This is a genomic window from Rosenbergiella epipactidis (assembly GCF_018494055.1).
GTDB lineage: Bacteria > Pseudomonadota > Gammaproteobacteria > Enterobacterales > Enterobacteriaceae > Rosenbergiella > Rosenbergiella epipactidis.
Map to the genome: position 1 here is coordinate 288,356 of NZ_JABBFQ010000002.1, position 57,671 is coordinate 346,026.

At 47.0% G+C, this 57,671-nt stretch carries 42 protein-coding genes, 1 tRNA gene and 3 pseudogenes (2 of these 46 running past the window's edge); 18 read left to right on the forward strand and 28 right to left on the reverse strand.

What is annotated here, in order from left to right; genetic code table 11:
• Nucleotides 1-41: the 5' portion of an FxsA family protein gene (locus tag HGT71_RS04255; RefSeq protein ID WP_214216738.1), read on the reverse strand. It extends 436 nt beyond the left edge of the window; 41 of the gene's 477 nt are visible here — the first part of the coding sequence; the start codon lies at nucleotides 39-41; its stop codon lies off the left edge, out of view.
• Between the two features lie 419 nt (nucleotides 42-460).
• Here HGT71_RS04255 and aspA point away from each other — a divergent pair, with 419 nt between their 5' ends.
• The 7 genes and pseudogenes from aspA (at nucleotide 461) to HGT71_RS04290 (ending at nucleotide 10,268) form a co-directional block, all read left to right on the forward strand.
• Complete coding sequence (gene aspA / locus HGT71_RS04260) at nucleotides 461-1,891, forward strand: aspartate ammonia-lyase (protein ID WP_214216739.1); 1,431 nt, start codon at nucleotides 461-463, stop codon at nucleotides 1,889-1,891.
• 110 nt (nucleotides 1,892-2,001) lie between these two features.
• Nucleotides 2,002-3,699, forward strand: coding sequence for a protein-disulfide reductase DsbD (locus HGT71_RS04265; RefSeq protein ID WP_214216740.1), 1,698 nt, complete (start codon nucleotides 2,002-2,004; stop codon nucleotides 3,697-3,699).
• Between the two features lie 251 nt (nucleotides 3,700-3,950).
• A pseudogene (locus HGT71_RS04270) lies at nucleotides 3,951-5,270 on the forward strand (CitMHS family transporter).
• A 151-nt stretch (nucleotides 5,271-5,421) separates the two neighbouring features.
• Nucleotides 5,422-5,497 (forward strand) — tRNA-Phe (locus HGT71_RS04275).
• A gap of 372 nt (nucleotides 5,498-5,869) precedes the next feature.
• Nucleotides 5,870-7,339 (forward strand): phosphoethanolamine transferase, encoded by a 1,470-nt coding sequence (locus tag HGT71_RS04280; protein WP_214216741.1) that lies wholly within the window; start codon nucleotides 5,870-5,872, stop codon nucleotides 7,337-7,339.
• A 736-nt stretch (nucleotides 7,340-8,075) separates the two neighbouring features.
• The gene (locus HGT71_RS04285; protein WP_244986394.1) at nucleotides 8,076-8,663 is read left to right on the forward strand and encodes a cupin domain-containing protein; all 588 of its coding nucleotides are present in this window, start codon (nucleotides 8,076-8,078) and stop codon (nucleotides 8,661-8,663) included.
• Between the two features lie 432 nt (nucleotides 8,664-9,095).
• Nucleotides 9,096-10,268, forward strand: a complete 1,173-nt coding sequence (locus HGT71_RS04290; protein WP_214216742.1) for a glycerate kinase — start codon at nucleotides 9,096-9,098, stop codon at nucleotides 10,266-10,268.
• Between the two features lie 87 nt (nucleotides 10,269-10,355).
• Here HGT71_RS04290 and chiP read toward each other — a convergent pair whose 3' ends face one another.
• From chiP to pxpA, 11 genes are all read right to left on the reverse strand, one after another.
• The gene (chiP, locus tag HGT71_RS04295; protein ID WP_214216743.1) at nucleotides 10,356-11,759 is read right to left on the reverse strand and encodes a chitoporin ChiP; all 1,404 of its coding nucleotides are present in this window, start codon (nucleotides 11,757-11,759) and stop codon (nucleotides 10,356-10,358) included.
• Nucleotides 11,760-11,909: 150 nt separating this feature from the next.
• Nucleotides 11,910-12,668 carry a chitin disaccharide deacetylase gene (gene chbG, locus HGT71_RS04300; RefSeq protein WP_214216744.1) on the reverse strand — a complete coding sequence of 253 codons (759 nt, stop codon included), beginning with the start codon at nucleotides 12,666-12,668 and terminating at the stop codon, nucleotides 11,910-11,912.
• Complete coding sequence (locus tag HGT71_RS04305; RefSeq protein WP_214216745.1) at nucleotides 12,669-14,027, reverse strand: 6-phospho-beta-glucosidase; 1,359 nt, start codon at nucleotides 14,025-14,027, stop codon at nucleotides 12,669-12,671.
• Between the two features lie 79 nt (nucleotides 14,028-14,106).
• On the reverse strand, nucleotides 14,107-14,937 hold the full coding sequence (gene chbR / locus HGT71_RS04310; protein ID WP_214216746.1) for a transcriptional regulator ChbR: 831 nt from the start codon (nucleotides 14,935-14,937) through the stop codon (nucleotides 14,107-14,109).
• 25 nt (nucleotides 14,938-14,962) lie between these two features.
• The gene (gene chbA, locus HGT71_RS04315) at nucleotides 14,963-15,310 is read right to left on the reverse strand and encodes a PTS N,N'-diacetylchitobiose transporter subunit IIA (protein ID WP_214216747.1); all 348 of its coding nucleotides are present in this window, start codon (nucleotides 15,308-15,310) and stop codon (nucleotides 14,963-14,965) included.
• A 50-nt stretch (nucleotides 15,311-15,360) separates the two neighbouring features.
• On the reverse strand, nucleotides 15,361-16,719 hold the full coding sequence (gene chbC / locus HGT71_RS04320) for a PTS N,N'-diacetylchitobiose transporter subunit IIC (protein ID WP_214216748.1): 1,359 nt from the start codon (nucleotides 16,717-16,719) through the stop codon (nucleotides 15,361-15,363).
• A 124-nt stretch (nucleotides 16,720-16,843) separates the two neighbouring features.
• Entirely contained in the window at nucleotides 16,844-17,161 is a 318-nt protein-coding gene (locus tag HGT71_RS04325; protein WP_062811964.1) for a PTS sugar transporter subunit IIB, read from the reverse strand.
• Between the two features lie 511 nt (nucleotides 17,162-17,672).
• Nucleotides 17,673-18,317 (reverse strand): pyroglutamyl-peptidase I, encoded by a 645-nt coding sequence (gene pcp / locus HGT71_RS04330; protein ID WP_214216749.1) that lies wholly within the window; start codon nucleotides 18,315-18,317, stop codon nucleotides 17,673-17,675.
• A 10-nt stretch (nucleotides 18,318-18,327) separates the two neighbouring features.
• On the reverse strand, nucleotides 18,328-19,323 hold the full coding sequence (locus tag HGT71_RS04335; RefSeq protein ID WP_214216750.1) for a DUF979 domain-containing protein: 996 nt from the start codon (nucleotides 19,321-19,323) through the stop codon (nucleotides 18,328-18,330).
• Nucleotides 19,313-20,041, reverse strand: coding sequence for a DUF969 domain-containing protein (locus HGT71_RS04340; RefSeq protein WP_214216751.1), 729 nt, complete (start codon nucleotides 20,039-20,041; stop codon nucleotides 19,313-19,315). The genes HGT71_RS04335 and HGT71_RS04340 overlap by 11 nt, the downstream gene beginning before the upstream one ends.
• 32 nt (nucleotides 20,042-20,073) lie before the next feature.
• Nucleotides 20,074-20,811, reverse strand: coding sequence for a 5-oxoprolinase subunit PxpA (gene pxpA, locus HGT71_RS04345; RefSeq protein ID WP_214216752.1), 738 nt, complete (start codon nucleotides 20,809-20,811; stop codon nucleotides 20,074-20,076).
• Nucleotides 20,812-21,062: 251 nt separating this feature from the next.
• On the opposite strand from pxpA, the gene HGT71_RS04350 reads away from it, so the two are divergent.
• Nucleotides 21,063-22,358: an MFS transporter gene (locus HGT71_RS04350; protein WP_214216753.1), complete on the forward strand. Its 1,296-nt coding sequence runs from the start codon at nucleotides 21,063-21,065 to the stop codon at nucleotides 22,356-22,358.
• Between the two features lie 50 nt (nucleotides 22,359-22,408).
• Here the strand turns inward: HGT71_RS04350 and HGT71_RS04355 are convergent, their stop codons facing one another.
• Nucleotides 22,409-26,164, reverse strand: coding sequence for a S6 family peptidase (locus tag HGT71_RS04355; RefSeq protein WP_214216754.1), 3,756 nt, complete (start codon nucleotides 26,162-26,164; stop codon nucleotides 22,409-22,411).
• Nucleotides 26,165-26,682: 518 nt separating this feature from the next.
• Here HGT71_RS04355 and HGT71_RS04360 point away from each other — a divergent pair.
• The 4 genes from HGT71_RS04360 (at nucleotide 26,683) to HGT71_RS04375 (ending at nucleotide 30,726) form a co-directional block, all read left to right on the forward strand.
• Nucleotides 26,683-27,768 (forward strand): glycosyltransferase family 4 protein, encoded by a 1,086-nt coding sequence (locus tag HGT71_RS04360; RefSeq protein ID WP_214216755.1) that lies wholly within the window; start codon nucleotides 26,683-26,685, stop codon nucleotides 27,766-27,768.
• Nucleotides 27,769-27,775: 7 nt separating this feature from the next.
• A complete protein-coding gene (locus HGT71_RS04365) occupies nucleotides 27,776-28,684 on the forward strand; it encodes a glucosamine inositolphosphorylceramide transferase family protein (protein ID WP_241595184.1) in 909 nt (302 codons plus the stop codon).
• A 155-nt stretch (nucleotides 28,685-28,839) separates the two neighbouring features.
• On the forward strand, nucleotides 28,840-29,397 hold the full coding sequence (ssuE, locus tag HGT71_RS04370; protein ID WP_214216756.1) for an NADPH-dependent FMN reductase: 558 nt from the start codon (nucleotides 28,840-28,842) through the stop codon (nucleotides 29,395-29,397).
• Between the two features lie 144 nt (nucleotides 29,398-29,541).
• Nucleotides 29,542-30,726, forward strand: coding sequence for a multidrug effflux MFS transporter (locus HGT71_RS04375; protein ID WP_214216757.1), 1,185 nt, complete (start codon nucleotides 29,542-29,544; stop codon nucleotides 30,724-30,726).
• A 37-nt stretch (nucleotides 30,727-30,763) separates the two neighbouring features.
• On the opposite strand, the pseudogene HGT71_RS04380 reads toward HGT71_RS04375, so the two are convergent.
• Nucleotides 30,764-32,290: pseudogene (locus HGT71_RS04380) on the reverse strand (efflux RND transporter permease subunit); the annotation flags it as partial.
• Here HGT71_RS04380 and HGT71_RS04385 point away from each other — a divergent pair.
• Nucleotides 32,281-32,906, forward strand: a pseudogene (locus tag HGT71_RS04385) (LysR substrate-binding domain-containing protein); the annotation flags it as partial. The pseudogenes HGT71_RS04380 and HGT71_RS04385 sit on opposite strands and share 10 nt — an antisense overlap.
• An 11-nt stretch (nucleotides 32,907-32,917) precedes the next feature.
• Here HGT71_RS04385 and xylB read toward each other — a convergent pair.
• From xylB to HGT71_RS04400, 3 genes are read right to left on the reverse strand one after another with little or no spacing between them, the layout of a single operon-like run.
• Nucleotides 32,918-34,372, reverse strand: coding sequence for a xylulokinase (gene xylB, locus HGT71_RS04390; protein ID WP_214216758.1), 1,455 nt, complete (start codon nucleotides 34,370-34,372; stop codon nucleotides 32,918-32,920).
• Nucleotides 34,373-34,427: 55 nt separating this feature from the next.
• Complete coding sequence (locus HGT71_RS04395) at nucleotides 34,428-35,357, reverse strand: FAD:protein FMN transferase (protein ID WP_214216759.1); 930 nt, start codon at nucleotides 35,355-35,357, stop codon at nucleotides 34,428-34,430.
• Between the two features lie 21 nt (nucleotides 35,358-35,378).
• On the reverse strand, nucleotides 35,379-38,165 hold the full coding sequence (locus HGT71_RS04400; protein WP_214216760.1) for a flavocytochrome c: 2,787 nt from the start codon (nucleotides 38,163-38,165) through the stop codon (nucleotides 35,379-35,381).
• A gap of 374 nt (nucleotides 38,166-38,539) precedes the next feature.
• Between HGT71_RS04400 and HGT71_RS04405 the strand changes: the two genes are divergently transcribed.
• Nucleotides 38,540-40,048, forward strand: a complete 1,509-nt coding sequence (locus HGT71_RS04405) for an anion permease (protein ID WP_214216761.1) — start codon at nucleotides 38,540-38,542, stop codon at nucleotides 40,046-40,048.
• Nucleotides 40,049-40,112: 64 nt separating this feature from the next.
• Here HGT71_RS04405 and HGT71_RS04410 read toward each other — a convergent pair whose 3' ends face one another.
• The 5 genes from HGT71_RS04410 to HGT71_RS04430 form a co-directional block, all read right to left on the reverse strand.
• Nucleotides 40,113-41,507, reverse strand: coding sequence for a glycoside hydrolase family 1 protein (locus HGT71_RS04410; RefSeq protein ID WP_214216762.1), 1,395 nt, complete (start codon nucleotides 41,505-41,507; stop codon nucleotides 40,113-40,115).
• Between the two features lie 15 nt (nucleotides 41,508-41,522).
• The gene (gene bglF / locus HGT71_RS04415) at nucleotides 41,523-43,451 is read right to left on the reverse strand and encodes a PTS beta-glucoside transporter subunit IIABC (RefSeq protein WP_214216763.1); all 1,929 of its coding nucleotides are present in this window, start codon (nucleotides 43,449-43,451) and stop codon (nucleotides 41,523-41,525) included.
• A 119-nt stretch (nucleotides 43,452-43,570) separates the two neighbouring features.
• The gene (gene licT / locus HGT71_RS04420) at nucleotides 43,571-44,404 is read right to left on the reverse strand and encodes a BglG family transcription antiterminator LicT (RefSeq protein ID WP_214216764.1); all 834 of its coding nucleotides are present in this window, start codon (nucleotides 44,402-44,404) and stop codon (nucleotides 43,571-43,573) included.
• A 118-nt stretch (nucleotides 44,405-44,522) separates the two neighbouring features.
• Complete coding sequence (locus tag HGT71_RS04425) at nucleotides 44,523-45,071, reverse strand: GNAT family N-acetyltransferase (protein ID WP_214216765.1); 549 nt, start codon at nucleotides 45,069-45,071, stop codon at nucleotides 44,523-44,525.
• 91 nt (nucleotides 45,072-45,162) lie between these two features.
• On the reverse strand, nucleotides 45,163-45,876 hold the full coding sequence (locus HGT71_RS04430) for a flagellar brake protein (protein ID WP_214216766.1): 714 nt from the start codon (nucleotides 45,874-45,876) through the stop codon (nucleotides 45,163-45,165).
• 380 nt (nucleotides 45,877-46,256) lie between these two features.
• Here HGT71_RS04430 and HGT71_RS04435 point away from each other — a divergent pair, with 380 nt between their 5' ends.
• Entirely contained in the window at nucleotides 46,257-47,111 is an 855-nt protein-coding gene (locus HGT71_RS04435; RefSeq protein ID WP_214216767.1) for a nucleoside-specific channel-forming protein Tsx, read from the forward strand.
• Between the two features lie 180 nt (nucleotides 47,112-47,291).
• Nucleotides 47,292-48,671 carry an MFS transporter gene (locus tag HGT71_RS04440; RefSeq protein WP_214216768.1) on the forward strand — a complete coding sequence of 460 codons (1,380 nt, stop codon included), beginning with the start codon at nucleotides 47,292-47,294 and terminating at the stop codon, nucleotides 48,669-48,671.
• Between the two features lie 49 nt (nucleotides 48,672-48,720).
• On the opposite strand, the gene HGT71_RS04445 is transcribed toward HGT71_RS04440, so the two are convergent.
• Genes HGT71_RS04445 through HGT71_RS04455 form a run of 3 tightly spaced genes read right to left on the reverse strand, consistent with a single transcriptional unit; the run spans nucleotide 48,721 to nucleotide 52,569 of the window.
• The gene (locus HGT71_RS04445; RefSeq protein WP_214216769.1) at nucleotides 48,721-50,037 is read right to left on the reverse strand and encodes a c-type cytochrome; all 1,317 of its coding nucleotides are present in this window, start codon (nucleotides 50,035-50,037) and stop codon (nucleotides 48,721-48,723) included.
• Nucleotides 50,038-50,047: 10 nt separating this feature from the next.
• A complete protein-coding gene (locus HGT71_RS04450; RefSeq protein ID WP_099823429.1) occupies nucleotides 50,048-51,832 on the reverse strand; it encodes a GMC family oxidoreductase in 1,785 nt (594 codons plus the stop codon).
• Nucleotides 51,833-51,834: 2 nt separating this feature from the next.
• The gene (locus HGT71_RS04455; protein ID WP_099823431.1) at nucleotides 51,835-52,569 is read right to left on the reverse strand and encodes a gluconate 2-dehydrogenase subunit 3 family protein; all 735 of its coding nucleotides are present in this window, start codon (nucleotides 52,567-52,569) and stop codon (nucleotides 51,835-51,837) included.
• Between the two features lie 275 nt (nucleotides 52,570-52,844).
• On the opposite strand from HGT71_RS04455, the gene sbmA reads away from it, so the two are divergent.
• Together sbmA and HGT71_RS04465 are read left to right on the forward strand one after the other, a co-directional pair.
• Nucleotides 52,845-54,083, forward strand: coding sequence for a peptide antibiotic transporter SbmA (gene sbmA / locus HGT71_RS04460; RefSeq protein ID WP_214216770.1), 1,239 nt, complete (start codon nucleotides 52,845-52,847; stop codon nucleotides 54,081-54,083).
• 58 nt (nucleotides 54,084-54,141) lie between these two features.
• Nucleotides 54,142-55,041 carry a ParB/Srx family N-terminal domain-containing protein gene (locus HGT71_RS04465; RefSeq protein ID WP_214216771.1) on the forward strand — a complete coding sequence of 300 codons (900 nt, stop codon included), beginning with the start codon at nucleotides 54,142-54,144 and terminating at the stop codon, nucleotides 55,039-55,041.
• Nucleotides 55,042-55,078: 37 nt separating this feature from the next.
• Here HGT71_RS04465 and yncE read toward each other — a convergent pair whose 3' ends face one another.
• From yncE to gltP, 3 genes are all read right to left on the reverse strand, one after another.
• Nucleotides 55,079-56,122: a 7-bladed beta-propeller protein YncE gene (gene yncE / locus HGT71_RS04470; RefSeq protein WP_214216772.1), complete on the reverse strand. Its 1,044-nt coding sequence runs from the start codon at nucleotides 56,120-56,122 to the stop codon at nucleotides 55,079-55,081.
• A gap of 108 nt (nucleotides 56,123-56,230) precedes the next feature.
• Entirely contained in the window at nucleotides 56,231-57,142 is a 912-nt protein-coding gene (gene murQ, locus HGT71_RS04475; protein ID WP_214216773.1) for an N-acetylmuramic acid 6-phosphate etherase, read from the reverse strand.
• 90 nt (nucleotides 57,143-57,232) lie between these two features.
• Nucleotides 57,233-57,671 carry the end of a glutamate/aspartate:proton symporter GltP gene (gene gltP / locus HGT71_RS04480; RefSeq protein WP_048911326.1) on the reverse strand. 866 nt of this gene lie beyond the right edge of the window, so 439 of the gene's 1,305 nt are visible here — the last part of the coding sequence; its start codon lies off the right edge, out of view; the stop codon is at nucleotides 57,233-57,235.

Consider the following 57,671-nt stretch of genomic DNA (forward strand, 5'->3'; position numbering starts at 1 on the left):
CATGCCAAGATAAATAAAGCTATAAATGGTAACCAACGCACGGTGGTCTCCTCAAATTCGTAAAAAGGATCGCTGTTCGACCTATTTCCTAATCATGGGTACGTATTAGCGGCAATTCAAGGTGATTTCCGCAGAAAGCAGCGTAAAAGGACGACTTTTTTGTCAATAATTGTCATCTAGAACGGTTAAGCGTGGAATCACTGCCGTAAACAATTCGTTTTTACTATTGTTAAATCTTAGCGCCTATTCATACACTAAGCACAATGATTCGGTAATCACGGTTACCGAGGGATTAAATGTAAAAAAAAAGTTACTATATAGTGATCTGTGTGGCTGAATTTTAAATAAAACAGCCTATGATCGCGTCACGGTTTGCTACGCTTCGCGCAGTACCGGTTAAATTTATACGGCAACATTACCGTCGACATGGAAAACGACGACCTATTATAAGAAGGCTCTCATGACCAAAAATATTCGTATCGAAGAAGACCTCCTCGGCATGCGTGAAGTTCCCGCTGATGCTTACTTTGGAATTCATACGTTACGTGCGATTGAAAATTTTTATATAAGCAGCAGTAAAATCAGTGACATTCCTGAATTTGTTCGCGGCATGGTAATGGTGAAAAAGGCGGCAGCATTAGCCAACCGTGACCTTAAGACGCTGCCTCGCAGCATTGCCGAAGCGATTATCAAGGCCTGTGACGAAGTCCTGAATAACGGTACCTGTGTCGATCAATTTCCTGTAGACGTCTACCAAGGTGGCGCGGGGACCTCGGTCAATATGAATACCAATGAGGTACTGGCCAATATTGGGCTGGAGCTGATGGGTTACCAAAAAGGTGAATATCAACACCTTAACCCTAACGATCACGTTAATATGTGTCAGTCGACCAACGATGCCTACCCTACCGGTTTTCGTATCGCCGTCTACCACTCCCTGCTTAAACTTATAGAAGCCATCACTCAGTTAAGTGAAGGCTTTGATCGCAAGTCAAAAGAGTTCTCCCACATCTTAAAAATGGGCCGTACCCAGTTACAAGATGCGGTACCAATGACCGTTGGGCAAGAGTTCAAAGCGTTCAGTGTGTTACTGAAAGAAGAGACAAAGAGTATTCTGCACACCGCTCAGTTATTGTTAGAAGTCAATCTCGGCGCAACGGCTATCGGTACACGTCTCAATACGCCTGAAGGCTATCAAACGCTCGCGATTAACTACCTTGCACAGATCACACAACTGCCCGTCGTCGCAGCGGAAGACCTAATTGAAGCGACCTCTGACTGTGGCGCTTATGTCATGGTCCACTCTTCATTAAAACGTTTAGCGGTTAAGCTTTCAAAAATTTGTAATGATTTACGCTTACTCTCTTCGGGTCCTCGTGCGGGGCTGAACGAGATCAATCTGCCGCAATTACAGGCCGGTTCATCTATCATGCCAGCCAAGGTCAACCCTGTGGTGCCTGAAGTGGTTAACCAAGTGTGCTTCAAGGTGATTGGTAATGACACCACTGTGACGATGGCGGCAGAAGCTGGGCAACTGCAATTAAATGTGATGGAACCCGTTATCGGTCAAGCGATGTTCGAGTCGATTTCCATCCTCAGCAATGCTTGTTACAACCTGCTGGAGAAATGCGTTAACGGCATCACTGTTAACCAAGCTATCTGTGAGTCCTACGTATTTAATTCAATCGGTATCGTCACCTATCTAAACCCTTATATTGGCCACCATAATGGCGATATTGTGGGTAAAATCTGTGCCGAAACCGGGAAAAGTGTGCGTGAAGTCGTACTCGAAAGAGAACTGCTGACCGAATCAGAACTCGACGATATTTTCTCCGTAGAAAACCTGATGCATCCTGCCTATAAAGCAAAATTATTTAACGAAGACGCTTAATCACTCTTCTGGTAAACAGCATTGCTGGCTTTTTTAGCAATGCTGTTTTCATGTTATGCTCGCCCACCTCTTTTTCACCACTTAGCCGCTTAACAATAGTGAAGGGTTCAATGAGTTCAGGCCTCTTTATTCGTATAATTTTACTGCTCATAACGTTGTTACCTGTTGGGGCACAAGCCGATCTTTTTGGTCAACAAAAAGGCTTTGTTCCGGTCGATCAGGCATTTGGCTTCGATTTTTCTCAGCAAGCCAATACCGTCACACTACGCTGGCAGGTTAAACAGGGTTACTATCTTTATCGCCAGAAAATCAGTGTAGAGGCGCGTGATGCTTCGCTCGGGTCATGGCAGCTTCCTCAAGGTAAGCCTCACCGTGATGAGTTTTTTGGTGACAGCGAAATTTATCCGCAAGACATTACACTGTCAGTGCCGATTACCGCTACCCAGCATCCCCCTACACTTATCGTGACCTATCAAGGCTGTGCCGCCGCCGGTTTTTGCTATCCACCGGAAACTAAAACCGTGCCGCTCAATGCCGTGGTAGCCATGCCTGCCACCGCGCCGTCTGTGCAGCCAGAGCCAGCCTCCTCAGGCAACCTGCCCTATACGCCACTTTGGGCACTGTTAATCGGTATTGGTGTGGCCTTTACGCCCTGTGTGTTACCGATGTATCCGCTGATCTCAGGCATTATATTGGGTCGTAAACAGCAACTCTCCTTTTCCCGTACAGCATTACTGGCGATTGTTTACGTACAGGGGATGGCGATCACTTACACCCTACTTGGCGTAGTCGTCGCCGCGGCCGGGTTGAAGTTTCAAGCTGCGCTGCAGAACCCAGTGTTATTAGTACTGCTAGCCGGACTCTTTATTTTATTGGCCTTATCCATGTTTGGCGCTTTTAGTTTACAACTCCCGGCATCACTACAGACGCGTTTAGCCCTGCTGAGTAATAAACAACAGGGAGGGTCGATTGTTGGCGTGCTCTGTATGGGAATTCTCGCCGGGCTAATTTGCTCCCCCTGTACCACCGCCCCACTTAGCGCCATTTTATTGTATATCGCTCAAAGTGGACAGGTAATGCAAGGTGCTGGCACACTTTACCTCTATGCATTAGGGATGGGATTACCCCTGATTGTCGTGACATTGTTTGGTAATAAGTTACTGCCACGCAGTGGGCCTTGGATGCAAACCGTGAAAGAAGGCTTTGGTTTTGTGATTCTTGCCCTACCCGTTTTCCTGCTCGAGCGGGTAGTCGGCGAAGTTTGGGGTGAACGGTTATGGGCATTACTGGCTGTCTCGTTCGCGAGCTGGGCGTTTATTTTATCCCTAAAAAGCCCCAAGAATTGGGGACGTTGGTTGGCCTTGGTTTGGTTAGTGCTGACAGTCATCGCCGCGCGCCCGCTTCAAGAGGCTCTGTTCCCCTCTGCCGTCACCCCAACGGTGACGCTTTCTGCTCAACAATTTACTCCTATCGCAAACCGCCAAGCATTGGAGCAGAAGCTGAACAAACCGCATCAATCCATCACCATGCTCGACCTGTATGCGGATTGGTGTGTGGCCTGTAAGGAATTTGAGAAATACACTTTCTCTGATCCCAAGGTACAGCAAGCGATGAGTGGTATGCAGCGCCTACAAGCCAACGTGACAAAGAATCAGCCGCAAGATGTAGAACTGTTATCGTCACTGAAGGTACTGGGGCTACCCACCTTGCTGTTCTTCGATGCACAAGGCCACGAGATCCCAAACTCCCGTATCACCGGTTTCCTCCCGCCCGAGGCATTTATCAAGCAACTGCCTACTGCAGAGTGATACGACGGGGGAGCGAGAGGTTCCCCCTTATCTCGCCATCAAGTAAACAGAGATCTTGCTCAAAAAAATAACAAATCCCCCTCACAATTGTTAACACATAGTTACCAGAATCAATTCCTCCTGATACATTCTTAACAACTAATGCTTCCCAATTCAGCATGATGTTAGCGCATCCGTTAATCTAACATGATGATAAATAACTATAAAAACGTAGGAGGCACGACCTCCTACCCAAAATGGAAGGTATTGATATGTTAACAATACTGGGATTCAGCATGGTGATTTGCTTTATGTATCTCATCATGACCAAGAGAATGTCAGCCCTAATCGCACTTATCCTTATTCCCATCCTATTCGCGCTACTCGGCGGCTTTTACCAAGGCTTAGGCGAGATGATGCTTAAAGGGGTAAAAACCCTCGCCCCCACCGGCGTAATGTTAACGTTTTCGATCCTCTATTTTGGCATCATGATCGATGCTGGGCTTTTCGATCCTTTGGTCAAATTTATCTTACGCATTGTGAAAGGCGATCCCGTTAAAGTATTAGCGGGAACGGCGATTCTGACATTACTGGTTTCTCTGGATGGTGATAGCTCTACCACTTACATGATCGCAATTGCCGCATTCTTACCGCTGTATCGTAAGCTCGGTCTCAATATCTTGATGATGACCTGCGTGGTCAATCTTGCCAGCGGTATAATGAACCTTTCACCTTGGGGCGGCCCCACCGCTCGGGCGGCAGCGGCACTCGATATCGATGCCTTAGACATCTTCGTTCCAATGTTACCGGCTATCTTTTTAGGCTGCGTAAGTTTAGTTGCCGTCGCGACCTGGTTCGGTATCCAAGAGCGTCGCCGCTTAGGCCGACAAGAGGTGGGGGCGTTACACGATATTCAACTTAATCTTGGCGGCGGGACGTTTGAGGAATGCGAGAAAAATAAGCGTCCGAAGATGTTTTGGCCCAATCTCCTGCTAACCACCGCGCTGTAAGTTCTACTTGTTGTCCGTATCGTGCCGATTCAAATTCTTTTTATGGTCAGCTTCGCTTTGGCGGTAATGTTGAATTACCCTAAACTGGCTGAACAGAAAGACCGTATTGCCTCACACGCCGCGAACGTCTTGGCGGTTACCTCGCTGATTTTTGCCGCAGGCGTCTTCACTGGCATCCTGTCCGGCACCGGAATGGTCGATGCAATGGCGAAGTCGGTTCTCTCTATCATTCCCCCCGCTTTTGGTCCGTATTTACCGGTATTCACTGCCATCATCAGTATGCCGTTCACTTTCTTTATGTCGAACGATGCCTTCTATTTCGGCATTCTACCGGTGATTGCACAAACTGCTGCGCGTTATGGCATTTCAGCCGAGGAGATTGCTCGCGCCTCGATTATTGGCCAGCCGTTCCACCTTATTAGCCCCTTAGTCCCTTCGCTATACCTGCTGACTGGACTGGCGAAAGTGGATGTTGGCGAGCACCAGAAATTGGCTATCAAGTGGGGGATTTTTATCAGCTTGATGTTGATGGTGGGTGGCCTGCTCTTCGGTGCCTTCCCGCTTTACCATAGCGGCAGTTAATGGCTAAAAAGGGTTTCCGACCTAATGAAGCCCTTTTAATGTCGATTTCTTCCGCAAGTTGCCTAAAAACAGTGCAAAAAGCCAAGATATTACCAATTTTCACCGAAAGATATTGACGCCAATGCCGGATTACGGTTTAATGCGCCCCGTTGCCCGAATAGCTCAGTCGGTAGAGCAGGGGATTGAAAATCCCCGTGTCCTTGGTTCGATTCCGAGTTCGGGCACCACTCTTTCAAAGGCCTCGCAGAAATGCGGGGCTTTGTCGTTTCTGGGATAGGGTCTACTGCGTTCTTCTCTGCGACGCTATTTGGACCTTTCTAGCGTTTCTTTAGTAAGAACGTGACTTAGCCTTCTCCAGATTGTTTGCCTCTTTATGGGCTTCAGACTGCGGCGAATCATATTGATGATGATAATTTTCCAGTTGATTGAAAATAGTGTAAAAGAAATCTATTTCAGTCCTTCTACAGCGTTCGTATACTTTACTTATTCCAAACTGACCTGTTCATTGTGAAAAAATTACAGTAGCCCTCAAATAGCGATAAAAAGTTGTGAGATTGAGATTAATCTTATAAAATAAAGGTTTTAGGGTAATTCGTTGCATGTCACTGAGTCAAAGAAGTGCTTATTTTTCACTCTATAATATTGTTGTATTCCTTTGCATTAGTTTCATCATGCCTATATGCTTAGGTTATAAAAATGTGGGTAACTACATTTTAACGTTAGCTATTCTACTTCTCGCTAATACAAGTAAATATCCCAAAATAATAATTTTAGCTATTTTGTTATTACTTTCCTTATACATTCCTACTGGCTTTCAATTTGGAAGATTAAACTACGGATTTATTATCTCGGGTTTAGAAACAGACTCCCATGAGACGGTAGAATTTTTACGTGGGCTTATTGGAATACCTTTAGTATTGATGGTAGTTTGCTGGATTTCCCTGTATAGATATTCAACTATCCCTCTATTCGAATTAAATAAAAAAAACAAATATCTATGCCTAATTTTACTTGTAGCCTTGTCTGCTAACTCATACCCTAAAAGAATGATTAAAGATGCTATAGAGTATATATGCCAATCTAAAAAAGACCTTACTAAGTTAGAAAAGGAAGCATTTATACCCGATAGCTTTAGTGGCGTTACTTCGAACTCAAAATATAACAATATTATTATTGTTATTGGTGAAAGTGTTTCTGCTAATTATTTATCTCTCTATGGTTACCCTCATGACAATACACCTTGGTTGAGAAAAGCCCCTGGTATTTTCATGAACAATTATATATCAGCTGCCCCTAATACTTTTCTCTCTCTGCCACGGACCTTGGCCATGAGTGATGGAATAAAAACAACAGTTAATAACAATGTAGTGGCTCTGGCAAATAAAGCCGGATACGAAACCTACTGGATCTCCAACCAAGGCTTTGTCGGTGAATATGATACGCCATCAACAGTCATTGCTATGCGCGCCAAGCATCGTTATTTTCTTAAAAAAGGTGACTTCAATTCTAAGCTCGTTGATGACTTCAGCATGCTTGACTTACTTCCTAGCATATTAAAAAAACCAGAAAAAAAAGTTATATTTATTCATATGATAGGCTCCCACCCAGATCCATGTAAAAGATTAATGGGATACCCACAACGATTTACCTTTTCCGAAAAAGCGCCAATTAATTGCTATGTATCATCTATAAACAAACTAGACGATTTCCTTCATCGAACCTACTCTATTGCAGAAGAAAATAAAGAATCATTTTTAATGATGTATTTCTCTGACCATGGCATGACAACTGATACTAGTGATAGACCTGTAAGGCATGGTAACTCTGAAAAACAAAATTATCATGTACCATTTATTATTCTTTCAAATGATATTAAAGGCCGTACAAATATTGATACCCCAATCAGCGCCCTTCAGTTTATCAATATATTCGAGAACTACACAGGGATCGATTCTACACAGATAGCTCCCATTAACCCGAGTAATGTAAGTGAAAAGAAAATAAAAGTATTTGACGGTAGTCGCATGGTAGATTACCAAGGACTATTAAACCCTTCACCTTTACACTAATTTTTATACGGTAGTAATGGAGCTTTAATTATAATATCATCTTACATTGTTTTGTTGGAATGATACTCCATTACTACCTTTTTCATATACGGCATAAATATATCACCCTGAAAATTAGTCTACTCCCCCCATAGTAAAACTGAAAAAATACCATACCCCTAATAAAAAATCGGAAACGTAAAGTCATTTAGGTTAGCACTTAACTATATTTATGAGGAAAAAATAACAACGAGTACCAACATCTAACCCCTTAGCTAAAATTAATAAAATGATAGAAAAAAACGCTAAATTTTATTATCTTTTCTTTGAGGGATTGCCCCCCGTGTCCTTGGTTCGATTCCGAGTTCGGGCACCACTCTTTCAAAGGCCTCGCAGAAATGCGGGGCTTTGTCGTTTCTGGGGTATGGCCAAGGATGCTCATACAACTTAATACCCCACTACTTAGTACGCGTGAAGCTTGCATCTATACCTGTAATAAGCCATTTTCACTGACCTTTTTTTAGATGAGGTCTGGGTATTGTCTAAGATTGACTGAAGTCGAATTCAAATAAATTAGATCCCCCTGAGCAGTTAAACCAAATAGAACTTTATTTCTCCATATCGATAAGGCTATTAGCTTCCTCAAATAGGGAATCGTACTATCTCGATATGCGAACTGCTAGTCCAATATTGATGGTGATATCCATTACTATTCATGGACGCCTGCTATACTTTTAGGATTTATTGGAGAATCCTGATGAATAAATCTTTCTTTAAAATAGGCATCTTGATAAGTCTTAGTTCATTATCGTCGTTCAGTTACTCAGCTAATGTACTACATAACGTAGACTCCCTAGATCCTCACCCAACTCAAAGTAATGGTAAGAGTCAACCTCCAATCAAATACTCTATGGTATGGGCAGACAAAAGCGGGGCGACTCACATCCAATCATGTCGGATTGAAGGGCTACAGTTTAAGACTTATGCCCCACCCTCGGCACCACAATGGATCGGTGTGGCTCCAGATCAAATAGAAAGTATCGCCTATGCTGTGTTACCGCCCGGTTACGTCGGAACTTGGCACCACGCACCTGGACCACAATGGGTAGTCACTTTATCGGGTAAATGGTCGGTAGAAACTACTGACGGAGCAGTACTCGTTCAGGGACCTGGAGAGATGCAATTTAACGCAGACAGTTCTTCTCACCCACGAAAAAATGATACACATGTAGGCCATATTTCCAGAACTATCGGCAATGAACCCAATGTTCAGTTAATTATTAAATTAAAACCCAATGTTAAAATAACTAACGGTTGTACCACTTGGGAGAAAAAAATGGATTAAACATATCACCGTTATAAATTAAGAGGTTTTTTCCGGTAGTGAATGGCGAGAGTAAGGCTATAATTCTATTGCCCGATTCTCCCTCCTACACTTAATTATCGCTAGAGTAATTCAGATATTATTATACACTGTGAGAGATAGTCTACATTCACTGTGTGCAATATACTGATTATTAGAAGAGGAAATATCAACCTTTGTTTAGCCATCTGAATAAATGAGCTGTAATAGAGAATGGCGATGTGTGTCTCTCAATTTATTTAAAAATAAATTCAGCTGAGTTCCTGCAGAATAGCACACTAAACTGATAATAATGCATCTTAAAAAATAAGATATATTTTTCATTATTACCAGCGAATTAGTAAGTAATTAGCTTTATATGACTATCACGCCTAATGTTTGCAATGCGGCGTCATCACATAAAAGGAAAGCGCTATGAAATTTGTCCTCGCTCCAGACTCCTTCAAAGAGAGCATGACGGCCTTACAGGTTGCCGATAGCATGGAAAAAGGCTTGAGGCGAGTCTTCCGTGATTGTCAGATTGTTAAAGTCCCGATGGCAGATGGCGGTGAAGGCACGGTGCAATCTTTAGTCGATGCGACACAGGGCAAGATTATCAACGTTGAGGTGATGGGGCCCCTTCATCATCGGGTTCAAGCTGAATTGGGCTTACTCGGCGACGGTGAAACTGCCGTAATAGAAATGGCATCGGCGAGTGGCATTACGCATACCACTGAAAAAAATCGTAACCCTCTATTCACTACCACTTATGGGACGGGAGAACTGATCAAACATGCTCTCGACTTGGGTGTACAAAAAATTATTATTGGTCTGGGTGGCAGTGCAACCAACGACGGCGGACAAGGTATGGCCTGTGCTTTGGGTATCAAATTTACGGATTCACAGGGTAATGAGGTCGGTTTAGGAGGGGGCAATTTACATAAGATAGCGAGTATCGATATGAGTGATATCGACCCACGTATCGCCGAGACTGACTTTATCGTCGCCTGTGATGTTACTAATCCGCTGATTGGACCTAATGGTGCCTCGTCCGTGTTTGGCCCACAAAAAGGGGCAACGCCTGAGATGATTCAAACGCTAGACAGAAATCTCGAAATGTATGCAGAAAAAATTAATGCGCAGTTAGGGATCTCTGTCGCAACGATTCCCGGCGCAGGTGCTGCCGGTGGTTTGGGTGCCGGTTTACTCGCTTTTACTCCGGCACATTTACAACAAGGGATTGATATCGTTATTCAGTTCACGGGATTAGCTGAAAAAATCATAGGGGCTGATGTCGTATTTACCGGAGAAGGCGGTATCGATTATCAAACAAAATTCGGTAAAACGCCTTACGGAGTGGCTAATATTACTAAAAAAGTCTCGCCTCACACTCCTGTGATTGCCTTAGCGGGTGCTATCGGTGAGGGTGTTGAGAGCCTTTATGATGAGAATTTCACAGCCATATTCGGTATTTTGCGAAAAGCTGGTCCTCTCGGTGAGGCGCTAAAAGAGGGAGAAAAAAACGTCGCGTTTACGACGGAAAATATTGCTCGCCTACTTACTGTCGGTATCAACATCCCTAAGAGTATCGATAAGCACAATACATAGCGTTAGAGGTTGCTAACGCTATTCTATGCGATACCTATGGCCTTGATTAAGCTTAAGGAGTGCGAGCAACAGAGGGCATTCACGCTTTTAAAAAAGGGTAAATGGCGCTATCACCATAAACTTCACATCACGTTCATCTTGGAAAATATTGCCATAACCGCCTCCCCAACTTGGGATAGTGGAATGATTGTCGTAACGGGTGAAATGTAATTTGAACATTGTCCCTTTCGCGCGACCTTCTTGGATCGTATAACTGGCGTCGAGGCTGTAGGCCGACTCTTTCAACCTATTACTTGGGTTGTAATACGCATCGGGCGAAGACATCCTGCCAGGTTTGGCATCCCACGCATACACGTAGGACGCGCCGACAGACCAACCAGGGAGATCCCAATTTTTCAGATCGTACATCGCACCTATGAATAATGCTTTCTCATCGTTCGCGTTGAAATCAGAACGGTTATCCCACCAGATATCCAAGCGCCCATTAGAGGAGGCATAGGTCGGGGTCATGCGTTGTAAAAAATAACCCTGCTGCCCTTCGGCTTTTACCCAAGTGCCTTCTAAACGGAGATCAAGGACGTCGGCAACCTTATAGCCAAGAGTTAATGCCTGTAACCACGCGGTTCCGTCGTAAATATCATTACTCTCCCCGGGTGTGGCTTTATCCCGTGCGCCATAAAACTGATAACTGGTACGCAGCGGGGAAGAGGCGATATCGAATTGATAGCTCGCTTTGGCAAAATATTGGTCAATATACCCTTCGGCCTGCCCCAGTGCCGCTTCTAAAACAAGGCCGTTTTTAATATCATATTTAGCGCCTACAGAGTGCAGATACTTCACCTTAGAGTGTCGATCATTTTGGTAAAAATGATCCATCTTAAGGTGCCACGGCGACTTATATTCATTTGCCCAAATATACGAGAACGCTAAGGATCCAGCCTGACCGTAATCAATCTTGGCTCCAACCTCAGCCCCCTGATAGGTGCCAGGTAGTAAACTCCAATGCGGTGCTAATAACGTTTGCCCTGCTGGCTGAATATAACCGGCTTGCGCCCACATTGGCCCATAGTTAAATTTCGCCGCAGCCTTATAAAGATCGAGGCCGCTTTTATCCCCACTAAAGTTTTCACTGTAGGCTTTATTACTCGACGAGAAGGCGATTTCATTAGGATGGCCACTGGCAGAATTTTCTGCCATTTCAATTGCGCTAAAGGCTGCAATATCAATGCCAAAGAAACCTCCCGCATAGCCGGATTGAAAATCTATATTCCCATTCCATGTAGAATGGGAAAGATTTGTTTTATACTTGCCATTATCGGCCACATCCTTGCGATCACGTTCACGCTGCCAATAATAGATTCCACCCGTTAACGTCGAATCATCAATAAATCCTGCTGCACTGACTTCCGGTGAGAATATTCCTGCAGAAAAAACAGTGCTCCCGGAAATACATAAACATAACGTACGAGATAATCCTTTAATTGTACGCATAAATAGCTACCCTAATAGAATATGAAGGAATAACTGCCTTAATTGTAGAAAAACGATAACCAAACTGATAATTAAATGAATATCAGCGTTAACCAATAAAGGCAGCCGTTAATAACAACGTCATTAAATTAATAGAACAGTGTTGATGAGTTATATCGTTTTAAAATTAGTCAGACGGTAACCGCGTTGAGTGATCTCCTTTTTTAATGAAGCCGAAGTCAATATTTCTAATTCCACTAACCGCTGATAACAGTACGCACTCTTTTTAATGGTGGCATCCACAAAGGCAGGGTGGCACATCACTTCTAACGACGTTTCCCCACATTGCAGTGAATCATCGAGTATTTTTAAAAACAGTGCTTCCGAGAGGGAATCACCATAAAACTCACTGGAAAATCCTTCGCTACTTCTGGCAGCAGGCTGCACCGAAGTATTGCCGGCTGACGAGCGTCGATCGCGACGAATAGGGATATCTTTCTCGCGGGCAAAACGATCCACGATATCGTAAATTTCCGGAATGAAATGTACGTGATGATGGCTATCGATATGTGTAGGCGGACAACCGAATAGCTCAATAAAACGCTGATATTGGCTGGCTAATTCCTGAGTAATTTCCTGAGGCGGTAATCGGTCTTCTTCAGCCATCTGCCATACCCACTTACCTAACTGACCTTCTCTCGTGAGTATCGGCATCGCCGATAATGGTTTTCCTAAGGTCAGGACAAAATGCATGCCGACCCCCAATTCAGGCACCTGCTGACATAACTCGGCGGCATGCCCGATAGCTTCGCCATTCACCATCGCCGTTGTCGACGTAACGATACCCTGCCGATGGGCCTCAATGATCCCATAATTTTGCCCCTTACTCAGCCCAAAATCGTCAGCATTGACTACTAATAAAGGTGTCATTTAGTTTCCCTCTGAAACTTTTAAATCCTTAATCGTTTTTGCGAAATGGGGTAACCACCGTTCATGGGCTAAGAGCATCTCACGAGCGAGGCACTCGGCATCATTATCAGAATGAATAAGTGGGCTAAGATTTAGGGCTAATTGCACTTTATTAAAATCGCCACTCATCGCCGCTTCACTTGCCGCCACTTCAAAGCCTTTAATGGTATAAATAAGCCCTAATACTTGCTCATCGAAATGCGTAATACGTGGGGTAGGCTGCGCACCGTCCTGACCTAAAGTACAGGTTATCTCAATCGACCACTCAGCAGGGATATTGTCGATATGGCCTTTATGCGGAGTATTAACGTAATGCTCAGTCTGTTTATTATTGTAAATTGCATTAATCACTTCACAGGCGGCATCCGAATAATAAGCTCCCCCGCGAAGTTCTAATTCTTTTGGTTTTACATCAAGATTAGGGTTTTTGTAGAGTTCGAAAAGCTGATACTCAACTTGTTGAACCACTTGGGCACGCGTCCCGCCTTTATAGTATTCGCCCATTTCAATGGCGAGCATCTCTTTCGGCTTGAAGTAATAAAGTAGATAAGAGCAAGGTATCAAGCGTAACGATCGAATAAGCCCCTCATTGAAGGCTAAATCGGTAATATTTTTAACGGAGTTGGCACTTAACGTACCGCTAGCAATCCCCTCAAGCAGTTCATCAAACCGCGATTGACCATTCACCCATACCTCCCGAACAAACACGAGGTGATTAAGGCCGAATAAATCTATTTTGAGGTCATCGTCTGGCGTTAGGCGTAAAACATCGGTGATAAACATTTTCATACCGATTGGAATATTACAGACCCCAATAAAACGATTAAAACGAGTGTGGCGGTAGATAGCTTCTGTCACCATCCCGGCTGGATTCGTAAAGTTAATGATCCAAGCTTTTGGGCAAATTTCTTGCACATCATTAACGATATCAATAATGACCGGAATCGTACGTAATCCTTTAAATAGCCCCCCCGCTCCATTGGTCTCTTGGCCTAAATAGCCATGACTAAGTGGAATTCGTTCATCTTTTTCACGCGCTTTTAACTGTCCAACACGCAGTTGAGTGGTCACAAAATCGGCACCTTGCAAGGCGGCTCGGCGATCTAAGGTCTTAAATACCTTCATCGGCACACCTGCTTTTTCAATCATCCTTTCACACAATGCATGAATAATATCGAGCTTTTCTTGTCCCTCTTCGACATCGACTAACCAGAGCTCCGTGACAGGAAGTTCGTGATAGCGTTTAATAAACCCTTCAAGTAGTTCTGGGGTATAACTACTTCCGCCACCAATAGTCACAATTTTTAATTTTTGGCTCATATTTTTTCCTTATTTGGTCAATTTTATTGACGACTATTTTCTGCTAAAGAAATCGTCGCCCACCCAAACGCTTACTGAGTTACTCTTCATTACAACTGTTTATCTTTTTTCGATAATTATTCGGTGTAAAAGAAGTAAATTTTTTAAATGTTTTAATAAATAAGCTTGGACTGCTGTATCCGGATTCGTATGCAATATCAGTGACTGAAGCGTTAGTAATTTCCAGCTGTTTTTTGGCAAAATTAATACGAATATTATTAATAATTTGCATCGGTGTTTTACTATAAAAACGCTGAGTGGCTCGGGTGAGATACTCTTGGCTTTTCCCTGAAAGTTGCACCATATTCTCTAGCGCGGCATCACCGAATTTCAGCTTGTCGTGCATGGCTTCAACCGTATTTCTTAACCAGGGCGGAACCGTATCTCTGATCGGTTCATCACGGTAATGTCTTAAGCGATTGGTGATATAAAAACAGACGACTTCAATAAACTCATCAAACTCGTTTTCGCGAAAATGGTGAGAGGTAATCACCGACTCAATATGAGCAAGAAAGTGCGTGTCAATGGCATAGGCTTGGGTTGCCGTAAATTCGCTAGGAAACAGCGATTGAAAATGTTTTTCAAAAAAACGTTTACTGATCCCCACATTAAGAATACGCGTCGCGCCAGCAATATAGAAACTCTGATGCTGTGAGCCGACGGGAATAAAGACAAAATCCCCACGTTCTAAAAGTACCCGCTGTCCATCAATTTCTTGATAATAACGTCCGGTTAAGACGATAGTGAACTCGTAATAATCGTGTTGATGGAGTCCACTCACGCTCTCCGTTTTAGTGAAGATAAAGACATGGAAATTATGTCCATTAAACAGTTGATGCTCACGCGCGATGGGGACTTCTGTCATGTTCATTTTCGACGACCTAACCTAGGGAAAATCAGTTCATGTTTTCATAGAGTTCAATCATTTCGGCAATGAGTTCACGGGCCAGCATTGCGTTCATCAAATGGTCTTGAGCATGAACTAATACTAAGCTCACTTTCACTTTGCCTTCCCCTGCATCGCTCTCAATCAACTGCGTTTGTACACGATGTGCATCACTCAATGCTTGTCGAGAATTTTCCATCATCTCTTTTGCAACGATAAACTGACCTTGTTTCGCTTCCTTTAATGCCGCGTAAGCAAGGCTGCGCGCTTGACCGGCATTGATAATTAAGCCCATGACAATTTCTTCAAGATCACTCGTCTCAGTGTGGTCAGGTTCTACTGTATTCAAATCAAACATACTGTTTCCTCATTAATCAGGCGTAACCGATAGTCGACAGCCTCTCGGTATTAGAATTTTAAAGCGTTAGCGATCTCTTCTTCCGTTTCTTCTTGTTCCAGAACGGCTTGCGCTTTATTCGAAATCATCACAAAGGGTAGATAAACCAAGGTTGCCACCCCTAAATTAACCATGGCTAAGAGAAAGGCTGCCACACTGCCATTGGTATTAAAGAAGGCGCTTAAGCCTGTGGGCATTGTCCAAGGGGCAATATTGGTCATCGGCGGGATAATGCCAAAATAGTAGGCAGCCACCGTAATACCGGCTAACAGTGGAGAGATAAAAATGAAAGGGATGAACATGATTGGGTTCATAATAATCGGTAAGCCAAAAAGAATAGGCTCGTTGATTTGAAATAACCCTGAGGGTAACGCTAGCTTTGCCATCTGACGATGATCAGCGCGACGTGATGCAATAAAAATCGCCAGAATTAACCCCAATGTTGCCCCAGAACCGCCTAGGAAAATATAGGAGTCCAACATTGGCTTAGCCCAAAGGTGAAACGTTTTTCCTGCTTCGAGTGCGGCCTCAACAGAACCGTATTGCTGGTAAGTGGCAACATTTTCTAACGCCCAAGGTGTCATGATTGCACTATCGAGTGCCGCTAGGGCTAATGCACCATGTACCCCAAAGAACCACAGCAGTGGGACGAGTAGGACATAAGCCCACCCCACAACTGCCCCTAATGAAGCGAGCGGAGTAGCGATCATATCCATGATGATTTGGTGGAAATTAGTCTGCCAGTAGGTTAATCCAAAAGAGATCCCCCCCATCATCGATAAAATGATCAGCCCTGGAATAACAGCAGAAAAGGAACGCGACACAGACGTCGGCACGCTCTCGGGTAACCGTATTACCCAATTACGACGCACAATAAAAGTAAACAATTCCGCCACGACAATCCCGATAATCATTCCCGAGATAACATTCGCTCCGCCTAACCAGTTAGCGCCAACGGCGTACGCCTCTCCGACACTATAGGGCGTAACCGTCATAAAAGCCGCGACGGCCAATAACCCTGCCGCCATTGCATCAACTTTACGTTCTTCCGCTAAGGCGGCGCCAATAAAGAAAGGAGCCATTAACGACATAATACCCAGCGTACCGTTGTAAACGTTTACGCCGATCGCCTTAAAACCTTCGAGCGTTGCAATGGTACTTGGCTCTAGGCGTATACCTAGTGAATAAAAAAAGGAACCTTCTCCAAAACTCAGGAAGACATTATTAATTAATACAAACATTGCCCCAGCAAGGGTAAGTGGCATTAATTTAATAAAACCATTTTTAATGGCATTGATATGGGGCTGCCTCCCTATTTTTACCGCAAAAGGTAGCAGCATCCTTTCAAGATAATTAATAACCATACTCATAATTAACACCTTTATAAAATAAAAAATGGAGTTTTTTATATTTGCGGTCGAACAGGATAAAGACGGTTGATGGATAATAATGACTCGTCACATTTTTATTCTTACAGGAATAATGTGACGTTATTTATTGTGAAGACTTTTTTATCAATCCTATCGCGACTTTCAATACCCCCAACCCATCAACTTTTCCATAGAGAGTTGAATCGATGACTTCGATAGGTTTTATGGGAAATGCCGCTTTAAATTCGGGTAGCATGTAAGAGATTTGAGGCCCTAACAAAATAACATCAGCCTGTTCGCCTTTCTCTGCCAACAGCGTTTCGGGGAAAGCTTCAATGGTAACAGGGACTTCATATTTATTGGCTTGTTCACGCATTTTGGTGACGAGGAGTGAGGTAGACATACCTGCTGAGCAAAATAGATAGATAAATTTCTTTTCCATAATGATGATCTCGTTTTGGGATATTTAATTATTTAAAGCCGCTGAATAGAATCGAAAAAAGTCTGTCGAGACATTATATGAGATCAACCTAGTTCAAAATAATCAAGGATCAACAAAATCGTTTCTCCTTGACCTATCGAATATATCATCATCTTTTAAAGTAAAAATTAAAACCCATAAAAATGGTTAACACCAGTTATTTTCGCTATAAATATTTATTTTGTTAGGTGCTTTCGCTATGTTTAAATAAATATTTAGACGATAATATAAAGATAGATTTTGTGACGCAGAGTGTAAGATATAGCGTATTGAAGAGGACTCTCACTCATTCTTTACTGATAAAATTCCAATTATTTTTTTAAAAATTAACTTAATTCATTAAATAAAGCGCTTATGCTAGCGCAATTAAAAACATTAAATATTTTAATATTTAAATCCGCTTCACACTCTATTACGTGCCTGAAGCGCTACAGAGTAGCGTCAGCTCACTTAACGAGAAGGAAAACGGCGTTCAATGCGTTGTCCCCCCAACGATTCGCGCATCGAATTCGACATGTAGGGCAGTATGGATCGCAATTTCCAGGCCTCGCTTAACGGTTTCCGCCGCCATACTGGCACTACCTGAATGCTTCGCCGCTTGCTGAGGTAAGTAAGGAATATGGATAAAGCCCGCTCTCACCTCAGGTCTGTCACTTAACGCATGCAGTAAGCCATACATAACATGATTGCACACATAGGTTCCGGCAGTCTGGGAAACCGAAGCCGGGATCCCCGCTTGTTGCAGAGCGTAAACTATCGCTTTAATGGGGAGCGTACTAAACCATGCTGCCGGCCCATTCTTAACCACCGGTTTATCAATGGGTTGATACCCTTTATTGTCTGGGATCCGCGCATCGTCAACGTTGATGGCGATACGCTCAAGGGAGATATCCGTTCGTCCCCCTGCTTGCCCGACCGCGATGACCAAAGTAGGAGAGTAGTGAGTAATCGCCGCCAATAATACTTGAAGCGACTTACCGAACACGCACGGCAGTTGCACGCAAACGATACGATCCCCTTCTTCCGTCACCCCTTCCAGACGGGATACGACCTCCCACGAAGGATTAATCAGCTCATCACCAAAAGGCTCAAATCCGGTTAAAAGAACAGTTTTCATTGATACGCCTCTATAAAAACATCAGGTAATAGAGCAGCAGGATATTAATCCCTAACAAGGTGACTCCCGTTGGGATCTGCGCTTTAATCACAGCATTCCTATCGGGTAGGCCCAATAAGGCGGCCGGGACAATATTAAAATTGGCGGCCATCGGTGTCATTAAGGTTCCGCAGTAACCTGAAAACATCCCTATCGCCGCCATCACTGCCGGATTGCCGCCCTGTTGTAACACCAAAATAGGGATGCCTATACCCGCCGTCACGATCGGGAATGCCGCAAAAGCATTCCCCATAATCATCGTTAATAATGCCATGCCGACAACGTAGACCACCACTGCAACCAACCGATTATCGACAGCTAGGTACTGCTCGGTTAACCAAGAAAGACTATTCCCCACGCCAGCAGAGGTAAAGAGCAAGCCAAGCATGGCCAACACTTGCGGTAAGATAAAGGCGCAGCCAACCGAATCGAGCAGACGTCGTGCTTCTTGCAGAGGTTGGGAAATCGTTTCTCCCGTTATGAACCATGCCATAACTAGCGCAATAAGCGTCCCGACCGTCATGGAGAACAGCGTAATCAAGGTGGCATGATTACCCGCACCGAATAATTGCTGTTGGATCTGTGGAATGAAGGTAAAAAATACGACGCCGATCACCGTCACAAGGGGGATGGCCAATGCAGGAATAAACAGGCGACTCGCCAAGCGTTTTGCGCTAGCTTCTCGCTGTTGTACGGTCCGTTGAGAATAACGACCGAGCCTTAGCCCACCACAGCCAGCAAGTAAGGCCATGCCGACTACCGCAATGCCCACGCTAATATTGACTAGCCGACGGTCACCTATCAGTTGATAGGTCCAATCACCAATAAAAAACAGAAGTCCATAAATTCCCCAAAACAAGCCCGTAGTGACTCGTCGTGGATTATGTTTATCACGCCACGACATCACGGCGATGATCAGTAATGTGGTGCCCGCTAACCAATAGAGCATCTCTTGCTTAACTATCATCTCGCCCCCCTTGATGATCACGCACTGTGTTCACCAACTCGCGGCGTAGGTGGTGATCGAGTCGTGCAAGCCGGACGCTATGAACGATCAAGGCAAAACAGGCTGTCGGAATTCCCCATAACGCAATATGCAGGGGTTCAGTTTGGATACCTGCAGATTCAAGCATAAAGTTATGCATAAAGAGAACGGCACCAAAGGCAACAAAGATATCTTCACCGAAGAAGAGCCCGACATTATCCGTCGCCGCGGCCATCGCTTGGATCCGATAACGCACCGCGGGAGGGAGGGATCCGTAAGTTTTTTCTGCGCTACCTTCAGCCATCGGTGCTAATAATGGACGCACCATTTGCGGATGGCCGCCTAAGCTGGTTAAGCCCAGCGCGGCGGTGAGTTCACGAACAAGCAAGTACACCATCAATAAACGCCCGGTCGTCGCCCCTTTTATTTTAGTAATCCACCCTTGTGCAGCTTCTTTCAAGCCATGGCGCTCAAGCAGTCCAATGACGGCCAAGGGTAATAATAAAATAAAGGGTAAATTCCGTGTATTGAGGAATCCAGCGCCCATTTTATCCAAAATCGTTAGTAGCGGTATCTGCGCGGCTACGCCGGTAACAATACCGGCAACGATCACTACCAGTACTGGGTTAAAACGTAGGATAAACCCTAGCACTATTACGGCTATCCCCAACAATGGCCACAAACTGATACTTTCTGTCATGCCAAACGGTCCTCACTGTGATGTCGCTATCGTTACGCGGCTACCTGAATATTACGTGATTCAAATTCCTGCCGTAATCGGCGGGCAAAACTGAGGGCATGCTTTCCATCGCCATGCAGGCATAAAGTTTGTGCGATGACGTTAATCCGCTCCCCTGTGATCGCTTGCACCTTACCCGACTCAATCATTAGCAAACTCTGTGCCAAAGCCTGTTCTTCATCATCGATCATTGCGCCTACCTGCGTGCGGGGGACGAGCGTTCCATCGACTTGATAGCCGCGATCCGCGAAGACTTCTTGGCGAGTCGATAAACCGTAATATTCTGCTGCGCGAATAAGCTCACTCCCTGCTAATCCAACTAGCATTAACGCCGGGTCCAGCGCATAAACCGCTTTAGCAATGGCATCGGCTAATAAGGGATCGCGAGCAGCTTGGTTATAGAGCATACCGTGCGGTTTCACGTGGTGTAATCGAGCACCTTGCGAGTGAGTGAGTGCGGCTAACGCGCCAACTTGGTAGAGCGTTTGGCCGTAAATGATATCGGGAGGAAGAACCATTGCCGTCCGACCAAAATTCTCACGGTCTGGAAAACTAGGGTGGGCACCCACGGCAACGTTGTTACGTATCGCTTCACGGACACTCGCCAGCATAGTTTCGGCATCCCCAGCATGAAAGCCACACGCAATATTCGCGGAGGAAACCAGCGTTAACAATTCAGCGTCGTGAGGGCTGCCTTCTCCTAAATCTGCATTCAAATCAATATGTCGCATAGTATCTCCCCAGTATCTCTATTCTGAATGATTTACCACAAATAGTGGCTCCATGCCTTAAAGAATTTCGACATAAGCTGCAAGACAGTGCGTTTTGCAGCGTGGCGAACTCTGCTAATATTCAAAGGCTCTCACATATCTGGGAACACAATTTGTTAACACCGAAAACAGTGATCACTGCGAGGTTTTAGCTCCCCCGCCACTGCTAGGTTATCACTCATCCTTTTGCTATAACGCGTTCTGGGGTCACCATGTCCAACACACTACAAAAACTGAGTAAACGCCGGTGGTGGTATCTAATGCCGATCATTTTTATCACCTATAGCCTCGCCTACCTAGACCGTGCCAATTATGGTTTTGCGGCGGCCTCCGGTATTGAGCAAGACCTCAATATTTCTAAAAGCACGTCTTCGCTCATTGGCGCCCTGTTTTTCTTAGCCTACTTTTTCTTTCAGGTCCCAGGGTCGATTTATGCGGTAAAACGCAGCGTAAGGAAGTTAATTTTTATCTGTTTACTCTTGTGGGGGCTGTGCGCAACGGCGACGGGATTAGTCAGTAATATTCCCATGTTAATGGTCATCCGTTTTACCTTAGGTATTGTTGAGGCCGCCGTCATGCCTTCGATGCTGATTTATATCAGTACCTGGTTTACTAAAGAGGAGCGTTCACGGGCCAACACTTTCTTGATACTCGGTAACCCTGTCACCGTGCTGTGGATGTCGGTGTTATCCGGCTATCTGATCCATGCTTTTGGCTGGCGTGAAATGTTTATTATTGAGAGTATCCCCGCCGTATTATGGGCAGGCATATGGTGGCTGGTGGTGCGCGATAAACCCTCAGAGGTGAGCTGGCTGTCGCAGGACGAGAAACAGGATCTCCAGCTAGCCATGGAGAAAGAACAACAGGCGATCGCACCGGTACGCAATTATGGTGAAGCCTTGCGATCCTCTTCTGTGGTGCTGCTTTCATCGGCCCATGCATTATGGAGTATCGGTGTGTATGGTTTTATGATGTGGCTACCGTCCATCATTAAATCCGCCTCATCGATGGATATTGTATCGGTCGGCTGGCTCTCGGCACCGCCTTATTTAGCCGCGATTTGTTTGATGTTGGTCGTCTCTTGGCTATCCGATAAAGTTCAAAACCGTAAGTTATTTATCTGGCCACTTTTAGCTGTCGCTGGCTTGGCCTTTACCGGCTCCTTTTTTATCGGTAACAGTCATTTCTGGGTATCCTATGGGTTACTTACCGTGGCAGCCGCCTGCATGTATGCGCCTTATGGGCCGTTTTTCGCGCTAATCCCAGAGTTAATGCCAAAGAATGTTTCAGGTGTAGCAATTGGTTTGATTAATAGCTTTGGTGCATTAGGTGCATTCTTAGGGGCTTATTTCGTCGGATTCTTAAACGGATTAACTGGCAGTCCTAATGCCTCTTACTGCTTTATGGCGATAGCATTACTCACCTCGGTAATTTGTATTTATAAAGTCAAAACAACCGCTAGCTCGCCTTCGATCTCAACCAAGATTTTTACCCGTAAAGCCTTATAACACCTCGTCCCCACGCGTTATTGACTGGCGTGGGGACTCTTTATAGGCTGCTAGAAAGTAATTTTTACGCCTCCTGTTACCGCCCAATCATTGGTTCCTTCACGCTGCAAACGCTGTTGATATTGGGCCTGTGTCGTTAGGGCGATATGTTGAGTCAATCGTAAATCTGCACCACTCTTCACTAAAAGATGATCGCCACCTCTTCCACTATGGAAAATCGTTTTATCCCCGTCCCCGCTTATCGTCGTTTGGGCATTTTTACGCGTCGTGATCCGCCACGCCAATTCATGCGTAAACACAACTTGTGGGGTGGAGTGGGTATTCGCTTGCCACTGATAACGCAGAGTAGGGCGAATATCCGGTGCGTTATGCGCGGCATAACTTACTTTTGCCCCATCGCTGTCCGTAAAATGCTTAATCGATAAGTGCTGATAGTCGACGGCAAGCAACGGCATTAAGCGCTGATTTTCCCATTGCCAAGCCTTTCCTAGTTCTACGCCTGCGTAAACCAGGGTCGCGTGAGGCGAGGCGACATTACCTCGTAAATCGGTGGTTACTGCGCCTTTAATTCGGGTATAACCGAGTTGAGTGGTTAACTGCCAGCCTTGATCATTCTGCCAGCGAGTCAGACCGGTAATTCCCTGCGTCGAGAAGTAGCTTCGGCTTAAGCCGTCGACGGCTTGAGGTTTCATCGATAAGTTTCCACGATGCGCAACGATACTCGCAGAAAAATGCTGAGGACTGTCGGGATCCGAGAGCCAACGCCCTCCCATTAACCAACCTTGATATTTTGACGTGAAATTATAGCCATAATCACTGAACCCTCCCTTAGCATGAAAGTGATCGCCACCGTCATAACCGCTAATGAAAAACTGACTCTGACTATCGTTGACGGTATCAGCAATGAGTCCTGTTAAGGTACGATTAAAATTAAGCATCATCGCGGGTAAGGAGAGGTAAGCAGGTACCTGAGGCGTTACCGCGCGACGGACGGGTTCGGGTTGAGGGACCGGTGTCGGTTCAGGGGCCGGAGCAGGACTCGGTGCTGGTGTTGGTTCTGGTGTTGGCTCTGGTATTGGCTCTGGTGTTGGTTCGGGTACTGGCTCTGGGGTGGGTTCGGGTGCTGGCTCTGGGGTGGGTTCGGGTGCCGGCTCAACCGGAGTGCTATTTCCGTTAGCATCTAACATGATGTTTTGCAGTCGATAATCCCAATACTGATTACCACTCCCGGCAACTTTCCGTTCGTCGCTCGAAGCGTGCCCAGGGGCGAACGCATAAAGGTCGTAGGCGAATGCGCCACGGGCCACATAAGTCCCTGCGAGTTTGACGCTATCAGCCGTACTCTTGCCGCCCACTTGGACCAGAGACAGTCCCTCTCGACTATCCGCGGCACCATTCTTATTACTATCGCTATCTTGCCATATTCCCAATGGATTAACCGTAACAAGTAAGGGTTTGTCTACAGGGGTAATGAGATCGCCATTAATTACTATTTGGTCGGTTGTAGCTTGAGTGAAACCCGAGCGTAGGATAGCGTTAGCGCCATTTAGCAACTGGAGCTGTCCAATCTGTAGTTGAGAGGCTTGCTGATCTAGGTCGGAAGGAGATAACGTCGCCATATCCTTTATCGTCAATGCGTTAACGCTACCCTTCCCCGATAATACCGTCCCGCTCTCCATGACCATATCCGTCGTGAGGTGGCCATCAAGGGTTACCTCTCCACCTTTTACAATAAGCCCTTGGGTATTAGTAAGATTTCCAGATAACGTTAGTTTACCTTCGCCCCGTTTTTCAACGAGTCCTTCCCCGGAAATATCTGCTGAGATTGACGATTCAAGCGGCCCCAATTGACTATTATGGGGTGAAATATCGGCAATTAATTGACTGCTCGACTCTGTAAGCATGACCTGGCCTGCCAACGATGCACGGTCCCACAAAGCTAGCGTCGCGTCCCCTGCTACCTGAGTCGAGGCATTAACCTTAGCATGCTCACCAATGCGCAGTGTCGACTGAGGCGCGACATTAATCTGCGTAAAGTCGTAATTTTTCTCATCCCAATCATTGGAAAAATAGATATTCCCAGCATGTAAAACCTGCTCCCCCCCTAAAATCACTCGGCCTTTATTGATATCGAGTTGATGAGCAATCGCCCCACCACGAAGCGTCCACTCCCCTTGCTGAGTATCCGGTGCATAGGCTAATGACAACTGTGACTGGGAGGTTTTTTCACCAAAAGAGCCGAGAAATTGAGTGTTATTTCCTGTTACCGTCACGACCGCAGCGCGAGACATATCACGGTTAACGATATGAGCACCGTTATCGTTGTGGTTAATCGTGGTGAAAGTAAGATCATTACCGTGTACATCTAAGGTACCTCCCCGATAACCGAAGCGAATGTTGTCAGGCGTAACTTGATTAGCATTATTGAGCTGAACCGTTGGCCGACCACTCATTAGGGTCACCGTGGAAAAGGCTTGCACGGCTCCGCTGTTGTCAGGCTGTTGATTGAGGATAACCAAACCGTCCCCAACATTTAATGCTCCCTGATTAACACCTGTCCCCTGTATCTTGAGTGTCCCGGCGCCAATTTTATGTAAAGCATCATCTTTTAGACCGTTCACTTTCCATAATACGTTTTTACCTTCATCAACCTCGATGCCACCCCCCACCCAAGTCGCTTGCTTTCCCTGCTCTGATTCGACGGTATAATCACCGGAGAACTGAAGTTTACCCGCCCCCATATTCACCGAATCAGTCAACCTCAGGGTATTTCCCTCGCCACGGAAAGTCAGATCTTTCGTGGCATCCAACTCCGCCTGCGAGGCCGCAGACGGCGCTAGGTCACGGTACTTTTGGTTCAGACCCTGCCAATCCCAACTATGGTCAGTTTGCGTTATCGCGTCCGGCTGCCAATAGAGTACGCCGTCACTGGCTTTATCGTTAACGGGTGCAGAGGTGTTCATAGCCAACACTCGGTCTAGATAACCATCCGGGATATACTCTTCACCACTAACCCGATCATAGATACCACCGTTACTGATCGCCGCGTGGTGAACGCCTGCTAATCGCCATATTTTATCGACCGTATCGAAGACGAACACCGGACTACCGCTGTCCCCAGGGCGGGTCGCATTACTAAAGGGGGAGGAGTTGGGATCAGTGGGACCAACGTTTTTCCAGCGCAATGTACCCCCTTGTAGCGTAACGGTCGCATTGGCCATAGTGCCCCCCGTTTTCCAACGGTAGGCATCGGTGATCCATGTTTCTTTCTTTTGATCATCGCTGATCTGAAGTTGGTAACCAGCTCCCACTCGTGCATACCAAGTGTATCGGTTACGATCCCCCTTACGTATTGTACTTTTATCGACCGTTGCCACAGGTGCTGCATCGGTCACCACTTTATTGAGACGAGGTAAATTAAAATCAACGCTTGAGACGGTGCTGGCATTACGGTTGATCAGGTAATAAGAAGGAGCAAACTTCGCTTTATTGCCAAACTTAATCGCGCCATCAATTGAATAACTATTATGGCGGACACTGGCCATATAAGAAGATCCCACTAATGTAATATTGCCTTTATCGGCCACCATACTAAAATCAGGAATAGGAAAGGCTAAATAGGCGTCTAATTGCCCATCTTTTCGATAAACAGGGACGTGGGTAGCACCCACTTTATATTTACCCAGGTTTTCACCAAAGTCTCGGTAGTCTTGTACAGCAATATCGTGACGCATAATAGATGCAGAAGAATAAGTGGCATAAAGCGCTGAACATATCAGAGCGGCTAATTGTTTTTTTCTTATCAAGTGTTTGAATCCCAGTGGTAAATAGAAGTATTATTCACGTCAGCACCCTGCATGACCTAGTAGAATTATAAATTTTTAACGCTATATTCATTAGCTATCGTAAAGTTATTAACTTATTGCCATGAAAGCTTGCTAATTTATATACCGTTATCTATTTTGAATAAATTTAGCAGGTACTCAGACTATGAGAAGTGACTATTTTGTTCGATACTGAAGAATTATTTTTTGATTAATAACATTAAAAATATAAAAACACCCGCTAATTATGGCATTGAATTTTCTAAAATGAGATCCTTAATACATAAAGCAATAAAAGCCTTGCCTTTATCAAGAAACCATTACAATTATTTGAGTCATCCACTGCCACGCTTTAACCGATAATGATGCTATGTATACACAAGGTTGAACTTTCCCCCAGCAAAATAGAGAAAATTGCAGATTATCAGTAAAAAGCTGATTTCCACGATAATCATGCTCGCTGACCCACTGCATAAAATTCTTTGAATGGGTGTTAGCTGATGAAAATTCATTATCTTGTAACAAGTTTAGAGACAGGTGGTGCGGAGTTTGCCATCCCCGATATTGTGACGACCTTAAAAAATCTCGGACACGAAGTCTCGATCATTGCTTGTGAACCCCGTGATAGCGGTGCCGTCCCGCGTCTTGTTGCGGCAGGATTAAGCTATCGGTTACTGGCATCCCGCCGCCGCTTGCTCCCGATTATCTTAGCTCGTTACCTTTCGATAGCGCATCGTGATCGGCCAGACATTATCTGGACCTCATTAAGTTTTGGTAATTTAGTCGGTCAGTATGCCGGTAAACTGTTAAACATTCCGGTTGTCAGTTTTAAACACAGTGCCAGCGTGCGCCGTTATACCTATCGTTTACGCCATAGTTCCGCCTTATGGATTGGCGACTCGCAAACTGTTGTGGATTATCTTCAACAACAGATGGGAATTTCAGCCGATAAAGTCATGGCATGGCCGCTATTTCAATATAACCAACACGCCCCTCAAGCGGGTTACTGGGATGGCGAATCTCGATTACAGATTGGTAGTGTGGGACGTCTACATGAAGTCAAATGTTATGCGGCGCTGATCGATGCATTGGGATCCTTTTTGGCCCGCTATCCCAATTTCCGCGATCGCTTACAACTGACGATTCTAGGTGATGGTCCAGAGCGGGAGCGGTTAGAGGATAAGATCATTGAATGGAATTTACAGGATATTGTCTTACTGCCGGGCTTTTCCGATCAGGTACACACCTTTTTGGCGGGGCTGCATCTTTACGTCCAGCCCTCTCGCTATGAAGGAATGTGCTTAGCCCTACATGAAGCAATGAATGTCGGTCTTCCTGTAATGGCTACACCCGTGGGTGAAATGCGTGACGCGGTACAAGCAGGTAAAACCGGTTTTGTTCTTGCAGGAGAACTGGATGCAGCCTTAGCCTCGGCACTGCAAGATATATTTGCCACCCCCAGTCTATTACAGGAGTATGGCGTACAAGCTCGTCACTATGTCGCCACAAAATTTAGCCATCAGCAGTTCGTTAGGGCGGCTGAGCAGATTGTGGCGAAACTCCCAGCCCATAAAACATTAGCCTAGATAGGATATGATGAGCCTATTACAGACCGAAATTTGGCGAATCGGCGTAATTAATGCGCCGATTCAAGATGTTGCGCGAGCCGCTTCACTGGAACATTTTCCCATTACCTGGATAGAGGCGGACAAGTCTCTCTGCTTCTTAGCCGATCCTTTTGGCCTATGGCGTGAAGGTAAACTGTATCTCTTTGCCGAAGCCTATGATTACCGTACCCAACGGGGTTATATCGAGGCCTTTATCTTAGATCAAAACTTTAGGGTTTTGGAGAAGCGGATGGTTCTTAAAGAGGATTGGCATCTCTCCTACCCTTATGTTTTTGAGGCAGAGGGTGAGATATGGATGCTACCGGAAGGCTATAAGTCGGGCCGTTTGACCCTTTATAAAGCGATTGAGTTTCCATGGCGTTGGCAAGCTGAACCGCGGTTTTCTTTCCCCGAAGCCGCGATTGATGCCACCCCATACTTCCATGATGGCCGTTGGTGGATGTTTTATACCCCTCCCGCTCCCAAAGCGGCGCGGACTAACACTTTAAAACTGGCAACGGCCAATCACCTTTTTGGCCCGTGGGACTCCGTCCCCATTCAAACACTTCGCGAAGATATCCATGGCGCGAGAATGGGGGGAACACCCTTTACCCTCGACGGTAACCTTGTTCTCCCCACGCAAGACTGTAGCCGCACTTATGGCGGCGCCTTACAGCTTCTGAGTTTGCCTGACTCGACCTTAGATCAGCCTTCGCTTTCCCAAACTAAGCGTATTGAAGCGCCACACCGCTATGCCCCTTTTCATGATGGCCTACATACTTTGGCGCAAGCCGGGCCAGTGACACTGGTTGATACCAAACGGACGATTATCGGCTCACCGCATCGCTTGGCCATTGAGCTTGCTCGCTGGCGACGACGAAGTAAAAAGCAATAAGCACTTCGTGTTATGCCACCCCTATTTTGGCGAATCGACCTGAGTAGTGGATGAGCTAACCCTATTTATCGATAACTATTGCTAATTTTTTTACTTCACACTGGCCGGAAAAATCGCCACACTGGTGATCTATCTCACATAAATAAGGCTAACTGATGCAAATTTTATTAATAGGGGGGAGCCCAGCCCAACGGTCACGGACTCAAATTCTATTAGACCATTCGGCAGATTGGTTACGCCATCGTGGCGCTCAGACCTTAACCTGGCGTGCGACCGATATTCCGGCTGAAGTCTTACTTCATGCCCAGTTCGCTCATCCCTCTATCGCTCAATTACGCGAGGATGTCGCGCAGGCCGATGGCATCATCATCGCCACTCCCGTCTATAAGGCCGCCTATACCGGGGTACTCAAGGCGATGATTGATCTTTTACCCGAACGCGGGTTCGAACATAAAGTGGTGCTTCCTTTGATGACGGCAGGCAGTGCTAATCACTTATTAGCACTCGACTTTAGCTTAAAGCCCCTCGTCGCCGCGTTGAAAGCCGAAGAGATTATCAGTGGCGTTTACGCCAGCGATCAACAAATTCACTATCCCGATGCTGACCACCCAGCCCGGATTGATGAAGACGTTAAACGCCGTTTACAAGATAACCTCGAAGCCTTTCACCAAGCCTTACAACGCCGTCCTTCACAACAGCAGGCGGTTGCTTAAGGGTCTCTTTTCCTTCTTAAGCCAGTGCTTAAGAAGGAAAATATTAATGAGCCCGATTCACAAGGTCTAGCATAGATTGATGAGTATTATTGCTGGGTAATCAGGTAAAGTAGCCTTCTACTCTTCACTGACAATCGGCGACTCATGACCACACCCTATCACCGTCCAGTCTCTACTCAGGGACTGCCTTTTATTCTTATCCTCAGCGCATTGATGGCCTTTACGTCGCTATCGGTGGATATTTATCTCCCCGCGATGCCAATGATGAGTGCGAGTCTGCATGGTAATACCGAGTTAACTATTACCGGTTTTTTGATTGGCTTTTGTTTAGCGCAATTAGTGTGGGGGCCGATAAGCGATCGGTATGGGCGTCGTTTACCCTTGATCATCGGGATAACACTCTTTGTAGTGGGATCCATCGGTTGTGCGCTGTCACATACCATCACGCAAATTGTTTTTTGGCGAGTTTTTCAAGCCCTCGGTGCCTGTACTGGCCCCATGCTGGCTCGTGCCATGATCCGTGATCTCTTCAGTCGTAGCCGTGCCGCGCAGATGCTCTCCACGCTGATCGTGGTGATGGCCATCGCTCCCATCGCTGGGCCGATTATTGGCGGCCAGATGATCCTCTTCACCAGCTGGCATATGATCTTTTGGTTATTAGCGATGATTGGTCTGGCAATGTTAGGGGCATTGTATTGGCTCCCTGAAACCTTACCCACAGAGCGACGGGTCCAAGCATCCTTACTGCAGGTGTTTCGTAATTACCGCGACTTACTGGGTCATCGTCAATTTATGCAATTTACCCTTGCACTGACTTATTATTATGTCGCCGCCTATACTTTCATCACCGCTTCTCCCTTTGTTTACATTAATTATTTTCATGTCTCTCCCCAACACTTTGGCTACTTTTTCGCGGTGAATATCCTTGGTGTGATGGGCATGAGTATTATTAATCGGCGCTTAGTGCATCGCTTCGCCTTAGAGCGATTATTAAAAATAGCCGTCAGTTTATCGGCCTGTGCGATGGTGCTGTTAACGGTAACGACTTATCTGTCGGTGGGCGGCTTGGGCCTAATGATGGGGTTAATCTTTATTTTTTTCACTATGAACGGGGTTATCGCTTCGGTGACCACTGCGGCGGCACTGGATACCGTGCCACAAGTGACTGGCGCGGCGTCAGCGCTTATTGGCTCATTGCAATATGGCAGCGGTATTCTTTCATCCGCCTTATTAGCGGTTTTCAATAGCGGGACCCCGCTAACGATGACCTTGATGATGGCCGGCTTTACGCTGGCCAGTTTTATGATCAGTTATTTTGCGAAAGAATAACGCCAATGCCGGGCTGCTCCGCAGCCCAGCATAACAACTACTCCTCATCGTCCTCTTTAGGCCGCCCCGGAAAACGTCGACGGATCACTACGAAGAAGATCGGTACAAAATAGATGGTGAGTAAGGTTGCTGCCACCATTCCCCCTATCACGCCAGTCCCCACCGCATTTTGCGCGCCAGAACCTGCGCCAGAACCCAGCGCCAGCGGTAATACACCGAGAATAAAGGCCATGGATGTCATCAAGATAGGTCTTAACCGTATGCGTACCGCCGAGAGCGTCGCCTCGATCAGACCTTTACCCGCGAGTTCGATCTCATCCTTCGCAAACTCGACAATCAAGATGGCATTCTTAGCCGAGAGACCAATGGTCGTCAGTAGCCCTACGACAAAATAGACATCGTTGTTTAAACCGCGCAACGCGGTGGCAATTAACGCCCCTAATACGCCAAGGGGTACCACCATAATGACGGAGAAAGGGACTGACCAGCTTTCGTACAGTGCGGCCAAACAGAGGAAAACGACCAATAACGATATCGCATAAAGTGCAGGGGCTTGGTCACCCGCCAGGCGTTCTTGATAGGACATCCCGGTCCAATCAGAACCAATCCCCTCAGGCAGTTGATGGACTAATGATTCCATTAATGCCATCGCTTCACCCGAGCTTTTACCCGGCGCGGGCTGTCCTAATATCTCTATCGAAGAGAGACCGTTGTAACGTTCGAGCCGCGGTGAGCCATATTGCCAGTTAGCCGTCGCGAAGGAAGAAAATGGCACCATCTTACCGTTAGCAGCGCGGACAAACCACTGAGTCAGATCGTCGGGCATCATGCGATACGGGGCATCACTCATCACATAAACCTTCTTGACCCGCCCGTGATCCATAAAGTCATTAACATAGGTTCCGCCCCAAGCACTGCTTAAGGTCGTATTGATATCACTAAGATCTACGCCGAGCGCCGTCGCTTTCTCTTGGTCAACATTGACTTTGTATTGAGGGCTATCATCCATACCATTAGCCCGAACCGTGCTTAAGATATCTGGGTGTTGTTGGGCCAGTTGCAACAGTTTATTCCTCGCTGCCATCAGCTGGGTATGGCCCACCGCATCCTGATCAATCAGTTCAAAATCAAATCCGGTCGCATTCCCCAGCGCAATGATCGGCGGTAGATTAAAGGCCACCACATTCCCATCAATGATTTGGCTGAAGGCTTTATTCGCCCGTGCGACGATACTGTCGACGCTGCGTGCAGCCCCCTCGCGCACTGACCAATCTTACAATCCCACAAAGGCAATCCCAACATTTTGCCCGCGTCCAGCGAAACCAAAACCGTTAACGGTCAGGATATTTTCAACATTATCCTTCTCGTTATCTAGGTAGAAGTCATTAATCTGATCGAGGACCTTCTGCGTGCGCTCTTGCGTCGCGCCTGCAGGTAAAATTGCCTGCGTCGCCAATACCCCTTGGTCTTCAGAGGGTAGGAAAGATGATGGGAGATGCATAAATAAATAGGCACAGCCGCCGACCAATGCCGCATAGATAAGTAGATAGCGGCCGCATCGTCGGGAATCTTCGCATTACACTGGGTGAGCATGCCCTGCGCTCTACAGTATTACCCAAAGCTTTACCCTTCATTGCCGAATATCCCGAGGTCAATATTGAGTTTGTGACGGACAATAGTCTGACTAATATCGTCAGTGAACGCTTTGATGCCGGGGTTAGGCTCGGAGACCAAATCGAAAAAGATATGATTGCCGTTCGTATCGGCCCTGATTGGCGGATGGTCGCGGTGGCGGCACCGCACTATTTTGCCAAATGGGGCAAGCCCGACACGCCTTATGCCTTACAGCAGCATAACTGTATTAATATGCGCCTACCGACCTTGGGGGGCTCTATCATTGGGAATTTCTCGATCAAGGAAAAGAGGTCCGGGTACGGGTGGAGGGGCAATTGACCTTTAACAATCTGCCATCGCGAATTGATGCAGCGCTCGTTGGACTCGGAGTGATCTATGTACCAGAAGATAGCGTTGCAGAGCTGGTGGCTCAAGGTAAGCTAGAGTGCGTGCTTGAGGAGTGGAGTGCCTATTTTACCGGCTATCACCTCTACTACCCGAGCCGTAAACAGCATACGGCAGCCTTTTCAAAATTTATCGATGCCGTACGCTATCACCCGACTTGAGCTAGGTCGCCTTAGGTCTCACCACTCAGTTGACGGTACTTCTGCTGGAATAAACCTAAACGCTGTTGAAAGAATCGATGGCGTTCTGGCTGTGGGCGATACGTGGCGACAATCGGCGAAAGGGGAAAGTGTTCCGCCAAGCTTAACGCGGGGCTACAAGCCATTTTCGCCAAACGTGCAGCACCTAACGCGGGGCCGACATCCCCATTCTGTCGATAATCAAGACATTGCCCCATCACATCTGCCAACAGCTGACGCCAAAACTCACTTTTTGCGCCACCGCCAATCAATGTCACCGAGGTGGGGACGACGCCACTCTGATGTAAAGCCGCCATCCCTTCCGCCAGTCCTAGACTCACCCCTTCAACTACCGAAAATGCCAGTTCCGCAGGGCCATGCTGAGCGGTTAAACCGGTAAAACTCCCTGTCGCGTAAGGATCATTGTGCGGCGTACGTTCGCCAGCTAAATAGGGCAGAAAAATGGGAGAGCGGTCTTCTACCTTCGCATGTTGGGCCAGCTGTAGAAAATCACTCACCGAGGCTTGCCCAGTGATTTTAGCCCCCCAATCGAGACAAGACGCCGCACTAAGCATTACCGACATAAGATGCCAGGTTTCAGGTAACGCATGGCAAAAGCTATGAACGGCTTGGCGACTATTGGCATAGAAACCGTCGCTGACTGCAAAATAAACCCCTGAGGTTCCCAATGAGAGCATCGCTTGGCCTGACTGCCATACCCCCACACCCAATGCCCCTGCCGCATTATCGCCTCCGCCTGCCACGATAGGCACAGCTGAAGAGAACCCCCATCGTTGCTGGTGTTCTTCTAGTAAGTGTCCACTTACTTCAGGGCCTTCTAGAAGTGGGGGGACTTGTTGCAGTGTTAATCCACACGCCTCAAGTAATGTCTCATCCCACTGACGCGTCGCAACATTTAGCCAAAGGGTTCCTGAGGCATCAGACATGTCAGTGGCATAACAGCCGGAAAGTTTCCAACGTAAGTAATCTTTCGGTAATAAAACTTGGGCGATCTGACTAAAAATAGCCGGTTCATGTTCAGCCACCCAAAGGAGTTTTGGGGCAGTCATGCCAGTCATCAGCTGATTACCCGTAATTCGCTCAATAGAAGGAGCTCGCTGATTAAGCCGTACGCACTGTGGCGCACAGCGACCATCGTTCCACAATATTGCTGGCCGCAGAGGCTGGCCATCGCTATCGACTAACACTGCCCCATGCATCTGCCCTGTCACGCCTATTGCCTTGACGGCCTGCAGTGATGTGCGCTCGGCGAGCTGGTCAAGTGCTTGCTCGGTCGCTTGCCACCACTGTGCTGGCGCTTGTTCCGACCAGAGCGGGTGAGGATGGTCGCAGGTTAATGAGATAGATTGGCTCTCTTGTACCCTAAACTGTTCATCCATCAATACCACTTTAACGCCAGAGGTTCCTAAATCGATACCAAGATACATGGGCCATTCTCCTGATTAAGGCAGCCTTCACCCTAAGCATTATCGATAAAGAATTCTACTGATTTACATCGAGAACGTGACATTGGAAGTGCTGCTGTGAGGAACATATAACCTGGTTATGGCGCGTGATCATCACCGCCTCAAGTTCTGGATGGTGAGCAAGCCATGCGAGGCTCTGTTCAACGCCCATGCCGTACAATAATGTGCTGTAAAGGTCACCGATCAACGAAGACTCACTGATCACCGTCACGCTCAGTAAGTCGTTATCCAAAGGATATCCTGTCCGACTATCAAGAATATGGTGATAGCAGCGCTGTTGATGGAGGAAGTATCGCTCGTAAATTCCTGAGGTCACCACCGATCGCCCACTTATCGCTAGGCGGGCACTTAATGTCTGTGAGTCGCCAAAAGGCTTGCGTAATCCAATCTGCCAAGGATGATCTTCGGGGCATGAGAGGGTATGTATGTTCCCGCCTAAATTGATTAACGCGTAAGGCTCTTGCTGATCCTGTAAATATTGGCAGACTTTATCGGCAATATAGCCTTTAGCAATAGCCCCGAGATCAATCTCCATCCCCGGTTTTCGCAGAAAGAGGGATCGGGTATCGGGATCCAGCTCAATATCTTGTGGATCGATCAAGGCTAACGCCTTATCGATCTGATCACTAGGCGGAGGACACTGCCCATTAAAGCCAATACGCCACGTTTTAACTAACGGGCCAATCGCCAAATTGAACAGGCTACCCGGCAACAGGCTGACTTCACGCGCGAGGGAAACCAGCTGGAAAAGCGCATTGGGTACAACAACGGGATGCTGACCGGCGGCGCGGTTTACCCTCATTAACAACGAATCGGCTCTATTAACCGTTAACAGTGCCTCTTGCTCAGCGATCAACTGAAACACTTCACGAGCACGCTGTGGATTGTCTTGGGAGAGCGATACGCTAATCGGCGACCCCATCATTACCGCCTGATAATCTGCCATACCGCCTCCCTTATTACGACGTTAAACCGTTTTAACCCACTTCGCCGCTTGTTCACCGGCTAAGAGTCCAAAGATAATGATATCCGCCACCGCATTACCGCCGATACGATTAGCGCCATGAATGCCACCGACGACTTCCCCTGCCGCCCAGATACCCGCTAACGGGTGATTATGGGTATCCAACACCTGTGCTTGAGTCGAGATGGCGATACCGCCCATAGTATGGTGAACACCGGGCGCTATCTTAATCGCGTAAAAAGGCCCCTTATCCAACGGATGTCGTAGTGCCGTCGTGCGACCAAATAGCGGATCTTGCTGCTGACGAACCCCTTGATTAAATGTGTCTAGCGTCTGTGCCAGCACGCTGGGATCCATGCCGATCTGTGTCGCGAGATCGTCGACGCTCTCACCTTGGACCACAAAACCTTTCGCAAGATATTCCTCAGCCGCTTTATTTTGGGATCTCACTTGCTCATCAAAAACGATCCACGCACTTTTCTCTGCTAAGCCAATGATCTGCGCAGACACCTTGTCACGGGTTTCCATTTCATTACAGAAACGAACGCCCGCTTGGGAGACGAGTATCGCCCCACCGCCACGAATCGATTCAGAAATAAGATAGGCACTTTTTTGCTCAACGGTAGGGTGAATTTGAATTTCCGCCATATCGACTGTCGCCGCACCAAGGTTTTGTAATAAGGTAATTCCACTGCCCGTTGCGCCTTTATGGTTCGTGGTGACAAATCCTGTTAATTCAGGACGATAATGCTCAACCATCTTAGTATTAGCACTAAACCCGCCGGTGGCGACGATAACCGCTTTAGTGTGTAAGATACGGCTTTCACCGTATTCATCGATAACCTTCACCCCAGAAACTTTCCCTTGGTGATACTCAATATTATCGGCCTTAGTGTCGAGCAGGACTTCAATATGACGCTGGGTAAGATTTTTCACTAACCCACTTATTAAAAATCCCCCCACAGCAGAACGATCGGCAGGACGGTGAGTTCGGTCAATACTCATTCCGCCAGTGATCGTAATATCGCTTAACACGATCTCCTGTTTGGCCAACCAATCTATGGCATCCGGTGCCCTTTCCACAAATTGCTGCAACAAATCGGGATTGTTTTTAAATTTCCCGCCCTTCAACGTTTCTTCATAGAAGCAGGCTTTGCTGTCTTGAATCCCTTTTTCTCGTTGATAGAGGGTTTGCGCCGCATTCATTCCAACGGAAGCTTTGAGGGTATTTCCCCCGATTGTCGGCATACGCTCAACCACGACGACTTTGGCCCCCAGATCGTGGGCATTGATGGCGGCAGCTAATCCCGCACCACCGCTACCAATCACAATGACGTCATAGTGTTCTAAACTGGCTGGATCGACCCCACTATCTTCTGCCCAGTGTTTGGTGGAGGTCGAGAGCGCGCGTGAGACGGCTTTTTTGAGTGCCTCGCTTTGCGTCGTTGCCCCGGCAATTGCATCAACATAAGGGCTGTTCGCCACTAACATCCGGCTGCGTAATTGTTCAAAAGTCTGCGTAAAGTCGACATCCAGACTACTGTCCGGCTGTAAGCGAATATCGGTGATCCGATCGGTATCGAGTTGAACATCAATGATCAGCTTAAGCGCTTCCGCTTCCACTTTTTCATGGTAGACCCCGGCTTTAAACTTCTTACCCACATTTTGGACATCGCGGATCATGGCATCGACCAAGGAGAAGTACCACAGTGGTTCCGGTATAGACAGTGCTTCGCGTTGCGTACTCTCCATCTCCAGCGTTAAGCTCTCACCAGAATGCAGACGCTGCCACCAATCCGGATAAACAATACAGGCCTTACCTACCGCTAGCAGGTCGTAGCCCGCAGCCAGGGCTTGATCGACATCCGATCGATTAACAATCCCCCCTACGCCGATCACTGGGACTTTTGCTAGGCTTGAGGAGGGGGAAAGTGCTTGCCGATAGCGGGTAATGAGTGACGTGTGATCCGCCAGATCAACAATCGATGATCGCGACCAATGTCCTACCGAAAAATGTACGTAATCTAGCCCGCGTTGCGCGAGTTGCTCAAGCAGATAGAGGCTATCTTTAAAAGTAATCCCCGGTTTTTCCAACTCTTCAGGTGAAAAGCGATAACCGATAATAAAATCGTTAGTTTCAGCGCGATCGACCATCTGGTGGGCAATATCCAAGACGGCTAACGGAAAACGACTGCGTTTTTCGCGATCGCCTCCCCAATGATCCTGACGCCGATTTGAATGCGGGGAAAAAAATTGCTGGATCAAATAGGTGTTTGCTCCGTGAATTTCCACCCCATCAAACCCAGCTTTGATCGCCCGATTTACCGCATCACCGAATTTAGTGATCAGTACGTCAATCTCTTGGCTGCTCAGTTCACGCGGCGTTGTTGCCCCTTCACGAGCCGCCGCGACAGCACTCGGGGCAACCGGTGTTTTACCACCGATCAACTCAGGCTCTACCATCCGCCCACCGTGGTAGATCTGTAAGATCGCGAGCGCGCCCTGTTGTTTGATCGCGTTCGCAATACGGGCCAGCCCTGGAATTTTTTTGTCGCTATCAATCCCTAAGGCACCTGGAAAAGCTGGTCCCAGTGGCGCGATAAAGCAGCACTCGACAATCACGGCACCTAGCCCTTGTGCGCGCTTACCGTAGTACTCGACTAAGTCTTGCGGAACACTTCCATCGTAAAACCCACTACAGGTTGTCATAGGGGCCATTAGAAGTCTGTTTTTGATGGTTCGACCTTTTGGGAAACACAATGCGGTATTCAAGACGTTATTAAGATCCATTCGCGCTCCAGAGGCTATCGTTACATGGCTAGAGAGAGTTATTTCCCCCACTATAAGCCGATGCGATTTCCCTCCCCCTTCGTCTAGATCAAAGAACGGTGACAAATTAATAAATGAATACGTATTGGAAATAAGTTAACTACAAATTTAAACACCCCTTAACAAATATTTAACTATATGATTTTTAAATCATTTATATAAACTCACGCCAAATTTGTTTAGGATCAAAAAATTAATAAACTTAATGCGAGCTTGAAAGGCACTCTTTTATCTTTTGATAGAAATCAACACCTCACTGAGTAAAAAATCGATGATGGTGAAGATAAATTCGACTGCATTCTCTCCTCCATCGATCGATTACTGAGTGATTATTCATGATTAAGGACAGTGAACAAAACGTTTCTCCTGCACCGCCCCCCACATCAGGGCGAGCAAAAAAAGCCATTATTTTTCTTCTCCCCGCCTTGATAGCATTACTATTATTAGTCACCCCTGTACCAGAAGGCTTATCCCCTCACGCTTGGCACTTTTTTGCTATCTTCGCTGCGGTGATCGTTGGCTTGATTTTTGAGCCTTTACCCGGCGCAGTGATTGGCCTGACGGGGATCGTTGTGGTCGCGATCTTCAATCAGTGGTTATTATTCAGCCCTGAACAACTGGCGGATCCGCAATTTAAGACCGCCAATCAAGCCTTTAAATGGGCGGTAAGCGGCTTCAGTAACTCGACGGTCTGGTTAATTTTCGGCGCATTTATGTTTGCTGCAGGCTATGACAAAACGAATTTAGGTCGACGCCTAGCCTTGATTTTAGTGAAGTTTCTTGGCCGCAGGAGCTTAACCCTAGGCTATGCTATTACCTTCGCCGATCTATTATTAGCGCCGTTCACCCCCTCGAACACGGCACGCAGTGGTGGGACGATTTATCCCATTATCGCCAATCTCCCCCCACTTTATGGCTCGAAACCTAATGACCCAAGCGCCCGTAAGATTGGCTCTTATTTAATGTGGGTCGCCATCACCGCAGCCTGTATTACCAGCTCAATGTTTTTGTCTGCGCTGGCCCCCAATCTGCTCGCTTTAGCACTGGTTAAAAGTGTGGTAGGCATTGATATTACGTGGGGGAGATGGTTTTTAGCATTCCTTCCTGTCGGGATTTTACTGATTGTCACCATGCCGCTGTTGGCTTATTGGCTCTATCCTCCCGAAGTCAAAGTTAATGAGGAAGTGCCGAAATGGGCAGCCAGTGAGCTTAAGAAACTCGGTAAGATGTCACGCAATGAAATTTTACTACTGTGCTTTGTTTGCTGTGCGTTGCTGATGTGGATCTTTGCAGCGGCGTGGATTGAACCGGCGATGGCGGCTTTACTGGTTGTGGTGTTGATGTTGTGGACCGGCGTGCTGTCTTGGAACGATATCACCAGTAATAAGCCTGCGTGGAATACCTTTGCGTGGTTCGCCACATTAGTCGCTTTGGCGGATGGTTTAGCCAGAGTCGGCTTTATTCGCTGGTTGGGTCAAGAGGCAGGACTACTGTTAACCGGGATTAGCCCAACGGTTGCCACCGTGATGCTCTTTTTAGCGTTCTACTTACTCCATTATCTCTTTGCCAGCTCAACGGCGCATACCACGGCATTACTCCCCGCTATTCTGACTATTGGGGCAGCGATTCCGGGTATTGATATGCCGATTTTCTGTTTATTACTCGTGACCTCTCTAGGCATTATGGGGATCATTACACCTTATGGTACCGGACCGAGTCCTATTTATTATGGGAGCGGTTATTTACCTACCAAAGACTATTGGCGGCTAGGTTCAATCTTCGGTGTTATTTTCTTACTCGCCTTACTGTTTATTGGCTACCCTTGGATGAAGATGATTTTCTAAAGACTACAGATCAACTGGCCATCCCCCTAAAAAAAGAGGCATCCTTGGATGCCTCTTTCCTGTTTTACGCTTTCAAACTTGCGCCATGAGTACGAATAACGTCTTGATACCAGTAAAAACTTTTCTTCTTGGTTCTTGCTAAGGTGCCCGACCCATCATCTTGACGGTCCACATAAATAAAGCCATAGCGTTTACCAATCTCGGCTTTTGAGGCACTGATAAGATCAATCGGTCCCCATGAGGTATAGCCCAGTACCTCGACGCCATCTTCTATCGCTTCGCGTACTTGGACAAGATGGTCATTCATATAACTAATGCGATAATCATCTTGGATTTGCCCGTTCTCATCAGGATGATCTTTAGCACCAAATCCATTTTCCACGATAAACAGAGGCTTTTGATAACGATCCCATAACTCATTGAGTAAGGTGCGTAATCCTACCGGATCGATCTGCCATCCCCATTCAGACGCTTGTAGATGCGGATTCGGCACCATATTAAGAATATTGCTACGAATTTTCTTATTCAACGCTTTATCGGCGGTGACACACCCCGTCATATAATAACTGAATGAGATAAAATCGACGGTTTGCTTGAGAATATGTTTATCCTCTTCCGTAATAACGACATCAATGCCTTTGTCACGGAAGTAGCGCAGCATATAGCCGGGGTACGCGCCTCGACATTGCACGTCGCCAAAGAACAGCCATTTACGGTTTTCTTGCAGGGTTTCAAAGACATCGTCTGGTTGGCAAGTCAGTGGATAGACCAGCCCACCGAGTAACATATTACCGATTTTCGCGTCCGGAATAAGCAGATGACAAGCGCGAACCACTAAGGCACTGGCCACTAACTGGTGATGAATAGCTTGGTAGACATCACTTTCACTACAGCCATTTTGTAACCCGACACCGGTCAGCGGCGCATGAAGAGACATATTGATTTCGTTGAAGGTCAGCCACCATTTTACTTTTTCAGCGTATCGTTTAAACACAACTTTGGCGTAACGCTCAAAAAAGGTGATCACTTCCCGATTTGACCAGCCACCATAGTGGGTAACGAGATGCCAAGGCATCTCATAGTGTGAAAGGGTAACCATCGCTTTAATACCCTGTTTTGCCAGCTCGTCGAATAATTTATCGTAATAAGCCAGACCGGCTTCACAGGGCGTTAACTCGTCACCTTTTGGAAAAATACGTGTCCAAGCAATCGACACACGCAGTATGCCAAATCCCATTTCGCTAAATAGCGCGATATCCTCTGGGTAACGATGATAGAAATCGATAGCGATATCTTTCAGGCTAAAAGCGCCGCCTTTACGGTCGTTCACTTCGCCAAAGATCCCTGTCGGCTGTACATCTGACGTTGAGAGCCCTTTCCCTTCTTCTTGCCAAGCTCCTTCTACTTGATTAGCCGCCACGGCTCCACCCCACAGAAAATCGGTTGGAAACTGTTTCATTGTCATCTCCTTAACTTAGGCTGTAATAATTAATAAAGGCTGTTGCTCGGTCACTTCGTTGTCTGCTACACACTCCACGGCACTAAAATCATCACTGTTGGTGACCAAAATCGGGGTGACCAATGACAGTCCAGCATCCGTAATGGCTTGGCAGTCAAAGGTTAAGAGTAAATCTCCCTCGGTAATCTGGTCGCCTTCTGCCACATGCAGGGTAAACGGCTCACCTGCCAATTTGACGGTATCAATACCGACATGAATCAATACCTCAACACCCTGCTCACTGCGCAAGCCCAAAGCATGTTTCGTGATGAAAATCGACTCAACCGTGCCAGAAAAAGGCGCGTGGACTTCTCCCTTAGTCGGCAAAATTGCCATACCCTGTCCCAGTAGTCCTCCGGCGAAGGTCGGGTCGGGAATATCGGCCATCGCGATAACTTGCCCAGTCATTGGGCTAAGCAGTATGAGGGGGTTTTCTAAAGGCGAGTTGTGGGAAGGCAGTGATGGCTCGACCGTCGGCATCGCATGGGTTGCTGGCATATTGGCCACGGGTGCAGTATCAGTAAGCTGAGTACGACGTCCCCAAAAATAGGTCCCCAGGCAGCCGACAAGTACCGCAACAGCGTTACCGATGAAGGCCCCCCATACTGTGCTATCAATCCCCGAAGGCGGAATAATTTGGATAAGCGTGAAAATATTGGCGAGACCAAAGGAGTAGGTATGGGTGCCGAAGAACCCAACAATCGCGCCCCCCAATGAACCCGCTATACACCCAATAACAAAAGGTCGACGCAGTGGTAACGTTAGCCCATAAATCGCCGGTTCCGTTACCCCAAAGATCCCGGCAGAGAAGGACGATCCGGCTAGCGCTTTTTGACGAGGATCTTTGCTGTAGAAGAAGATCCCTAGCACTGCGCCAATTTGGCCCATCACCGCAGGCAGAATCATCGGCATCATGGAATCTTGCCCGAAAACGACGAGGTTATTGAAGATCAGCGGCACAAGGCCCCAGTGCAGACCGAAAATCACGCAAATTTGCCACACTGCCCCCAACGCCGCGCCAGCTAACCAAGGTGCAAAGCGATAGATCACCTCATAGCCTTCCGCCAGTAAATGGCTCAACCCTGTCGCCAAAGGACCAATACCTAAAAAGGTGAGGGGCACAACTGTCGCCAAACAAATGACTGGAGTAAAAAAGCTTCGAACGGCCAAAGGCAGCAGGGGCCTGATACGCTTTTCAATTAAACAGCTTACCCACGACGCTAGAATAATCGGGATGACTGAGGAGCTGTAATTAATGAAGACGATCGGTATCCCAAAAAATGTTTCAGTAGACTGCCCCGCTTGGCTCGCTTCGAATGCTTTGATCATTAAAGGATGGGTGAGTGCCCCGCCGATAACCATCGTGATAAAGGGGCTACCGCCAAATTTTTGGCCTGCGGTGTACCCGATAAAGAGTGGGAAGAAGAAAAACAGTGCATCACTGGCCGCGTACCAGATTTGGTAGGTTCCGCCCTCAGTCGTCAATACTCCGCAGGCCACCGCCAACGCCAGCAGCCCTTTCATGATGCCAGAGGCGGCCATCACACCAATAAAGGGAGTAAAGATCCCTGATACAATATCGATTAAACGAGCCAGAATTGTCGACTGTGCAGCGGGCGTGACGGCGTTCTCCTCGGTCACTTCACTCGCTCCAATGCCATCATCCAAGATGACCTTGATGGCTTGATAGACGTCACCGACTTGGTTGCCAATGACAACCTGAAATTGTCCACCACTGTTCACCACAGCGATCACCTCGTCCAGACTTTTAAGCCGTTCAGTGTCGGCAACGGCTGGTTGCACGAGTTTAAAGCGTAAGCGGGTTGCGCAGTGAACGAGACTAGTAATATTCTCTTTCCCACCCACCCCTTCTATAATCTTTTCCGCGAGTGATTGATAATCCATTTTCCCTCCAGTAATCGGTGATAACCTTTAATTCCCTGTAAAAACAAAAAAACCCGGGACCCGCCTTGTTTAGACGAGACCCAGGTTTTGCCTACCGAAGTAGTAACAATCCTGTCAATTTACTGTGCTTCTTTACGTAACTTCTCTATGTGTAACGTCAAAAATAATAACTCTTCTGGCTGAATATGATGCTGATAATGCTGCGACAGATGTTTACCGACTAGCTCAGCCGCTGACCAGGCTAACGGGTACTGATTATGGACAGTTTCGGTTAATTCACTCTCTTCACTGTTAACCTGAGTATGGGCTAAACAACGCTGTGCAAAGAACTTTAAATGCGTAACAAATCGCTGATAACTAAAGCTTTTATCATCATAATCAATACTTAGGTGATATTTCACCAGATTTAACATTTCTTGTATTAGGCGGGTGACTTGGGTGACCTCTTGCATATCACCTTTCAGCTGAGCGGTGACAAAATGCAACGTGATAAAACCCGCTTCATCGAGCTGCAGTGTTACCCCTAACCGTCGCTCGATAATTTGTAACGCCACCACTGCCACTTGGTACTCGTTTGGATAAAGATGCTGAGTTTCCCATAACAGACGATTATGCAAAACGATACCATTACGTTTTCGTTCTAAAGCGCCGAAGCAGTGATCGGCCAACGAGATAAATAAGCTTTCTTGCAAAGGGCCTAATTGCTGGCGAGCATAGGTGACAATTCGATCACAGGTAAGGAGTACATTGAGAGGGATCTGTTGAATCAATTCGACAAAGTGGTCAAATAATGGATTATTCTGCCGCGCAAAGATCTTCTCAATTTTACTGTGATCGATGCTGTCGCCACAACGTTTCTGGAAGGCGATACCTCGACCCATAATAATCTGCTCATCCTTTGAGCCTTGTTGAACAACCACGACATTGTTGTTCAAGATTTTAACGATCTTCATCTCACCCCTTCACCCTATTTCAGGCAATTTGTCAGACTCGTCAGTCTGCCTCAAGATGCTTATCGGTAAAACGTGAGATAGATCGCCAGAAACCCCTCTTTTACGTCAATGTATTGTCTTAAGACAATAAAAAATCCGACCGCTGCAATGCATAGAGTAGATGCTCGGCTAAGGGATGTTCCGCAGGGATGTGAGGATGATTGAAGGTGCGCTGTCGAGTCATGTTTAGCCGCTGCATCAAACGTTCAGAACGCTGATTATGCACGGAAGTGAACGCCACAACTTGCTGTAAACTAAGATTTTCGAAGGCAAATTGTAACACTCGCTCGGCGGCTTCCGTCGCCAATCCTTGTGACCAAAAAGACGACGAGAAACGCCAGCCGATCTCAACACAAGGCGAAAAAGTGAATTTGTTCGGCTGCTCGTGCAGTCCGCAAAAACCAATAAACTGAGCAGTGGATTTTAGCTCAACCGCCCAGAAGCCCCAGCCTTTACGCTGGATGATAAGCCGAAAGGTTTTCGCTAGCTCATCGCTCTGTGTGGCGCTGAGCGGATTCATAAAAAAACGCATGACGTCTGGGTCTTGATTCATTTCCCGAAAAGGGATCAAATCGGAAGTCTGCCACTGCCGTAATCGCAAACGTTCTGTTTCAAGTTCCATTAACATCCCCCTTAACGTCGATCGTCTTCTAAGTGTAGAAAATGAATGAATTAAGGATAATTAATACCTTAAATTTCAGAAAATTCATACTACTGGCTTAACGTTTACGGTTGAAGTTCACCTCAAAGATGTAGGCAATCTTATTAAACGTCCGCTGTGTGATCAGCGACAAATTTAGGAAACGCATTGAGATGCGGTGAGTGAATTCGGGATGGTCCACTAAAGGCTCATCCAGAGGGGCTAGAGAGATCACCTCAACGTTAACCTTATATTCACCGTATTCGCCTAAGTTCAGGTCAACCTTCTTGAAAATTGTCCCTTGCTTAAAAGCAGGATCCGGGAGTCCACGGCTAAAAAGCCCTATCCCGCCAGTAGAGAAATTATCGACAAAGAAGCGGTGTAATTCCACATGGCCAGGGAGATGAATGGCAAGCGTGAATGCTTCTCTTAGGGGGACAGGAACACGTAAGTTGATTCGCCGCTGGATGTAGGAAAATGTCGGCACTAATTCGCCGAGCCATTGCTGCTGGCCCTGTTGCTCGGCAGTCACCACATTGGTGATACTAAAGATGATTTTAGCCTCGCTCCCTTCCGCCACCAATGTCAAAGGTGAAGCAAGCGGTCCGGGATTCTGTTGAGGAAGTAATCGAATACGGCTCCCTTCCATTCTTACCATTGAAAAGGTTTGCTTATCGTCATCCAAAGAGGCCAACACCAAGGTCTGTTGCTGCTTTTGAAATGTTCGCAATATTGACGCAAGTTCAAATCGGTCTTCGCGTAGTGAAGACGATTCAGATTCAGAATTCATCATAAATGGCATCCTTTAAAGCAAACATTCGGCCCAATGTGACGTAATTAAGCACTTATCTAAGAAAGGGGTTAGCGATCAACCGATTAATTGTTCAACTTTTTAAATATTAGCATGGCTTCACCCTACAATCGACGAGTATCCCTAATCGTCATAGGGCCACTGTATAATTATTCATCGCGTAGTAAAAAATTCACAAATAGTTCAATACTATACAGATAAAATGTGATCTCAATCACATTATAATTTTTTAATAGTGCCGCAATAACCTCTCTTTAAGGGTAAAATTCTTGCCGACAAACAGGGTATGCACTGTCTAACTGCCTGTTACGATCTTGTGGGACTCATTTTTCGCGTTTTACATCCTCGATGAGCAAATAATAATGAAATATAAATCACTGATAGCCGCCACAGTATTAGCCTCCACTGCGGCAACCTCTGCTTGGGCAGATGACTCCTCCGAATACCTCTCTGATTGGTGGCATCAAAGTGTCAACGTTGTCGGCAGCTACCACACCCGTTTTGGCCCTCATCCAAATAACGATATTTACTTAGAATATGAGGCCTTTGCACATAAAGATTGGTTCGATTTTTACGGTTACGTCGATGTCCCTAAGTTTTTTGGCGTGGGTAACGCAAACGATGTCGGAATTTGGGATAAGGGCAAAGGTTCGCCATTATTCATGGAGATCGAACCCCGTTTCTCAATCGATAAGCTGACCAATACTGACCTCAGCATCGGTCCTATCAAACAGTGGTACTTTGCCAATAACTATATCTACGATATGGGGCCTAACGATAAAAATCGTCAAAATACTTGGTATATGGGGTTAGGGACGGATATTGATACTGGGACTAAACTCTCACTGTCCTTAAACGTCTATGCGAAGTACCAGTGGGAAAACTATGGTGCGACCAATGAAGATAGCTGGGATGGTTACCGCTTCAAAGTGAAGTATATGTACCCGATTACCACCCTATGGGGCGGAAACTTAGCCTATATCGGTTTCACCAACTTCGACTGGGGCTCTGACCTCGGTAATAACAGCACCGTGCGGACGAAGAACTCCATCGCTTCCAGCCACATCTTGGCGCTCAGCTACGCGCATTGGCATTACTCTTTCGTCGCCCGTTATTTCCATAATGGCGGCCAATGGGAAGGCAGTGCAGACCTAGGTGGATCGCGGACGAACAATACTGGCTGGGGCTATTATCTCGTCGCGGGATACAGTTTCTAACTGTCGCCTCATACTGGACAGCCACCCTTTGAAGGGTGGCTTTTTTTTTAGCCTAATCCTGCACAAATTTCTGATCCTCCCTGTTAACTTGCATTATGCTGGATAAACTTGGGCGTTCGTCCCACAAAATAAAAATAGAAATATCCTCAATGCAAACAGAATGTGAATGGAAACCTGCTAATGACTGTTGATAATGCTCCCTCGCCGCCCGCCACTATTGCCGCACGGATTGATGCACTGCCCGCGACCCGTCCACTTTGGATCTTTATTAGCCTTTTGGCGCTCGGCGGTTTTTTTGAATTATTCGATCTCTTTGAAACCGGTTATATCAGTAGCGGACTGATCGCGGATCATATTTTTCATGTTGGCCAAGCCGGGCTATTAGGTATCTCGGATCAGGCTGCTTTTGCTTCCGTCACCTTTCTCGGCCTATTCGTTGGGGCTAGTCTACTCGCGCCATTCGCCGATCGTTATGGTCGACGGTTGACCTTTATTTTTGCTCTCGGCTGGTACGGCTTTTTCTCGCTTCTTATGGTATTTCAGCAAAGTAGCGAAGGTATTCTATTGTGCCGTTTTTTGGTTGGGATTGGTCTTGGCGTTGAGTTAGTGACGATCGATACCTATTTAGCAGAATGGACCCCTGCCCGCCTGCGAAGCAAAGCATTTGCCTTTGCTTTCTTTGTGCAGTTTTTATCAGTACCCGCCGTGGCACTGCTTTCGTGGTGGTTGATCCCTCAACAATGGCTTGGCTTAGCGGGCTGGCGCTGGGTAATTATTATTGGGGCGGTATGCTCACTGATTATTTGGCTGATCAGACGGCAACTGCCGGAATCACCACGCTGGCTGATGGAGAAAAATCAGGTACAAGCCGCCCACCGTATCATGATGGATATGGAAAAACGCTGCGGTGCACCGATCAATACCGACCAGCCTATTCCCTCTGCTCAGAGCAACGTCAACGGTCAGTTTCGTGATATTTGGTCGCCAACATGGCGGAAACGGACCCTGATGTTGATGGTGATGAACTTCTTTCAAGCCATCGGCTTTTTTGGCTTCGGTAACTGGTTACCCACTCTGCTGTCAGGCAAAGGGGCATCGCTGTCACACAGTTTAGGGTATGCGTTCTTTATCACTTTAGCCTATCCGTTAGGCTCACTGCTTTGCACACTCTATGCGAATCGGTTCGAAAACAAATGGCAGATTGTTGCGGCTTCATTAATGACAGTGGTGTGTGGAACAGGTTTCGCTTTTGCTCACCAGCCTTGGCTGATGATCGTTTGCGGTTTTCTTATCACCTATTCCAATGCTTGGTTAACCTATAGCTATCACGCTTATCAAACAGAGATCTTTCCTACCGCGATTCGTGCGCGCGCAGTCGGTTTTTGTTACTCCTTTAGTCGCCTCTCAACCGCCCTCAGTAGCGTACTGATTGGTATGATCCTGACATCAGTCGGCAGCAGCGCTGTCGTATTATTTATCGTATTCAGTATGGTAATGGTCGTGCTATCTGTCGCGATTTTCGGCCCGACCACCCGCGGTAAAGACCTCGAAGATATTTAAAAAAAACGCGGTAGCCCTGAGGGTTACCGCGTTATTCAGATAAAAACGATTACTGACGTTTTTCTAGGGTTTCTATGCTATGACTTCCCTGCTGGCCTTTAACATCGTCTTGTTTACGGATCTTCGCCACATCGCTGGCGGATACCGTTGATGATTGGGTATTCCCCCAACTACTGCGCACGAAGTTAACCAAGTCGGCGACCTGCTGATCATTCATCCGCCAGCCAAAAGCAGGCATGGTGATCGCAGTAGGCGCTCCGGCCACAGCGGGTAAACGTGCACCGGTTAAGATGATGTGAATCAGTGATGTAGGATCGTCGGCTAAGACAACCGGATTCCCTTTCAACTGCGGGAAGAAGCGCTTATAGCCCGTGCCATCTGTCTTATGGCAGGCTGCACAGCTGTCAACATACTCACTGGCACCCGCTTGCTGGTCATTTCCTTTCCACAGCGCTTTGGCAACCGTATCATCCGCAGTGAATGGCGTTTGATGGGGGTCTTGTGGAGCCAAGGTTTTCAGATACCGTGCAATAGCCGTGATATCGGCATCGGTCAGGTATTGTAAGCTATGCTCGACCACATCCGTCATGCCACCAAAGACGGCGGTTTGATCATTACGACCATAACGTAAGAACTGCTCCAGCTGTTGCTGGCTCCAACGACCGAGTCCGTCCCGATTATCGCCACGCAAGTTACTGGCGGTCCACCCATCAATCGGTGAGCTGCTGCCTGCTAGATACGTGGTGTTATCCTGTCCATTTAGCACTTTCTCTTGCATCGTGATACTACGCGGTGTGTGGCAAGCCCCACAGTGGGCTAACCCTTCAACCAAGTAACGCCCACGGTTGACACTTTCATCATCCTGAGTGGTCGGTTCAAAGGGCTTGACCTCTGGTGCAAACATTTTACGCCAGATCGCCAGTGGCCAGCGCATTGATAGAGGCCACGGGATATCGGTGGCTTTATTCGCTTGCTCGACGGCCGGAACGCCCTGCATAAAGTAAGCATACAGCGCATGCATATCTTCATCGCTGACCACCGCATAGGAGGGATAAGGCATAGCCGGATAAAGCGTATCACCGGTTTTCGCAATCCCCTGACGCACCGCCTTTTGGAAATCGTCGTAGCTGTAATCACCAATCCCCGTCTGCTTATCAGGGGTGATATTGGTACTGTAAATCGTACCGATCGGCGTTGCCATCGCGAGACCACCAGCAAAAGGTTTACCGCCCTTTGCAGTATGACAGGCCACACAGTCCCCTGCCCGCGCGAGGTACTCACCACGTTTAACCAGATCGCCCGACGTTTCGGCCAACGCACCAAAGGAGACCAACGTTAACACTAGGGTTAAAAAAGTCTTTTTCATTCGCCTCTCCTTATGCCTGAACCAGTGGGCCTGGGTTCTTGAGGTACACCTCACGGATCGTTTTAGCCGACCAATAGGTCAGAGCCGCCACCAGTCCGGTTGGGTTATAGCCAAGCCCCTGTGGGAACGCTGAGGCCCCCGGCACGAAGACGTTATGCACGTCCCAACTTTGCAGATAACGGTTAATCGCGCTCGTGGCTGGGTTTTCACCCATGATTGCGCCACCATTCATATGGGTAGTTTGATAAGAGGTGGTATCGAAGTGCGCCCCCTCTTTCTTTGCTGCGCCTAAAATCGCTTTCGGATTCATCGCTTCGGCAATTTTATGCATCTTAGACACCATAAACTGTGCCATTTTGATGTCGTTTTCTTGCCAGTCGAAAGTCATCCGCAGCAGCGGCTGCCCATGAATATCTTTGTAATTGGGATCGAGGTCTAAATAGTTATTACGGTATGACTGGTGGGCGCCATGGGCATCCATCGAGACATGGTGGGTATAAGTGTCTGCAACGGCTGCTTTCCACTCACTTCCCCACGCTGGTGTGCCTGCAGGGACAGGAAGCCCAGAAATGGGTTTCACGCCTGCTTGGTTTACCCAGAAAGGTGACCCACCGACAAAACCATGCGGACCATGGTCAAAGTTATCCGCGTTAAAGTCGTCCACAGCAACACCGGCCCCACCTGCTCCGATAAACGGGTTAGTGGTCGTATTTTTATCGAACAACGCTTTAAGGGTCGACATGTTCTGGTAGGCAAAGTTACGTCCCACAACCCCTTCATTGGTGATTGGGTTGTACGGCTTACCAATACCCGATAACAACATTAAGTGAACGTTGTGGAATTGGAATGCCGAGAGGATCACTAAATCTGCGGGTTGGATCTGTTCCCGACCTTGTGCATCCACGTAGGTGACACCTGTTGCGCGCTTTTTATCGTCGGTCAGGTTGACTTTCAGTACATAGGAATCGTTACGCAGTTCAAATTTAGGCTCTTGGCGAAGCGCTGGGAGAATATTAACGTTCGGCGATGCCTTAGAATACATGTAACAGGCGTAACCACTGCAATAACCGCAGAAGTTACACGGCCCCATTTGCGCCCCATAAGTGTTGGTATAAGGCCCAGAGGTGTTGGCTGAAGGCATGTCATAAGGATGGTAACCCACCGCTTGCGCAGCCTTATAGAATAATTGCGCAGAATAGGTTCTTTTCTGGGCCGGCAGTGGGAAGTCTTGCGAGCGATCCCCGGCATAAGGGTTCCCCCCTTTATCTTTACCCACGACATTGCCTTTAATCGACCAAGCGGTGCCTGAGGTACCAAAAACTTTTTCTGATTGATCAAAGAACGGTTCGAGTTCGTCGTAGGTGACGCCGAAATCTTGGATCGTCATACCTTCTGGAATAAAGTTTTTCCCATAACGCTCTTCGTAATGGCTACGCAGACGTAGTTCTGCTGGATCAACGCGAAAGTGAACGCCCGACCAGTGTAACCCTGCGCCACCCGTACCGGTACCCGGCAAGAATGCGGCAAGCTGGCGATAAGGCACCGCCGTTTGCGAGGGATTATGGCGGATGGTTACGGTACTTTTGGACAGATCTTGGAAAAGCTTTTTACGAACGTTATAGGTTAATTCGTCGATCGATTGTGGGTAAGCCCCATCGGGATAAGTATCACGATGTGGACCACGCTCCAGCGCAACCACTGTCAGGCCCGCTTCGGTTAATTCTTTTGCCATAATCGCACCTGCCCAACCGAAGCCAACGATTACCGCATCTACTTTTTTCTGTTCATTCGCCATAATTAACTTCTCTCACCCCGAATCGATACTGGTGGTAATGGGTAGCGTTCACCTCGCTCTACCCAATCCATAAAGTCTGCACGCGCGCCTGGGAAATTAATTAATTTCCACCCCACTAATCCCTGGTTACCACCGTGGATAGGGTCGCTAAAGAAGCCTTCGCGGGTATTTTGCAGTAGGAATGAGAAGAAGGTTTTCGATGGCAGTTGCTGGAAGTTCACCTTGCCGCTTTCTAAGGCCTTGAGAAATTCAACTTGTTGCTCTGCACTGAGATCGGCAAAGATCTTGCCATATTGCTGCTGGCTTTGATGATTCGCCTCGGCAATCCCCAATCGGTAAATTTGCTGTGGAACTAAAGGCAGCTGATAGCCAAACTCTTTTTCTACGTCGGGGGTGAAAGGCCCCTGCATATACCAGTTTGCGCCGGTAGCATAAGGGGTGTTCATTTGACGATCAATATACTCAGGAACACCTGCTTCTAATGCACCTGGGCCACGCTCATCTTTCGGGATCAGTTGCGTTACGGCAGCGGTGATAAATGCAAATTCTTCAGCCGTAAACCAAGAAGGTTGGTACTCTCTCGCCTGAGAATGGGGAGAACCGGTGTTGTCTGCGGCCAAGACACTTCGACTCTCTAGAGCCCCTATCCCTGCCGTCCCGACAGCCATGGCTGGCGCGATAGCGATAGTTTTCAGCAGAAAATCACGGCGTGACTGGCCGTTTTTTTGTTCTGACATGACATTGCCTTAATACTGCAAATGATGCAGCATGAAAAATTGAAAGATAGCGTGACAGTGTTGTTCGGTAACGCTGTCGTATTTTTATAGGGTGGTTACCGGTAACAATCCAATTGTAACACAGTTGAGTAACATCAAAAATCATATCTACTTATTTTTTGTGACGACATTTAACATCTTGTCATCACAATGTGTTTTTTAATCGCCAGTAAGATCCTTCTCCCGTCGGTTAAACTAGTATAGTCACCACAGGAGTAAATTTTCAGGGAGTTACCATGTTTAAGTGTTATTTCCCACGCCCACTGCTCTTTTTCACTAGCGCAGCCGTATGGAGTTTGGTCGTGGTTCTTTTTTGGTTCAGTGTCGCCGCACAGTTACCGGCCCATTTTCCGTCACTCGCCAAGGCTTTTCTGGCGCCGTTACCGACAACCGTTGCGCGGTTCTGGCAACTCAGTTACCTCTGGTTCTATCTCTATTTCTGGGCCGCTGTCACGATCTTCGCCGCAATATGGCGAGTCATCGATAATCATCCTTGGCAACGCTGGTCCGTTTGGGGATTGGCGCTCATTATTTTTTCAACCTGGTTTAGTGTTCAAGTCGGTGTTGCGATAAATGCTTGGTATGCCCCTTTTGGCGATCTTATCCAAAAAGCGCTGGGGAAAGCAGGATCGGTGAAAATTGACGATTTTTATCAGCAAATCTACGCATTTCTCGGTATTGCATTAGTCGCCGTCGTGGTCGGTGTATTGAATAACTTCTTCGTTAGCCACTGGGTATTTCGCTGGCGTACCGCAATGAACAACTTTTTTATGGCGAATTGGGGACAGTTACGCCATGTCGAAGGGGCCTCTCAGCGGGTACAAGAAGATACGATGCGCTTTGCGGACACCTTGGAAAGTTGGGGCGTGAGCTTACTGCAAGCGATTATGACGTTGATAGCATTCCTACCGATCTTGGCACAGCTTTCCGTACACGTAAAATCGGTACCGATTATCGGCGATATTCCCTATGCACTGGTGATCATTGCCATTGTATGGTCGCTGTTTGGGACAGCTTTATTAGCGGTTGTTGGAATAAAACTGCCGGGGCTCTCCTTTAAAAACCAACGGGTAGAAGCCGCCTATCGTAAAGAGTTAGTCTATGGTGAGGACGATGCTAGTCGGGCTACGCCGCCGACGGTGAAAGCGCTCTATAATCAAGTGCGCCATAACTACTTTCGTCTCTACTTCCATTATCTCTACTTCAACATTACCCGTATTTTGTATCTACAAGTCGATAATGTCTTTGGCTTATTTGTGCTGTTCCCCGCTATCGTGGCGGGAACGATCACCTTAGGGTTAATGAATCAAATCTCTAACGTGTTCGACCAAGTACGCTCATCATTCCAATACTTGATCAATTCATGGTCCACGTTAGTCGAATTGATGTCAATCTATAAGCGTCTTCATAGTTTTGAGATGATCCTCAAGGATAAGCCCCACCGTGACTTAATCAATGATGCCTCAGAGATGTGAATGATAAAGGAAAGGTGAGGTAACTCACCTTTTTTGTCCCCTAATGAGGAAGAAGATAATGAAACGCGTTACCCCGGTTCTACTTGCTTCGTTAATCACAGTGGGCTTCTCATGCAGTCCCTTCTCTTATGCCCAGACGATTAAAACCCTTAACGTCAGTCAAATTCACCCCACACAACCGGCAATTGGTGACGATGAAGTGAATTATAAAGTTGCCAAGTTACAGAGCGATCACAAAGCGTTATTCAACGAATTCTGTGAAGATATTGGCGCGAAAGGTGTTAAGACCTTCGATAGCCAATCATCCCTCGCACAACCGACTAGCTTTAGCTGCCTTGCGGCGCGCGGCACTGACGCAGAGGATGTGAAAAGTGCCGTCATTGCACCGGACCATCATATCTACCTGACCGATGGCCACCACACGGTATCGACCTTTCGAGCGCTCGCTAATAATCAGGATTTTCCATTTGTAGTCCGTATTACCAATGACTTCAGTCATCTAGCGTCGATGGACCGCTTCTGGAGTACGATGCAACAACAGCATTTGACCTGGCTTGAAGACCCACAAGGAAAACCGGTGGCTCCCGCTCAGTTGCCTCAACAGGTCGGTTTGCAGGCCATGCAAAACGACCCTTATCGCTCAATTGTCTATTTTCTACGGGGCATCGCCTACGATAAACCCGATCAAGCACCACCGTTCTTAGAGTTCTACCTAGGTAGCTGGCTCCGCTCGCAGCAACCTGTAAATACTCAGCAGCTATCGACCAAAGCTGGCTATATGGCTTATTTAGAGCAAGCCGCCGCACGCTTAGTCGCCGCGCAGGGGAGTCAGCATTCTACCGATAAAGCAGACTCTCCGACCTTATCGCAGTTAGGACAACGTCAAACCGTTAATGAGAAGAAGCTAAACAAATTAGCCGAACCGGGCGGGAAATTATCCCTCTTATTTAAAGAGTGATAACGGAAAAAAGACCTCTTGATGAGGCCTTTTTTTATTACAACGTGATGCGCAACACAGTATCTGGCTGCGTAGCTTCTTTCTCACGAGAAGAGGGTTGCTTAACCGTGACATACAGGACATCGCCCTTGTCGGACAGCGCTAAGCTATTTGGCATACCGTCCGTTTTAACGGTGCGTTTAACCTGATAGGTTTTCGTATCGACAATGCTGACGGTTCCGGCTTTACGGTGCGTCACATACAGCTCTTGGCGCTGTGTATTGAATAGAACACCTAAGGATTCGGGAACCTTAATGCTGGTTAAGACTTTATTCGTTTGGGTATCAATGACCACAACCTGCGGCTGTTTGAAATCCGCAATAAATGCACGATGACCTGCAGTATCCAAACTGACATTTAACAGCATATGATCGCCCGGTAAATCCAGCTTCGTCCGTTTTACAATGCTATTATTTTGCGTATCGATCTTGATCCATTCTGCATCGGCATTGGAGAGGTATAGCGCATGCTGTGAGGCATCGATAGCCAGACCTGTCGCCATTTTACCCACGCCGGTGATGGTTTTGATCACTTTCAGTGATTTACCGTCGAGTACCCACACCACACTCTCAGCCCCTACACCCGTCGCATAGACTTGATGGGTGGTTGGATCGACCGTAATCTCACGAATTTGTGGCGGTCGGAAAGACTCGGTACGTTGGCGCGTTTCAACCACTTGTTGAGCGATAATTTTATGCGTTTTTAAGTCAATCGCGGTAATCGAGCCATCGCGCGTATTACCGGTATAGAGGATATGTTGGGTATTATCGATGGCAACGCCAAAGGGTTTAAGTGGCTCTTTGATCACTTGTTCGGTCTTCAAGCTTTGCGGGTTAAGTACATATACCGCACCGCCGGTTTCTTGTCGGCTGCCAGCACTGGCTACATATAACTGCGGTGAAGATTGACCATAAGCCAGCTCGTAAAGCCCTTTGGAAACAGGCTGAGTGAGTGTTTGTGCTTCCTCAGCAAATGCTCCCGCAGAGAAGAGCGCTGTTACCAGCAATAATGGACGGAAAAGAGAATTGCGTTGCATAGTCATTACCTCTGTCATTGCACTTTGGGTCACCAACAGAGCCCTTAGCGCTTATCATGTTGAGAAACGCTAAGAGTGTAATAGATTTTTCAAATGATAAATATAATCATTTCGTTATTTGTTTGCGGACGCGAGTAACGCGGAACGGATAAAACCTTTATGCTCAACTAAGCGGGCTTGTGCCTGCTCTGCCGTTAATTCTGCCAAGATCATCAGTATCGCGGTTTTACACTGTCCGTTACAGGCCGCAAGAGCTGTTTCCGCCTCTTCCGCCCCACAGCCAGTGGCTTCGATCACGATATTTTTTTGCCGTTGAACGAGCTTCTGATTAGTAGCTTCCACATCGACCATTAAATTGCCAAATACCTTTCCGCTGCGGATCATTGACCCCGTCGTCAACATATTCAGAATCATTTTTTGTGCAGTCCCAGCCTTCAACCGAGACGATCCAGTCACCACTTCAGGCCCTACCACCGCGCTAAGCGCGATCTCTGCACACTCCGCCATAGGGCTTTGCACATTACAGCTGATGGCAATGGTGACCGCTCCACACTGTTTCGCCCAAGATAACGCCCCCAACACATAGGGTGTGCGACCGCTGGCGGCGATACCGACCAAAATATCCTGTTCGCAGAAATTAATCGCCTGTAAGTCTTTAGCCCCTTGCTCTGCATTATCTTCAGCGTTCTCAACAGCCTGTAGAATCGCCCGATGTCCCCCTGCAATCAGCCCAATAACTTGATCCGGTGAGGTGCCAAAGGTGGGTGGACACTCACTAGCATCCAAAATACCTAAACGTCCCGACGTGCCCGCGCCACTATAAATTAAGCGCCCACCTCGGGCAAAAGCCGCGGTAATCGCGTCAACTGCCTGGGTGATTTCCGGCAAAATCGCCTCAACCGCGAAGGCTACTTTTTTATCTTCGTCGTTAATGACCTTGAGCATTTCGGCAGTCGATAACTGGTCGATATTTTCACTTGCAGTATTGCGACCTTCGGTCACGAGATGATGGAGATTAAGGGACATAATCAAGCCTTATTTTGCACAAAAAAACGGGAGTGATGAAGGGGATTAACCCTATCATGCACTCCCGATCAATCAGTAATCAATAGTCTATTATTTAGCGCGCGACGTCCCCAGCATTTGCTGTTCGTATGCCCGCGCTTTATTCACATCAAACTGTTTTTCCCAGCAAGAGATGACCAAGACGGCTAAGGCATTACCAACCACATTCAATGCGGTACGTGCCATATCCATAATGCGGTCAACCCCAGCGATAAAGGCTAAGCCTTCTAACGGGATGCCTACGCTACCCAGTGTGGCCAATAACACCACGAAAGAGACGCCTGGTACACCGGCGATACCTTTCGAGGTCACCATTAAGGTAAGAACTAAAATAATTTGATGGGTCAAGGAAAGCTCAATACCATATAGCTGAGCAATAAAGATTGCCGCAATACTTTGATAAAGCGTAGAACCGTCTAAGTTAAAGGAATAACCGGTCGGAACAACGAAGCTAGTGATTGATTTCGGCGCACCATAAGCTTCCATCTTT

Coding starts and splice junctions, on each gene's coding strand:
- HGT71_RS04450 (WP_099823429.1), bottom strand. CDS start 51,832: ATGGCGAATGAACAGAAAAAAGTAGATGCGGTAATCGTTGGCTTCGGT.
- chiP (WP_214216743.1), bottom strand. CDS start 11,759: ATGCGTACAATTAAAGGATTATCTCGTACGTTATGTTTATGTATTTCC.
- HGT71_RS04365 (WP_241595184.1), top strand. CDS start 27,776: ATGATGAGCCTATTACAGACCGAAATTTGGCGAATCGGCGTAATTAAT.
- HGT71_RS04425 (WP_214216765.1), bottom strand. CDS start 45,071: ATGTTAATGGAACTTGAAACAGAACGTTTGCGATTACGGCAGTGGCAG.
- HGT71_RS04430 (WP_214216766.1), bottom strand. CDS start 45,876: ATGATGAATTCTGAATCTGAATCGTCTTCACTACGCGAAGACCGATTT.
- HGT71_RS04305 (WP_214216745.1), bottom strand. CDS start 14,027: ATGAGCCAAAAATTAAAAATTGTGACTATTGGTGGCGGAAGTAGTTAT.
- licT (WP_214216764.1), bottom strand. CDS start 44,404: ATGAAGATCGTTAAAATCTTGAACAACAATGTCGTGGTTGTTCAACAA.
- HGT71_RS04340 (WP_214216751.1), bottom strand. CDS start 20,041: ATGACAGAAAGTATCAGTTTGTGGCCATTGTTGGGGATAGCCGTAATA.
- HGT71_RS04265 (WP_214216740.1), top strand. CDS start 2,002: ATGAGTTCAGGCCTCTTTATTCGTATAATTTTACTGCTCATAACGTTG.
- chbA (WP_214216747.1), bottom strand. CDS start 15,310: ATGTTTGATTTGAATACAGTAGAACCTGACCACACTGAGACGAGTGAT.
- xylB (WP_214216758.1), bottom strand. CDS start 34,372: ATGTATCTTGGTATCGATTTAGGAACCTCTGGCGTTAAAGTGGTATTG.
- HGT71_RS04335 (WP_214216750.1), bottom strand. CDS start 19,323: ATGATAGTTAAGCAAGAGATGCTCTATTGGTTAGCGGGCACCACATTA.
- HGT71_RS04440 (WP_214216768.1), top strand. CDS start 47,292: ATGACTGTTGATAATGCTCCCTCGCCGCCCGCCACTATTGCCGCACGG.
- yncE (WP_214216772.1), bottom strand. CDS start 56,122: ATGACTATGCAACGCAATTCTCTTTTCCGTCCATTATTGCTGGTAACA.
- HGT71_RS04410 (WP_214216762.1), bottom strand. CDS start 41,507: ATGAAACAGTTTCCAACCGATTTTCTGTGGGGTGGAGCCGTGGCGGCT.
- HGT71_RS04285 (WP_244986394.1), top strand. CDS start 8,076: ATGAATAAATCTTTCTTTAAAATAGGCATCTTGATAAGTCTTAGTTCA.
- HGT71_RS04375 (WP_214216757.1), top strand. CDS start 29,542: ATGACCACACCCTATCACCGTCCAGTCTCTACTCAGGGACTGCCTTTT.
- HGT71_RS04280 (WP_214216741.1), top strand. CDS start 5,870: ATGTCACTGAGTCAAAGAAGTGCTTATTTTTCACTCTATAATATTGTT.
- chbG (WP_214216744.1), bottom strand. CDS start 12,668: ATGACACCTTTATTAGTAGTCAATGCTGACGATTTTGGGCTGAGTAAG.
- sbmA (WP_214216770.1), top strand. CDS start 52,845: ATGTTTAAGTGTTATTTCCCACGCCCACTGCTCTTTTTCACTAGCGCA.
- HGT71_RS04360 (WP_214216755.1), top strand. CDS start 26,683: ATGAAAATTCATTATCTTGTAACAAGTTTAGAGACAGGTGGTGCGGAG.
- HGT71_RS04325 (WP_062811964.1), bottom strand. CDS start 17,161: ATGGAAAAGAAATTTATCTATCTATTTTGCTCAGCAGGTATGTCTACC.
- chbR (WP_214216746.1), bottom strand. CDS start 14,937: ATGAACATGACAGAAGTCCCCATCGCGCGTGAGCATCAACTGTTTAAT.
- aspA (WP_214216739.1), top strand. CDS start 461: ATGACCAAAAATATTCGTATCGAAGAAGACCTCCTCGGCATGCGTGAA.
- HGT71_RS04435 (WP_214216767.1), top strand. CDS start 46,257: ATGAAATATAAATCACTGATAGCCGCCACAGTATTAGCCTCCACTGCG.
- pcp (WP_214216749.1), bottom strand. CDS start 18,317: ATGAAAACTGTTCTTTTAACCGGATTTGAGCCTTTTGGTGATGAGCTG.
- HGT71_RS04350 (WP_214216753.1), top strand. CDS start 21,063: ATGTCCAACACACTACAAAAACTGAGTAAACGCCGGTGGTGGTATCTA.
- murQ (WP_214216773.1), bottom strand. CDS start 57,142: ATGTCCCTTAATCTCCATCATCTCGTGACCGAAGGTCGCAATACTGCA.
- chbC (WP_214216748.1), bottom strand. CDS start 16,719: ATGAGTATGGTTATTAATTATCTTGAAAGGATGCTGCTACCTTTTGCG.
- ssuE (WP_214216756.1), top strand. CDS start 28,840: ATGCAAATTTTATTAATAGGGGGGAGCCCAGCCCAACGGTCACGGACT.
- HGT71_RS04455 (WP_099823431.1), bottom strand. CDS start 52,569: ATGTCAGAACAAAAAAACGGCCAGTCACGCCGTGATTTTCTGCTGAAA.
- bglF (WP_214216763.1), bottom strand. CDS start 43,451: ATGGATTATCAATCACTCGCGGAAAAGATTATAGAAGGGGTGGGTGGG.
- HGT71_RS04400 (WP_214216760.1), bottom strand. CDS start 38,165: ATGGATCTTAATAACGTCTTGAATACCGCATTGTGTTTCCCAAAAGGT.
- HGT71_RS04405 (WP_214216761.1), top strand. CDS start 38,540: ATGATTAAGGACAGTGAACAAAACGTTTCTCCTGCACCGCCCCCCACA.
- HGT71_RS04465 (WP_214216771.1), top strand. CDS start 54,142: ATGAAACGCGTTACCCCGGTTCTACTTGCTTCGTTAATCACAGTGGGC.
- HGT71_RS04395 (WP_214216759.1), bottom strand. CDS start 35,357: ATGGCAGATTATCAGGCGGTAATGATGGGGTCGCCGATTAGCGTATCG.
- HGT71_RS04290 (WP_214216742.1), top strand. CDS start 9,096: ATGAAATTTGTCCTCGCTCCAGACTCCTTCAAAGAGAGCATGACGGCC.
- pxpA (WP_214216752.1), bottom strand. CDS start 20,811: ATGCGACATATTGATTTGAATGCAGATTTAGGAGAAGGCAGCCCTCAC.
- HGT71_RS04445 (WP_214216769.1), bottom strand. CDS start 50,037: ATGAAAAAGACTTTTTTAACCCTAGTGTTAACGTTGGTCTCCTTTGGT.